Source organism: Pseudomonas sp. RAC1 (assembly GCF_030658255.1).
GTDB lineage: Bacteria > Pseudomonadota > Gammaproteobacteria > Pseudomonadales > Pseudomonadaceae > Aquipseudomonas > Aquipseudomonas boreofloridensis.
Window position 1 is genome coordinate 1 of sequence record NZ_JAUTXS020000028.1, and the last position, 55,890, is coordinate 55,890.

Below are 55,890 nucleotides of genomic sequence, written 5' to 3' on the forward strand. Positions count from 1 at the left end.
TCAATTCGAAGGGCTGACCCGCTACTTTCGAACCTCCTCCCGAATCACCAAGATCGGCCTGCTCTTGATCTCGCCCGCCTTCCTGATCATCGGAACCGGTCACTGGCTGAGCCTCATGCTGTGCTGGAAACCGCGCTGGCCAAAGATCATTCGCGAAGCCGGTCTGCCCGGAAAGCCCGTTCCGCCATTCACCACGCTTGAAGACTATCCACCGGCTATCCAGGAACGCTTGCGCGAAAACGCTTACCTCTGGGCTGCTCGCCCAGGCAAGCGTCCAGAGAGAAAGAAACGCACCTCTACGCGTAAGCCAAAGACCGAAGTGGAAACTTCGACCCTCGAAAAGGAGATCCCCTGTGAAACCCATCGTGCTGATCGGCCATAAACATGATTGCCCCCTTCATGGCGAGGGCGAAGTCATTTCCGGCACCTCCAGCCTCACGGTGAAAGGCCGAGCGGCCGCGCTTGTGGGGGACCGCATTAGTTGCGGCGCCATTATCCAGACCGGGGCATCGAGCTTTCACGTAGGAGGGAAAGCGGTCGCCCGCCAAGGCGATCGCACCGATCATGGTGGCGTGCTGATAGAAGGTGACTCTGATTGGCAAATCGCATGAAAAATGTCCCGGTCAGCCACCGCTAGGAAGGCAGCAGTGAAGCTGCGGCTCAGTGGGCAGGTACTCGAAGGCCAAACCGCATCGCCCGGCCGCGTCGCGTCACCTGTCGTGCACCGTTTCGATCGATCTTAACGGGGTGCACGGCAATCAGTTCTATCGCCTACGTGTGGCCAGTGCGCTACCTGCTGGAGGCTAGGTTGCTGTTACCAGGAAGCGAGGCGACAAATTGGCCCGGGGCGCCATCGACTGTGTGGCGCCGGGTATCTGCGGGGTGGTTTTGCCTAACAAGTCGATGACTACACAGCCGCTGCAGTCATCGTGCAGCCTGTCAGGGATGTCGAGAACGGAATAGTTGCGCTTTGAAGGAGTAGATCCACAAACCGGCACGTTGTTAGTCCGGATTTCGTGGACTCATTTCTGGGCTAGAAAAGTCCGGATGGCCATGGATCGAAGTGGCTCTGACGGAAACGAAAAAAGACGCCTAAGCGTCTTTTTTTGAGGATTTGCAGATTTGAGTAAACCTGAAAATCAATATTTGGAGCGGGAAACGAGACTCGAACTCGCGACCCCGACCTTGGCAAGGTCGTGCTCTACCAACTGAGCTATTCCCGCGTCGTGATAGGCGCCATTCTAACGAGCTGCCAGCGAAGGTCAACCCCTTGATTCAAAAAAACTTTTACTTCTGCTCCGAGCCTTCGCGCAAGTGCGGCCATGCCGCCAGCAGGTAGTGCACCATCGACACCAGCGTCAATCCTGCCGACACCAGCAGCAACGCGTAGCCCAACGCGACCCAGAAGGTCAGTACTGGCGGATTGCCCAGAAGGATCACCAGCGCCAGCATTTGCGCAGCAGTCTTCCACTTGCCGAGGTTGGACACCGCCACGTGCGCCCTCGCGCCCAATTCGGCCATCCACTCGCGTAGCGCCGAGACCACGATCTCGCGACCGATGATGATGGCCGCTGGCAGCGTCAGCCAGAAGTTGGCATGCACCTGCACCAGCAGCACCAAGGCGACGGCGACCATCAGCTTGTCTGCCACAGGATCCAGGAACGCACCGAAAGGCGTGCTCTGTTGCAGTCGACGCGCCAGATAGCCGTCGAGCCAGTCGGTCGCCGCAGCAATCGCGAACACACTGCTGGCCGCTACGTAGCTCCAGTGATAAGGCACGTAGAACAGCAGGATGAAGATTGGAATGAGCAAGACGCGTAGAACGGTGAGCAAGTTTGGAATATTCATCGATACGACTGGCTGCAGGTTGAGCCCGGCATTCTACTCGCTATGCAGGCTGGCATAAATCGACTCGGCAAGCTTTTTACTGATGCCGGGTGCCTTGGCGATCTCATCGGCACTGGCCCGGTTCAGCTCTTGCAGGCCGCCGAAATGTTTCAGCAGGTCGCGACGGCGCTTGGGGCCGACCCCGGCCACATCCTCCAGACTGGACGTTCGGCGAGCCTTGCCGCGTCGCGCACGGTGACCGGTGATGGCAAAGCGGTGAGCCTCGTCGCGAATTTGCTGGATCAGGTGCAGCGCCGGCGAGTCGCCCTTGAGGGTGAACTCGTGGGATGCGTCGTTGAGATACAGCGTTTCGAAACCGGCCTTGCGGGTCACCCCCTTGGCCACCCCGAGCAAGGTGAGGTCGGTGAAGGCCAATGACTGCATGACCTCTCGCGCCATATTCAACTGACCCTTGCCACCATCGACCAGCAGTACATCCGGCAGCTTACCCTCCCCGTCCTTGATGCGCCCGAAGCGGCGAGTCAGGGCCTGCTGCATCGCGGCATAGTCGTCTCCGGCCGTCACGCCTTCGATGTTGAAACGGCGGTAGTCGGACTTGATCGGGCCCTCGGGACCGAACACCACGCAAGACGCCACAGTCGCTTCGCCACTGGAATGGCTGATGTCGTAGCACTCCAGGCGTTGCGGCACCTCCGGCAGGTCCAGCACCTGCGCCAGCGCTTCGAAGCGCGCGGCCATGTGCTGACGGTTCGCCAAACGGGCATTGAGCGCTTGCTCAGCATTGGTGACCGCCAACTGCTGCCAGCGCGCACGCGTGCCACGAACCCGATGGCTGATGCTCAGCTCACGGCCTCGCAGGCTCTGCACCGCTTCGATGATTGCTTCGAAGTCCTCATGCACCACGTTGACGATCAGTTCGCTGGGCAGTTCGCGCTCGGCGTTGCCGACGTAGTACTGCGACAGGAACGCGGCCATCACTTCTGAAACTTCCTCCTCGATACCCACCTGCGGGAAGAAATTCTTGCTGCCCAGAACCCGCCCGCCGCGCACACTGATCAGATGGACGCAGGCGCCGCCCGGGTTGACGAAGGCGGCGACCACGTCGACATCGCCTGAACCGCCTTCCATATGCTGCTGGTCCTGAACGCGGCGCAACAGCGCGATCTGGTCACGCAACTCGGCAGCCTTCTCGAAGTTCAGTGCCATAGCGGCCTGCTCCATCTCGGCGTTGAGTTCGTTGCCCAATTGCTGGCTGCGGCCCTCGAGGAACATTACCGAATGGCGCACGTCTTCGGCATAGTCACCGGACTCGACCAAACCCACGCACGGCGCCTTGCAACGCTTGATCTGGTACTGCAAGCAGGGGCGAGTTCGGTTGGCGTAGTAACTGTCCTCGCATTGGCGCACCGAAAAGGCCTTCTGCAACAGACCCAGGCTTTCGCGGATCGCCCCAGCACTGGGATAGGGCCCAAAGTAGCGGCCCTTGGCCTTCTTGGCACCCCGGTGAATGCCCAGACGCGGAAACTCGCCATCGGACAAAAACACATAGGGATAGGACTTATCGTCGCGCAGCAGGATGTTGTAGGGCGGACGCCATTCCTTGATCAGCGTCTGCTCCAGCAGGAGCGCTGCAGTTTCGTTCGCAGTGATGGTGGTTTCGACTTGGGCAATGCGCGCCACCAGGGCAGCCGTCTTCGGCGCCAGGCCAGCTTTGCGGAAATAGCTGGCCAGACGTTTCTTGAGGTTTTTCGCCTTGCCTACATAGAGCAGCCGCGACTCGGCGTCGAACATTCGGTACACGCCCGGGCGACCACTGCAGGTCGCCAGGAACGCGCTGGCATCAAAGAGTTGGGACATGAGGGATTACAGACTTGCGTCAACCATACCGTGGCGAACGGCCAGCAATGTCAGTTCGACGTCGCTGGTGACCGAGAGTTTTTCGAAGATCCGATAACGGTAAGTATTGACGGTCTTGGGGGACAGACACAACTTGTCAGAGATGACCTGCACTTTCTGACAGCCGACGATCATCAGCGCGATCTGAATTTCCCGCTCCGACAGCGCATCGAACGGCGAGCCCTGCGGCTGGAACGATTTCAGCGCCAGTTGCTGGGCGATCTGCGGGCTGATATAGCGCTGTCCCGCGAAGGCCAGGCGAATGGCCTGGACCATTTCGTCGAGCCCGGCGCCCTTGGTCAGATAGCCTGCCGCCCCGGCTTGAAGCAGACGCGTAGGAAACGGATCCTCTTCACAGACGGTGACCGCCACCACCTTGCTGTCCGGATCGCTGCGCAACAGCTTGCGTGTTGCCTCAAGGCCACCGATGCCAGGCATCTTGACGTCCATCAGCACTACATCCGGCTTGAGTTCGCGGGCCAGCTTGAGGGCCGCCTCACCAGAGTCCGCTTCGCCCACCACCTGCAGGCCATCGATATCAGCCAGCATACGGGTGATGCCGGTACGCACCAGATCGTGGTCATCGACCACCAGTACCCTAATCAAGCAGACACCTCGTAGTGGGGCGATTGGATCCGGCCACCTTAACAAAAAATTTCACCGCAAACCTAGCGCAACGCGTCATGCAGATAAGTCTGACCCTCTCCTCTGCGCTGCAGGCCGCTCCCCTGCAAATGGCCGTCCGCAACCAGGCGACCGAGCAAGTGCCAGACGGCGGCGCGGTCGGCCGGCATCAACTGCCTGAGGCCGCGCAGCAGTCGGCTCTCTTCGGCACTCAAGCACTCCAGCGGCGCAAGTGTGCGCGTACCCGTCAATACATAGAGCGCATCGACCCCCTTGCTGGCCACTGCGGCCAGATAGTCGATCCGCGGAGTACGCTCCCCGCTCTCATACTTGCCTTGAGCGTTGGGCTCGACCCCGCCAATGTCGCCGAATACCCGCTGGGTCATGCCCAGCCGTTCACGCTCTTCCCTCAACCGCAGTCCAAAACCTTTCATTTGATGTCCTTATCGACTCATCCGACATCCCTGGGATGCAGGCAGCCACGGGCGCTCAGCTCGGTGCCAAGGTCGCACTATGCACATTGGATCCAATGAACACAAGCCGAGCACCTACCACCCGTCCGAGCCGATCCTCTCAGCCCTCCAGAAACACTCTCACGTGGTGGCGGCGGCAGATCTGTCGACCCAGCGCTGCATTCGAACAAAACAGGCATCCTCGCCCACTTCAACAAAACCGGTAGCTGCGTAGAGTCGCCGAGCAGGGTTGGTGCTGAAGACCATCAGGCGCAGCAGTGGCAGACGGCGTTGCTGCGCCCAACAGGCCAACTGACCGAGGACCCATTTACCCACGCCCTGACCACGAAACTCAGGCAACAGGTGCAGTTCGCGAATGAAGAGTGCCTGGCTATCCTGGCTCAAACTGCAGAAACCAATCACCTGTTCGCCCGAGGTCATCAGCCATTGCTCGCGCCATTCCCAGGCCTGATCGAAGGCGTCCTCAACCCAGAGCAGGTCGAATTGCTGGTAATAGGGAAGCATGGCTCGGCGGGTCAAGTCGCGAGCGAAATCGCGGTCGGCATCGCGGGCAGCGCTAAGCTGGAGCGGCAGCAAGGTCATGTGGGCAAAGCTCGGGCATGGACAGGTTGAAGCATAGCGGTGGGCAGGCAACGACGAACAGCTTGCTGTTGATCAGCGGCCCTTGCGCGGTAAGCGGATATCGACGCGCAGGCCACCCAGCGGGCTTTCCTGAAGCTCGATCTGGCCCTGCCAAGCCTCGACGATGTCGCGAACGATACCCAAGCCCAGCCCGTGCCCCGCCACTTGCTCGTCCAGGCGAGAGCCGCGCTCAAGCACTTGCTGTCGAGACTGGTCAGGAATACCTGGACCATCATCGTCCACCCAAAGCCTATAACCTTGCGGCGTTGACCGGATCGACAGGCGAACCTGACTGTCCGCCCACTTGCAGGCGTTGTCCAGCAAGTTACCCAGCAGTTCCAGCAAATCTTCACGGTCCCATGGCAGTTGCAAACGCGCCGGAACGTCCTGCTCGATCGCAAGCCCGGCGCCGTGAATCATGCTCAAGGTCGACAGAAGACTTGGGAGTTCAGCATCGCAATCGAACCGGGCACCAGGCAAAGCATCGCCGGCCAACCGCGCGCGGTTGAGCTCTCGCGTCAGACGTTGCTGGATCTGCTCCAGCTGTTCGCGCAGTTGCGACTGGAGCTGAGGCGTGTCGCGCAGGCGCTCGCTCCCGGCCAGACTCAACAGAACCGCCAAGGGCGTTTTCAGGGCATGTCCGAGATTGCCCAAAGCGTTACGCGAGCGCCGCAGGCTGTCTTCGGTGTGTGCGAGCAAATGGTTGATCTGCTCCACCAGCGGCTGCAGTTCGCTTGGCACCTCGGCATCTAGTTGCGAACGCTGACCCTGCTGTAACTGGGCGATCTGCTGGCGGGCACGCTCCAGGGGGCGCAGCGCGCGGGTGATGGTAATGCGCTGCAAGATCAGGATCAGCGCCAAGGCCACAACGCCCATGCCCAGACCTATCTGCTGCAGGCGCCTGAACGCTGCACTTACAGGTGAATAGTCCTGCGCGACACTGATCGATACCTGCTGGCCCAGACGCCGGTAATCGCCGCGATAAGCCAGCAGTTGCTGGCCTTCCGGGCCTAACTCGTGGCCATCATCCAGGCCTGGCCGCTCCGGCTTGGGCATGTCCAGATCCCAGAGCGAGCGTGAACGCCAGGTACCTTGGGCGAAGTCGATACGAAAGTAGTAGCCTGAAAACGGCCGGTGGTACGCCGCTGACACTCGTCGCTCGTCCAGCTGCAAGCCGCGCGGCCCATGCACGAGCGCCACCAGCAAGTTTTCGCTTTCCTTGCGCAATCCAGCTTCAAGGTAGCGTTGCAGGCCCGCCTCGAAAAGCCAAAGGGTCACCTGCGCCACCGCCACGCCGACCACCACCAGCACCACCACCAGACCAAGGCTCAGGCGCGCCTGGATCGACTTCACCCGCCGGCACTCCCGGCGTACACATAGCCCTGACCCCGGCGCGTCTCGATCACAGTACGACCCAGCTTGCGTCGCAAGTGATTGACATGCACCTCAAGCACGTTGGAGTCGCGTTCGGTCTCGCCGTCGTAGAGATGTTCGGCCAGATGGCTTTTCGAAAGCACCTGACGCGGGTGCAGCATGAAATACCGCAGCAAACGGAACTCGGCAGCGGTCAACTGGATGTCGACGCCGTCGCGTGTGACGCATTGCCGCCCTTCATCCAGATGCAGGCCGGCAGCCTCCAGCCGCGGCTGGTTGGCCAGGCCGCGAGCACGGCGCAGCAGCGCCTGGATGCGCAACTGTAACTCTTCCGGATGAAAAGGCTTGCTCAAATAGTCATCGGCCCCTGCTTTGAGCCCTTCGATACGCTCGGCCCACGAGCCACGGGCTGTGAGGATGAGAACTGGCACAGCCAGGGCGGCGGCGCGCCATTGCTCGAGCACTTCGAGCCCGGGCAGGCCAGGCAGACCGAGGTCGAGGATGATCAGGTCGTAGGGCTCGCTCTGCCCCTGAAACACCGCGTCGCGACCATCGGCCAGCCAATCCACGGCGTAACCCTGGCGCTGCAGGCTGGCCGTGAGCTCATCGGCCAGCGGGACGTTGTCTTCGACAAGCAACAGGCGCATTCAGTCGTCTTCCTCGTCTTTGATCAAGACCCCAGTGCGGGCGTCGTACTTGATCTCGCGAACCACGCCATTCGGGGTCAGGAGTTCGACCTCGTATTCGTAGCGATCATGTTTTTCCTCAAGCTCGGCCTCCAGCAAGCGCGCCCCGGGGTGACGCCCCAGGGCGGCTTCGAGCAGTTGTTCAAGCGGCAGGATAACGCCCTGCTGGCGCAACGCCAGGGCCTCATCCTGATCCAGGTCACGGGCACTTGCCAGTGGGCAGGCGACCAGCAGTGCCAAGGCCAGGCAAGGCACTGCTCGCGACAAGGTGTTCATCAGCTGTCTCGCGCATCCTTCAGAACTTCGCCGGTTTTGGCATCCAGGTCCACGTCCCATTCGACGTTCTGCGCATCACGCAGTTCGACCTTGTAGATGTAACGGCCATATTCCTCTTCGAGCTCGCTGTCGGTAACGGTTGAGCCGGGATGTTTGGCCACCGCAGCCGCCTTGAGTTCATCCAGCGACTTGATGGTCTTTTCATTGACCAGCTTGACCACTTGGTCGGGCTGGACATCCTTGGCGAACGCAGCAGTGGTGCCGAAAGTCAAAGCGGCGGCGGCGAACAGAGCAGTCAGGGTCTTCATGAGGTTTCTCCATCGAACTTTACGAGTTGTCTACGCCATTGAGATTAATCATTAGCCCTTAACTCAACCTGAAAATAACGGGCGACATGATAGCGCCGTTATCCAGCACTTCGGCACACACCCAGGTGACTTGCCTATAATGCGTGCCTGCCCGACTAGAGACTGCCATGAGCGCCATCCATATCAAGTACCCCGCCCTGACCTTCAAAGCGGGCAGACGCGCCTTGGTACACATTCGCGAACGCGGCCTGCGCGCTGGCGATATCGGCACACTGCCTGGCGCCGCAGGAGGCCCCAAACCCTTGGGCATCCAGGGCCTGGACCTGGCGATCTTCGGCCATTTGCTACCTTCAGCGCCGCGCCAGCGCTCGCTGATCGGCGCCTCGATCGGCGCTTGGCGCTTCGCCAGCGCCTGCCTGAACGACCCCATTGCCGGCCTGCGCCGCCTGGGCGAGCTGTACACCGAACAGGACTTCGCCAGGGGCGTGACTCCGGCGCAAGTGACCCAGAGCTGCCAGCGCATGCTCGACGACTTATTGCAAGGCCGGGACAGCGAGATCCTTGCCAATCCCAACTACCGGCTGAACATTCTGGCTGTCAAAAGCCATGGAGCGTTGGCATTTGACGGTAGGGCGACACTCGGCGCGGGATTGTCCTCAGTCATCGCCAGCAATCTGATAGGCCGTTCACGCCTGGCTCGGCATTTCGAACGGGTGATCCTTCACGACGGCCGCTGCGCGCCTCCACTGGATGCGCTCACCGACTTCCCGTCACGCTGCCTGCCGCTGCACCTGGACAACCTGCGCCAAGCCCTGCTCGCTTCCGGCTCCATCCCGATGGTGATGGAGGGGGTACGAGACATTCCCGGCGCTGGAACCGGTACCTATCGCGATGGCGGTCTGCTGGACTATCACCTGGACCTGCCCTACTGCGGCGACGATCTGGTGCTTTACCCGCACTTCACCGACAAAGTGATACCCGGCTGGTTCGACAAGGCACTGCCCTGGCGCCGGGGCGACGCGACGCGCCTGCAGAACGTGCTGCTGATGACGCCATCACCGCAGTATCTGGCAACCCTGCCTTACGGCAAGCTTCCGGACCGTGGCGACTTCAAGCGATTCATCGGTGATGCGCCGGCACGCAAGCGTTACTGGTACAAGGCGATTGCCGAGAGCCAGCGCCTGGGCGATGAGCTACTCGAACTGGTCGCCAGCGGGCACCTGCACGAACGGTTGCAAGCCTTGTAGGAAGCATGCTGGTAGACTGCGCGCATTGTCGATTCACACAGAGTTCTGCCAGCGTGGAAATTTTCAAAGAGTTCACCTTCGAGTCCGCCCACCGCCTGCCCAACGTTCCCGCCGGCCACAAGTGCGGACGCCTGCATGGCCATTCCTTCAAGGTCGCGTTGCACCTGACCGGCCCACTCGACCCGCATACCGGCTGGATCCGCGACTTCGCAGAGGTCAAGGCGATCTTCAAACCCATCTACGAACGCCTCGACCATAACTACCTGAACGACATTCCCGGCCTGGAGAATCCCACCAGCGAAGTGATCGCCAAGTGGATCTGGGAGCAGGTCAAGCCGTTGCTGCCGGAGCTGTCCAAGGTGCGCATCCACGAGACCTGCACCAGCGGCTGCGAGTACACCGGCGACTGAGCCTGCAGTCAGGCCTTGGGTTTGGGGTGTGGAGGCACACAGGGGTTCTGAATCACCAGACTGAAGCGCCCGCTCGTGCCTTGGTGATCGTTGAGGTAGGCGACATCTTCAGCAATCCGCCGCACCCGTTTTCCCCAAGGCGTGTGAAGGGTCAAATTGGAAATCACGTCTCCAGTTTTCAAGGCCGATGGATCCAGTTCGGGAACATGCCACAAGGGCGTGCCGCGTGAGCAAGTGAGCGTGTAGAGGGGAGTGGCGATCTCGAACGGCGGCTCCAGCGGTAATGTCACCCCGGGCCGAATCCCAAAGGGATCACGCACTTCGAGTCGAGCTTGCTCGGTCAAGCATTTGCCTGCCGGTGAACGGGCGGTATAGAAACCCAAATAGCCATTGCGGCTAACATTCAGCCAGTAGTCCAACAGCGGCCACGAATTCACATTGTTCCCCTCGTAAGCGGGCCTAACCTCATAAAAGTAGCCGACCGCGTGGCGATACACGCCGAACCAGAAACTGTCGCAGAAATGCCGCTGGCGTGCCTGAGGCCCTAGCAACTGGTCGATCAGGAAGGATTGGATCATCTCTTCGCTATAGTCGGTGCTGGTGATCAACCAGCCATCGTTGCCATTCCAGTCATCGAATTCGACCCAGAACGGACGCAGTAAATCGCTGTCTTCATCCCACTGGCCGGGCTGAATGAGCACCTCATCGAGCTGCCATTGGCAACGGGCAGTGAAACTGATCAGTGGCTCGAATTTCAGTGAATCCATGACAAGTGCCTCCTCGAAAATGAGGCACCACCCTCGCGCTTGCCCGCAGCAACAGGCAGCTAGAAATCGCTACCCCTGCGTGTCCTTGAGGAAGGCGGGGGCGATATAGCGCTCGTAATGCGCTTCGGACAGCAGGAAGAACTCGCGGTCGATGGCGTCGCGCAACTGGGGCAGGTCCCATTCGCGGAACTCAGGCAGCAGGACCATGCCGTAGGCGTCCAGATCACGGATCATGCGGGCACCGCGAGCGATCAATTGGTAGGCCCAGCAATACACCGATTGTTGCGGCACGAAGCGGATCGAGCGCTGCTCCAGTTGCTGGCGCAGAAGGTCGCTGTCGAATATTTCCAGCTTGGCCATCATGACCTGCACCAGCAACTGTTCCAGTCGCTGCCAGACAGCCCGCTTCTGCGCTTCGTCGTATCCGTTCCAATGAATCACTTCATGGTGGAAACGCTTGCAGCCCCGACAGACGGTATCGCCATACACGGTAGAGCAAAGACCGACACAGGGCGTTTTGATGGACTGGTTGGACATGAGAAAACAATGATCTGGGGGTGGCACACCCGGGCATGTTAGCCCTTTGTCTAACCGGGGTCACGGGCTAAAGTCAGCGACGGCAACTTACCTTCCGCCTTTTTTTGCCGTAGAATCACCCCGCCTTTTCAAGGCAACCATGTCCGTTGGAAGCTGTTTTCAAAGCGTCACGAGCACAGTTGATCCGGTAGAACGGCGTTGGCCCGGAGCATGCCCCTTGCATGGCCGCGCCAACCCCTCATCAGCCTTCCGTTCTACAGGCGTAAAACTTTGAAAGCAGCTTCTGTAAGGATTCTCTGCGACCCTGGCTGGACGGCTCAAAAAGCCGTGAACCGCGCATGGGTGTGGGGAATGCTGGATGAGCGTCCCGGACTCCCTTTAGGGACCACTGATGAGGGTAATAACTGTGCTTGAAGCCTACCGCAAACACATCGAAGAGCGTGCCGCCCTGGGTATCGTGCCCCAGCCGCTGAACGCCGAACAAACTGCAGGCCTGGTCGAGCTGCTGAAAAACCCGCCGGCCGGCGAAGAAGCCTTCCTCGTAGACCTGATCACCAACCGTGTTCCGCCAGGCGTCGACGAAGCGGCCTACGTCAAGGCCGCGTTTCTGTCCGCGATCGCCAAAGGCGAAGCCAAATCGCCCCTGATCGACCGCAAGCACGCCACCGAGCTGCTGGGTACCATGCAAGGCGGCTACAACATCGAAACGCTGGTCGCGCTGCTGGATGACGCCGAACTGGGCGCCGTCGCGGCCGAACAGCTCAAGCACACCCTGCTGATGTTCGATGCCTTCCACGACGTGGCGGAAAAAGCCAAGGCCGGTAACGTGCACGCCAAGGCCGTCCTGGAATCCTGGGCTGCTGGCGAGTGGTTCACCTCGCGCCCGGCCATCGCCGACAAGTACACCCTGACCGTGTTCAAGGTGCCTGGCGAAACCAACACCGACGACCTGTCTCCTGCGCCCGATGCCTGGTCGCGCCCGGACATCCCGCTGCACGCCCTGGCCATGCTGAAGATGGCCCGTGACGGCATCGAGCCAGAACAACCCGGCTCCGTCGGCCCGCTCAAGCAAATCGAGGCGGTCCGCGCCAAAGGCCATCCGGTAGCGTACGTCGGCGACGTGGTCGGTACCGGTTCCTCGCGTAAATCGGCCACCAACTCCGTGCTGTGGTTCTTCGGCGACGACATCCCCAACGTGCCGAACAAGCGCGCCGGCGGCTTCTGCTTCGGCACCAAGATCGCGCCGATCTTCTACAACACCATGGAAGACGCCGGCGCTCTGCCGATCGAATTCGACTGCACCAACCTGAACATGGGCGACGTGATCGACGTTTACCCATTCAAGGGCGAGGTCAAGCGCCACGACAGCGGTGAGCTGGTCACCACCTTCGAGCTGAAGACCGAAGTGCTGCTCGACGAAGTCCGCGCCGGCGGCCGTATCCCTCTGATCGTCGGCCGCGGCCTGACCGAAAAGGCCCGCGCCGAACTCGGCCTGGGTGCCTCGGACCTGTTCAAGAAAGCCGAGCAGCCTGCCGACACCGGCAAGGGCTTCACCCTGGCGCAGAAGATGGTCGGTCGTGCCTGTGGCCTGGCCGAAGGCCAAGGCGTTCGCCCGGGCGCTTACTGCGAACCGAAGATGACCACCGTCGGCTCTCAGGACACCACCGGCCCGATGACCCGCGACGAGCTGAAGGACCTGGCTTGCCTGGGCTTCTCCGCCGATCTGGTCATGCAGTCGTTCTGCCACACCGCTGCTTATCCAAAGCCGATCGACGTCACCACCCACCACACCCTGCCGGACTTCATCCGCACCCGTGGCGGCGTGTCCCTGCGTCCAGGCGACGGCATCATCCACAGCTGGCTGAACCGCATGCTGCTGCCTGACACCGTCGGCACCGGCGGCGACTCGCACACCCGCTTCCCCATCGGCATTTCGTTCCCGGCCGGTTCCGGCCTGGTAGCCTTCGCCGCTGCCACCGGCGTCATGCCGCTGGACATGCCGGAGTCGGTCCTGGTGCGTTTCAAAGGCAAGCTGCAACCCGGCATCACCCTGCGTGACCTGGTCCATGCCATCCCTTACTACGCCATCCAGCAGGGTCTGCTGACCGTCGAGAAGAAGGGCAAGAAAAACGCCTTCTCCGGTCGCATCCTAGAGATCGAGGGCTTGGACGAACTGACCGTCGAGCAGGCCTTCGAGCTGTCCGATGCGTCGGCCGAGCGCTCGGCGGCGGGTTGCACCATCAAGCTGCCGGAAAAGGCCATCGCCGAGTACCTGCAGTCGAACATCACCCTGCTGCGCTGGATGATCAGCGAAGGCTACGGTGATGCACGCACCATGGAGCGCCGCGCGCAGGCCATGGAGGCCTGGTTGGCCAATCCACAACTGCTCTCGGCCGACGCCGACGCCGAATACGCTGAAATCATCGAAATCGACCTGGCCGACGTCAAGGAGCCTGTGCTCTGCGCGCCGAACGACCCGGACGACGCTCGCCTGCTGTCGCAGGTCCAGGGCGAGAAAATCGACGAGGTGTTCATTGGCTCGTGCATGACCAACATCGGTCACTTCCGCGCAGCCGGCAAGCTGCTGGAGAAGGTCAAGGGCGGTATCCCGACTCGCCTGTGGCTGGCGCCGCCCACCAAGATGGACGCGCACCAGTTGACCGAGGAAGGCTACTACGGCATCTACGGCAAGGCCGGCGCACGCATGGAAATGCCAGGTTGCTCGCTGTGCATGGGTAACCAGGCACGCGTCCAGACCGGCTCGACCGTGGTGTCCACTTCGACCCGCAACTTCCCCAACCGTCTGGGCGATGCCACCAACGTCTATCTGGCGTCGGCGGAGCTGGCTGCAGTCGCCTCGATTCTCGGCAAACTGCCGACCGTCGAGGAGTACCTGCAGTACGCCAAGGACATCGACAGCATGGCTGCCGACGTCTACCGCTACCTGAGCTTCGACCAGATCGCCGAGTTCCGCGAAGCAGCGGCCAACGCCCAGATCCCGGTGGTTCAGGCGTAAGGCAGCGGCAAGCTAGAAGCTGCAAGCGACAAGAAAAAGCCCGGCCAATGTGCCGGGCTTTTTTGTGTGCCCCATCCTGAAGAAGGTTTACACCTTTTGACCTCCCTTCAGGACTAGACGCTTGGATGACCTAGAAACTATCTCCCGGGACCCGCACCCACCCTTCCATCAGCACCCGCGCACTGCGGCTCATGATGGCCTTGGTCACCGTCCATTGACCATTGACCTGATGCGCTTCGGCCCCGACCCGCAAAGTGCCGGAGGGATGCCCGAAACGGACGGCACTGCGCTCGCCACCGCCGGCAGCCAGATTGACCAGCGTGCCTGGGATCGCAGCAGCGGTGCCAATGGCCACCGCAGCGGTACCCATCATCGCGTGATGCAGCTTGCCCATCGACAGCGCCCGCACCACCAAGTCGATATCGCTGGCAGCCACTGCCTTGCCGCTGGAGGCGTTGTACCCGGTGGCGGGCGCCACGAAGGCGACCTTTGGCGTGTGCTGGCGACCGGCCGCTTGCTCGATGTGGTCGATCAATCCCATGCGCACCGCCCCCTGGGCACGGATCGTCTCGAAACGCGCTAGCGCCTCGGCATCGCCATTGATCGCTTCCTGAAGCTCGGTACCGGTATAGCCAAGGTCTGCGGCGTTGACGAAGATGGTCGGGATCCCGGCGTTGATCAGCGTCGCCTTGAAGGTTCCTATGCCGGGCACCTCCAGGTCGTCGACCAGATTACCAGTGGGAAACATCGCCCCTCCCCCCTCACCTTCTTCATCCGCGGCGGGATCGAGAAACGCCAACTGCACTTCGGCTGCGGGAAAGGTCACGCCGTCCAGCTCGAAATCACCCGTTTCCTGCACCTGCCCTGCACTGATCGGCACATGGGCGATGATGGTCTTACCGATATTGGCCTGCCAGATCCGTACAGTGGCGACGCCGTCATGCGGTACACGTGTCGAGTCCACCAAACCGCTGGCGATGGCGAACGAGCCGACCGCCGCCGACAGGTTGCCGCAGTTGCCGCTCCAATCGACGAAAGCCTTGTCGATGGCCACCTGACCGAACAGATAGTCGACATCGTGATCGGGGCGTGTGCTTGGCGAAAGAATCACGGTCTTGCTGGTACTGGAAGTCGCACCGCCCATACCATCGATCTGCTTGGCGTACGGGTCGGGACTGCCGATGACCCGCAACAGCAAGGCGTCGCGCGCAGGCCCAGGCACCTGAGCGCGCTCGGGAAGGTCCTGCAGACGGAAGAACACGCCCTTGCTGGTGCCGCCCCGCATGTAGGTGGCGGCAATTTTGATTTGCGCTGCATGTGTCATGTCCGATTCCCCTCCTTCAGGGGGCTAGAGGTGGGTTAGGCCTTGCCTTCCAGGAAGTCCTGGGCAAAGCGCTGCAACACGCCACCGGCTTCATAGATCGACACTTCCTCGGCGGTGTCCAGTCGACAGGTAACCGGCACTTCCAGGCGCTCGCCATCGCGTCGGTTGACCACCAAGGTCAAGGTCGCGCGCGGTGTACGCGCGCCAAGCACGTCATAGGTTTCACTGCCGTCCAAGGCCAAGGTCAGGCGCGTGGTTCCAGAATGGAACTCCAACGGCAACACACCCATACCGATCAGGTTGGTGCGGTGAATACGCTCGAAGCCCTCGGCAACGATGGCTTCGACCCCCGCCAGGCGCACGCCTTTGGCAGCCCAGTCGCGCGAGGAGCCTTGGCCATAATCGGCACCGGCCACAATGATCAGTGGCTGCTTGCGCTGCATGTAGGTCTCGATCGCTTCCCACATGCGCGTCACCTTGCCTTCCGGCTCGATGCGCGCCAGCGAACCCTGCCTCACGCTCCCGTCTTCGCTGCGCACCATTTCATTGAACAACTTCGGGTTGGCGAAGGTGGCGCGCTGAGCCGTCAGGTGATCGCCGCGGTGCGTGGCGTAGGAGTTGAAGTCCTCCTCCGGCAAGCCCATCTTGGCCAGGTACTCGCCGGCAGCGCTGTCGGGCATGATGGCGTTGGAGGGGGACAGGTGATCGGTGGTGATGTTGTCCGGCAACACCGCCAGCGGCCGCATACCACGCAGGCTGCGCTCACCGGCCAGGGCCCCCTCCCAGTAAGGCGGGCGACGGATGTAGGTGCTCATCGGGCGCCAGTCGTACAGCGGCGCAACCTTCGGCCCGGCGTCCTCCTCGATGGTGAACATGGGGATGTACACCTGACGGAACTGCTCAGGCTTGACCGAGGCGCGCACCACGGCGTCGATCTCCTCATCGCTCGGCCACAGGTCCATCAGGCGGATCTGCTGACCGTCGACGACGCCGAGTACATCCTTCTCGATATCGAAGCGGATGGTCCCTGCAATGGCGTAGGCCACCACCAGCGGTGGCGAGGCCAGGAACGCTTGCTTGGCGTAGGGATGGATGCGTCCGTCGAAATTGCGATTGCCCGATAGCACGGCAGTGGCGTACAGGTCACGGTCGATGATCTCTTGCTGGATCGCCGGATCCAGCGCGCCGGACATGCCGTTGCAGGTGGTGCAGGCGAAAGCGACGATGCCAAAGCCCAACTGTTCCAGTTCCTGCTCCAGGCCCGCCTCCTTGAGGTACAACTGGACCGCCTTGGAACCCGGCGCCAGAGACGACTTCACCCACGGCTTGCGTGTCAGTCCGAGGCGGTTGGCGTTGCGCGCCAGCAGACCGGCGGCGATGACGTTGCGCGGATTGCTGGTGTTGGTGCAACTGGTGATGGCCGCGATGATCACCGCCCCATCGGGCATCTGCCCCGGCACGTCTTCCCAGGCCCCCGCGATGCCCTTGGCTGCCAGGTCGCGTGTGGCCACGCGGGCATGCGGATTGGACGGACCGGCCATGTTGCGCACCACGCTCGACAGATCGAAGCTCAGGGTGCGCTCGTACTCGGCCTTGGCCAGGCTGTCGGCCCACAGGCCGGCGACCTTGGCGTAAGTCTCCACCAACTGCACTTGGCGATCCTCACGCCCGGTCAGACGCAGGTAGTCGAGGGTCTGCTGGTCGATGGCGAACATGGCCGCCGTGGCACCGTACTCAGGCGCCATGTTGGAGATGGTCGCGCGGTCGCCCAAGGTCAGCGCCTGGGCACCGACGCCGTGGAACTCGAGGTAGGCGCCGACCACTTTCTGCTTGCGCAGGAACTCGGTCAGCGCGAGCACCAGGTCGGTGGCGGTGATGCCTGGGTCGAGCTTGCCGGTGAGCTCAACGCCGACGATTTCCGGCAGGCGCATCCACGACGCACGCCCCAGCATCACGTTCTCGGCTTCGAGACCACCCACACCGATCGCGATCACCCCTAGGGCATCGACATGCGGGGTATGGCTGTCGGTACCGACACAGGTATCCGGGAACGCCACGCCATGGTCGCTTTGAATGACCGGCGACATCTTCTCCAGGTTGATCTGATGCATGATGCCGTTGCCCGGCTGGATCACATCGACGTTCTTGAACGCCTGCTTGGTCCAGTTGATGAAATGGAAACGATCTTCGTTGCGCCGATCCTCGATGGCGCGGTTCTTTTCGAACGCTTGCGGATCGAAGCCGCCGCACTCCACGGCCAGCGAATGGTCGACGATCAGCTGCACCGGCACCACCGGGTTGACCTGTGCAGGATCGCCGCCCATGTCGGCGATGGCGTCGCGCAGGCCCGCCAGGTCTACCAATGCAGTCTGGCCAAGAATGTCGTGGCACACCACACGTGCCGGGTACCAGGGAAAATCGAGGTCGCGCTTGCGCTCGATCAACTGCGTCAGCGAGGCGTTCAGCGTCGCGGGGTCGCAGCGGCGCACCAGGTTTTCGGCCAGTACGCGCGAGGTGTAGGGAAGACGGTCATAGGCGCCGGGCGTGATCGCCTCGACCGCCTGGCGAGCGTCGAAATAATCCAGGCCGGTGCCTGGCAGGAGTTTGCGGTATGCGCTGTTCATGTCGTTATCAGGCTCGTCACGGTGATCGGTAGCAGGAGCATTGCCGGGCATCGGAAGCCGCTGCGCGGCCCTTTCGCGACCCAAGGCCGCTTCCCACAGGTACAGCGCCGCCCCTGCGGGAGCGGTCTTGGATCGCAACAGGGCTGCAAGGCAGCCCCACGACCGGTGAATCAGCGCCGGTCGATCGGCACGAACTGACGCTGCTCGACACCGGTGTATTCGGCACTGGGTCGAATGATGCGGTTGTTCGCCCGTTGCTCGAAGACATGCGCGGCCCAGCCGGTCAGCCGCGAACAGACGAAGATCGGTGTGAACAGCTTGGTCGGGATGCCCATGAAGTGATACGCCGAGGCATGGTAGAAATCGGCGTTGGGGAAAAGCCGCTTCTGCTCCCACATAGTCTTGTCGATGGCTTCGGAGACTGGGTAGAGCACGGTATCACCCACCTCGTCGGCGAGCTGTTTCGACCAGCCCTTGATCACCTCGTTGCGCGGATCGGACTCCTTGTAGATCGCATGGCCGAAGCCCATGATCTTGTCCTTGCGCTCAAGCATGCGCAGCAGTTCGGCGCTGGCCTCCTGCGGACTTTGGAAGCGCTCGATCAGCTCCATGGCCGCCTCGTTGGCCCCGCCATGCAGCGGTCCGCGCAGCGCGCCGATGGCCGCTGTGATGCACGAATAAAGATCGGACAATGTCGAGGCGCAAACGCGCGCAGTGAAGGTGGAGGCGTTGAACTCGTGCTCGGCGTAAAGGATCAGCGAGACGTTCATCACCTTTACGTGCAGATCGCTGGGCTTCTTGCCGTGCAACAGATAAAGGAAATGACCACCCAGGCTGTCCTCGTCGCTGCTGCAGTCGATGCGCACGCCGTGGTGACTGAAGCGATACCAGTAGCACATGACTGCCGGAAACAGCGCCAGCAGACGGTCGGTCCTGTCGCGCTGAGCATCGAAGGTCAGCTCCGGCTCCAGCGTGCCGAGCAGCGAACAGCCCGTGCGCATGACATCCATCGGGTGGGCGTCGCGCGGAATACGCTCGAGGACTTCCTTGAGCGCCTGCGGCAGGTCACGCAGCGCTTTCAGTCGGTGCTTGTAGTCGGCGAGCTCGGCCTTGCTCGGCAGCTCGCCATAAAGCAGCAAGTACGCCACTTCCTCGAATTCGGCACCTGCTGCCAGATCACGCACGTCGTAGCCACGGTAGGTCAGGCCGGCACCGGCCTGGCCGACGGTCGACAGCGCGGTCTGCCCGGCCACCTGGCCGCGCAGGCCGGCACCGCTGAGTACTTTTGCTTCGGCCATGGGATGGTTCTCCTTTCTTGAAATTGTTATGAAGTCTTGCTGGCTAATCGGGCCTGACCTGTTCGGTCATCAGCCTTTTTTCTGTGCGAACAACGCATCGAGGCTCTGCTCGAAGGCGTGGTAGCCAATGGCATCGTAAAGCTCCATGCGCGTCTGCATCGTGTCCACCACCTGCTTCTGCGTGCCATCACGGCGCAGCGCGGTGTAGACGTTCTCGGCCGCCTTGTTCATGGCGCGGAATGCCGACAACGGATACAGCACCAAGGACACGTCGACGGCTGCCAACTCCTCGGTGGTGAACAGTGGCGTGGCGCCGAACTCAGTGATGTTGGCCAAGATAGGCGCCTTCACTCGGTCAGCGAAGGTCTTGTACATCTGCAGCTCGGTAATGGCCTCGGGGAAGATCATGTCGGCGCCCGCCTCGACACAGGCCGCAGCGCGGTCCAGGGCCGCGTTCAGCCCTTCGACTGCCAGCGCGTCGGTGCGCGCCATGATCACGAAGCTGTCATCGGTCCGCGCATCGACCGCCGCCTTGATACGATCGACCATCTCCTGCTGCGAGACGATTTCCTTGTTCGGTCGATGACCGCAGCGCTTGGCGCCGACCTGATCCTCGATATGAATGGCTGCAGCTCCGAACTTGCTCATGGAGCGCACCGTGCGAGCCACGTTGAACGCCGAGGCGCCAAAGCCGGTGTCCACATCCACCAGAAGCGGCAGGTCGCAGACATCGGTGATCCGGCGGACATCGGTGAGTACGTCGTCCAACCCGGTGATGCCCAGGTCAGGCAACCCCAGGGAACCGGCGGCGACGCCCCCTCCAGACAAGTAGATGGCCTTGAATCCGGCACGTTTGGCCAGCAGCGCATGGTTGGCGTTGATGGTCCCGACCACCTGCAGCGGATGTTCGGCGGCGACCGCATCGCGGAAACGCTGGCCGGGAGTGCTCTTCACAGTCATGACTCACCTCGTGGACTAGTGTTGTCGGCGCCTTGGTAGTGACGCTCGATGTTGCGCTTGGACGCCGCGATGTGGCGACGCATCAGCAGTTCGGCCAATTCGCCGTCGCGTTCGGCGATGGCATCGAGAATGCGGTGGTGTTCGGCGAAAGCGTGGCGCGGCCGGTTGGGCGTGGCCGAGAACTGGATACGGTACATGCGCACCAGTTGATACAACTCGCCACAGAGCATCTTCACCAGGGTCTGGTTGCCGCTGCCCTGGATGATCCGATAGTGGAAGTCGAAATCGCCTTCCTGCTGGTAGTAACCCAGCCCTGCCTGGAAGGCTGCGTCGCGCTCGTGGGTATCGAGCACGCGGCGCAGCTCGTCGATCTGCTCCACGCTCATGCGCTCGGCGGCCAAGCGACAGGCCATACCTTCGAGCGACTCGCGGATTTCATAGAGTTCGACCAGCTCGGCAGGATCGAGCGAGACCACCCGCGCACCGACATGGGGGATGCGCACCAGCAGACGCTGCCCCTCCAGACGGTGGATGGCCTCGCGCAGAGGACCACGGCTGATGCCATAGGTGCGCGCCAGCTCGGGCTCGGAGATCTTGCTGCCGGGCGCGATGTCGCCCTTGACGATGGCCGCCTGGATGCGGCGAAACACATGCTCGGACAGGGTTTCGCCATCCTCGGCAGCCGGGGCAAAGGCTGAGGGTGCTTCTAGCATTATTGTCGACACCTTTAGGGCTTACGACCCTGAATTTAGCCACAAACCGATTTATAGTCAAAGGCGAAAACCATATTGTCGACAATCTACCAACGCAGAACTTACCGCCCAACGCTGCGGTCTGATCGCAGCGCGCTGGCGTCAAGACGTCGGCGTGATAGAATGCCGCGCTCCCGAAGGATCACGGATAGTGTGCCTGTCATCATTTCATGCTGTTGACAGATGAACGAGGCGCTCGCGCCCTGCCCCGAACTCAGACAGCACCGCGCCAGGACTATGAGACCCATTTTTTCTTCACTGTTGTTCTGCCTCGCCGCACTGCCGGCGCTCGGCCACGCGGGCGAGAAGACCGTGTACGGCCTGAACGAATACGCCCGCCTGGGCGACCTCGACCTCGAAGTGGCCGCCAAGTTGGACACCGGCGCCAAGACCGCGTCGCTCAGCGCCCGTGACATCAAGCGCTTCAAGCGCAACGGGGAGAGCTGGGTACGCTTCTACCTGGCCATCGACGCCGCCCACAAGCACCCCATCGAACGTCCCCTGGCCCGTATCAGCAAGATCAAGCGACGCGCCAGCGATTACGATCCCGACCAGGGCAAGGCCTACACCAATCGCCCGGTGATCGAACTGAACATCTGCATGGGTCAGGCCCTGCGCACCATCGAAGTCAACCTCACCGACCGCAGCGCGTTCCAGTTCCCGCTGCTCATCGGTTCCGAGGCGCTCAAGCACTTCGACGCGCTGGTCGACCCTAGCCTCAAATACGCGGCCGGCAAACCTGCCTGCGCCACCGAAGCTCCCAAAGTAGAGTAACCCCGATGCGCTCTCTGACCCTGCACCTGAAAGTCCTGATCACCATCCTGGTGTTGCTGGGCGTGACGGTCACTTGCTATCAGATCTTCGTCCTCGGCATCCCGGTGACCGAAGACGAGACGGACGATCTGTGGAACATCGACGCCAAGGTCGAGTTCGTCGCCAGTCCCAAGGACCCGGTGAAGATCCAGATGTACGTTCCGCCGCTGAACCGTGATTACGTCAGCCTCAACGAGAGCTTCATCTCCAACAACTATGGCGTCAGCGTCAACCGCGCTGACGGCAACCGCAAGGTCACCTGGTCGGCCCGTCGCGCCAGCGGTAACCAGACCCTTTACTACCGCCTGGTCCTGACCAAGCGCTACAGCACCGAAAAGGCCAAGATCAAAGGCCCGACTTTCCGCGACAGCCTGGCCGTCGAGGGTCCGGAGAAGATCGCCGCCGAAGCGCTCATGGCCCCTATTCGCCAGCATTCGGCCGACGTCGAGACCTTCGTCAGCGAGACCATCAAGCGCGTCAACAACCCCAACGACGACAACGCCAAGCTCCTGCTGGCCGGTGACAGCTCGCCGCTGAAAAAGGCCCAGGTCATCGACCTGCTGCTGTCGATCGCCCACGTGCCGATGGAAAAGGTCCATACCGTGCGCTTGGTGGCCGATACGCCGCAGAGCCCTGAACTGTGGCTGCGCAGCTTCAACGGCAATGACTGGCTGTACTTCAACCCGGAAACCGGCGAGCAAGGCCTGCCCAACGATCGCCTGCTGTGGTGGACGGGCGATGACAACCTGATCACCGTCGACGGCGGCAAGAAAGCCACTGTCACCTTCAGCATGAACAACAGCGAGATGAATGCCATTCGCCTGGCCAAGCTGACCGACGAGAACACCGACGCCGATTTCCTCGAGTACTCCCTGTACGGCTTGCCACTGCAAACCCAGCAGACCTTCATGATCATGGTGATGATCCCGATCGGCGTGCTGGTAATCCTGGTGTTGCGCAACCTGATCGGCATCCAGACCCTGGGCACGTTCACCCCCGTACTGATCGCCCTGGCATTCCGCGAGACGCAGCTGGGCTTCGGCATCGTGCTGTTCACGGTGATCACGGCCTTGGGCCTGTCGCTGCGCTCCTATCTCGAACACCTGAAACTGCAGATGCTGCCGCGCTTGTCGGTGGTGCTGACCTTCGTGGTGGTACTGATCGCCGCCATCAGCCTGTTCAGCCACAAGCTGGGCCTGGAACGCGGACTGTCGGTAGCCCTGTTCCCGATGGTGATCCTGACCATGACCATCGAACGCCTGTCGATCACCTGGGAAGAACGCGGTGGCGGCCATGCGATGAAAGTCGCCATCGGCACCTTGTTCGCCGCCTCGCTGGCGCACCTGCTGATGACCGTGCCGGAAGCGGTGTACTTCGTCTTCACCTTCCCGGCGGTGCTGTTGATTCTGGTGGGCTTCATGCTGGCGATGGGTCGCTACCGCGGCTACCGCCTGACCGAGCTCGTGCGCTTCAAGGCATTCCTGAAGAAGGCTGACGCCTGATGTTCGGACTGATCAAGACCTGGAAGGCCCTGGAAGCCCGGGGCATCATGGGCATCAACCGGCGCAACGCGGACTATGTACTCAAGTACAACAAGCGCCATCTGTATCCGATCGTCGATGACAAGATCATCACCAAAGAGCGTGCACTGGCAGCCGGCATTCACGTGCCGGAAATGTACGGCGTCATCGAGACCGAAAAAGAGATCGACAAGCTCGATCAGATCATCGGCGGTCGCAGCGATTTCGTGATCAAACCGGCCCAAGGCGCGGGGGGTGATGGCATCTTGGTCGTCGCCGACCGCTTCGAGGATCGCTATCGCACGGTGTCGGGCAAGATCATCAGCCATGAAGAGATCGAGCATCAGATCTCCAGCATCCTCACCGGCTTGTACTCGCTGGGCGGGCATCGCGACCGCGCGTTGATCGAGTACCGGGTGACGCCGGATCAGATCTTCAAGAGCATCAGCTACGAAGGGGTACCGGACATCCGCATCATCGTGCTGATGGGGTATCCGGTGATGGCCATGCTTCGCCTGCCCACTCGGCAATCCGGCGGCAAGGCCAACCTGCACCAGGGCGCAATCGGCGTGGGTGTCGACCTGGCCACCGGCGTCACCCTTCGTGGCACCTGGCTGAACCGCATCATCAGCAAGCATCCGGACACCACCAACTCGGTGGACGGTGTGCAATTGCCGAACTGGGACGGCTTCATGAAGCTGGCGGCCAGTTGTTATGAACTGTGCGGCCTCGGCTACATCGGCGTGGACATGGTACTGGACCAGGAGAAGGGTCCACTGATCCTCGAACTCAACGCCCGCCCAGGCTTGAATATTCAGATCGCCAACGACTGCGGCCTGACCCAACGTACCCATGCCATCGAGGCGCACATCGAGGCCTTGGCCAAGGATGGTATCAGCGAAGATGCCGAGACCCGCGTGCGTGTGGCGCAAAACCTGTTCGGCCACGTCGTTCAGCAGTGAGGTACTGGCTCCAATAGGGCGGGTGCTAGGCACCCGTCCTACAGCGGCCTACAATCCCCCTCCTTGTTTTTCAGCGCCGCCGATGCCGATGCCGACCTGCACCCTTCATCCCCTGCCCTACCGACCCGATCCAGGGCATTATTTCGGTCGCCTGCGTCAGGCTCCGGGCGCCATTCTGCTCGACAGCGCGCGCCCGAGTGCCGAGCGTGGGCGTTTCGACCTGTTCAGTGCCTGGCCCATTCAGCAACTGCAAGCCGCCGACGGCGAAAGCGGCCAGGCCTTCCTGGATCGACTGCGCCAGGGACTGAGCGAACTGGGTGAAGCCAGACTCCCCGACGGCAGCGAGCTACCTTTTGCCGGCGGTCTGATCGGTTATCTGAGCTATGACTTCGCCCGACGGCTGGAGCGCCTGCCCGAGCTGGCCACGGACGACCTCAAACTAGCCGATGCGCAACTGGGCCTGTATGCCTGGGCGATGATCACGGACCATGCGCTGCATACCTCGCAACTGATGTTTCACCCGGCACTCCCACACGCTGAACGTCTGCGCCTGATCGACCTGTTCGAGCAAACAGCGTCACCTTCAGTCGAAACCTTCAGGCTGCTGGCCCCCATGCAGGGCGATCTCGCACCGGAACACTACCGAGCTGCATTCGATCAGGTGCAGCGCTACATCCAAGCGGGCGATTGCTACCAGATCAACCTGACCCAGCGTTTTCGCGCACCCTGCCAAGGCGACGCGTGGCATGCCTACCAGGCACTGCGCGCCGCTTGCCCGACGCCCTTCTCGGGGTTCCAGCAGCTCACCCCGAATAGCGCATTACTGAGCTTCTCGCCTGAGCGCTTCGTCCGCGTCAGCCAGCGGCAGGTCGAAACCCGGCCGATCAAAGGCACTCGCCCACGCGCCGAAGACCCTGCCGAGGACCTGCGCAACGCGCGCGAATTGCAAGCCAGCAAAAAAGACCGCTCCGAAAACCTGATGATCGTTGACCTGCTGCGCAACGACATAGGGCGCACTTGCCAGATCGGCTCGGTGAAGGTACCGGAGCTGTTCAGCCTGGAAAGCTATCCGAATGTCCATCACCTGGTCAGCAGCATCACTGGCCGACTGGCTGACGACAAGGATGCGCTCGACCTGATCGCCGGCAGCTTCCCCGGTGGCTCCATCACTGGCGCACCAAAGATCCGCGCCATGCAGATCATCGACGAGCTGGAACCGACCCGAAGGGCGCTGTATTGCGGCTCGCTGCTGTACATCGACGTACGTGGCGAAATGGACAGCTCCATCGCCATCCGCAGCCTGCTGGTCAAAGACGGCCAAGTCAGTTGCTGGGGAGGCGGCGCGGTGGTAGCCGATTCGAACTGGGAAGCCGAATACGAAGAATCCATCGCCAAAGTCCGCGTGCTGATGCAAACCCTGCAAGGACTGTGATTACGGTCGGACAGACGGAGATGGAAGCGTCTGCCACGCCATTTTTTGTTACCATCGCCCCACTACGAGCGCACAGCGCCATACACACGATGGAAACCGCCTGATGAGCCAAATCTTCGATGTCGCCACCCTGGCGGCGACCTACGCCAGCAAGTCCCCCCAGGATATTCTCAAGCTCGCCTTCGAGCATTTCGGTGACGACCTGTGGATCTCCTTCAGCGGTGCTGAAGATGTGGTACTGGTGGACATGGCGTGGAAGCTGAACAAGCAGATCAAGGTTTTCAGCCTGGACACCGGCCGTCTGCACCCGGAAACCTACCGTTTCATCGATCAGGTTCGCGAGCATTACAGCCTGCCGATCGAAATTCTCAGCCCGGATCGCGCCAAGCTCGACCCCTTCGTCAAGGACAAAGGGCTATTCAGTTTCTACAAGGATGGCCACGGCGAATGCTGCGGCATTCGCAAAATCGAACCTCTGCGCCGCAAGCTGGCGGGCGTCAGCGCCTGGGCGACCGGTCAGCGCCGCGACCAGAGCCCCGGCACTCGCAGCCAGGTGGCAGCACTGGAAATCGACTCGGCCTTCTCCACAGCCGAGCGCACCCTGTACAAGTTCAATCCCCTGGCACAGATGTCCAGCGAGGAAGTCTGGGGCTACATCCGCATGCTCGAGATGCCCTACAACAGCCTCCACGAACGCGGCTTCATCAGCATCGGCTGCGAGCCGTGCACCCGCCCAGTGCTACCGAACCAGCACGAACGCGAAGGCCGTTGGTGGTGGGAGGAATCGACCCAGAAGGAATGCGGCCTGCATGCCGGCAACCTGATCAGCAAAGGCTGAACAGCTGCAAGCTGCAAGCTGCAAGCAAAAAGAGCAGACCACACACGGTCTGCTCTTTCTTGAAGCTCAAAGCTTGTAGCTTGCAGCTGCCGTTCTAGTGCACCGGCAGCTCGACGCCTTCGAACAGGGCCTCAAGCTCCTGCTTGTTGTGGCACTGGATGGCTTTGGCCATCACCTCGCGGGTCAGGTGAGGGGCGAACTTTTCGATGAAGTCGCACATGAAGCCGCGCAGGAAAGTGCCGCGACGGAAGCCAATCTTGGTGATGCTGGCTTCGAACAACTCGCTGGCGTCCAGGCAGACCAGATCGCTGTCAAGCTTCGTATCGACCGCCATCTTAGCCACGATGCCCACGCCCAGGCCCAGGCGTACGTAAGTCTTGATCACATCAGCGTCGGCCGCCGTGAACACCACCTTCGGCGTCAGGCCGCGGTGATTGAACGCCTCGTCCAGCTTCGAGCGACCGGTGAAACCAAACACATAAGTGACGATGGGGTACTCGGCCAGCGCCTCGAGGGTGAGCTTGGGCAGCTTGGTAAGCGGGTGCCCCTGAGGCACCACAACGCAACGATTCCACTTGTAGCAGGGCATCATGATCAGGTCGCCGAACAACTCCAGCGCTTCGGTGGCGATGGCGAAATCGACGGTGCCATCGGCCGCCATCTCGGCGATCTGCATCGGCGAGCCCTGGTGCATGTGCAAGGACACTTCAGGGTACTGCTTGATGAAATTGCTGATCACCGGTGGCAACGCATAGCGCGCCTGGGTGTGGGTGGTGGCGATCGACAGCGTGCCCTTCTTCTCGTTGGAGAACTCCTGGGCGATCTGTTTGATGCTCTCGACCTTGCGCAGAATTTCACCGGCGGTCGTGATGATGCGCTCACCGGCCGGCGTGACGCGGGTCAGGTGCTTGCCGCTGCGGGCGAAGACTTCGACCCCCAACTCATCCTCCAGAAGGCGGATCTGCTTGCTGATCCCCGGCTGGGAGGTGTAAAGACTCTGCGCAGTGGCAGAGACGTTGAGGTCATGGTGCGCCACTTCCCAGATGTAGCGCAGTTGTTGAAGCTTCATAGGTTTCCCTCGGATCAGCGGTAGGTCACCGGCTGCTGGCAGCGACGAGTTATAACTATATTAGTGGTCAGATGAAGAAATCTAGAACTATTTTGTTACGTCTGACGGAAAAGACCTACTGCCAGTTTCAGCCTTTCCTACGACCCAGGTGCTGAGCCAACGGCACCATATACACCGGTACAGGCGATAGTTGGAGCAGCCGCACCGCAGTCCTTCCAATCGGCACGTCGACCCCTGCGCCCTCGGCGTGACTGCCGAAGATCAGCAGGTCAACCGCCAGACGCTGGGCCTGCTCCAGAATGACTTGCGCCGGATCACCCTGACGCACGCGCACAGCCTTGATCACGGCCAGGTCAGCATCCTCGCCCAGCTCGTCGCGAAAGCTTTCCAGCACACGCTGCTCTATGTTGGCCATGACCGTATTCACTCCCTGGGAGTGCAACCGCTCGAGCGTCTGCTCGTCGAGGTAGCTCTGCAGGAGCGATTCGGCGAACTGGCCCATCGGCTCGACAGCGTGGATCACATACAACTGCGCCTCGAACGTGCGTGCCAGGGCCAGAGCATGCTGCATGACGAAAGGCGCGTAGACGCCAAGATCGGTGGCGTACAGCATGGAGCGGATCATACGGCCTCCTCGACTGCCTCGGCGGGCAGAGCACGCTTGAGCTTAGCAGCGCCTGCGCGGCAGCGTCTCGCCGTCGCGGGCCGAGTTGCGGAAGTCGCTCAGTCGGCGCGGTTACGTCGGTCGATGAACGTCAGCGCCTGGTACAGGGATTCGATCCTCGGTAAATGACAACCGGCCTGCCGCGCACGGGCCAGTGGCTCGGCATAGATCGCCTGCAGTTCCAGCGGTCTGCGATGAACATGATCGTGGTACATGCTCGGCCAGTATTCGGGCATCTGATCGGTCACGCGCAACAGGTGCTCGACATAGCCCTGAGGTAAAACCTGCCCACAGGCCTGAGCCCCGATGACCACTTCGTGCATCAGCGCGCGCACCAGCTCACGGCTGTCTGGATCGCTCATCAGTACTTTGGTGCTGGCTTGCAGCAGTACTGAGAGTCCGTTGTAAGGCACATTCCACACCAATTTCTGCCAGCGCGCCTGGCCAACGTCGTCCATCGGCTGCGAATCAACCCCTGCGGCGCGGAACAGCCCAGCGCCTTCAGCAGCGATTACGCCAGCATCAACGCCATCCGGGCCGCTGTGGTAGCCCAGGTTGATCGCACCCAGCGCTTGATGGCGAATGACCCCGGGCGCCTGGCGATTCACGCAGATGAAGCACAGCCCGCCGAGCAGATGCATGTCGTCGCGCAGCGCAGGGCGCAATTGCTCCTCGACGCCCAGTCCGTTCTGCAGCAATACGACACGGGCACCGGGTGCTGCAGCCTGGACGAGCAGCGGCGCCAGCTCGGCATTACTGGTGGCCTTGGCGCCGACCAGCAGCCAGTCACAGGGCGGCATGTCGCCAGCCGAAGCGTAGGCCTGCACCTTCATGTGCAGTGCTCCATGGAGGGCGCTATCGATACTCAGCCCATCCTTTTGCACCACCGCGTACTCGCTACGCAACAGAAAGTGCACATCGAAACCAGCGCGGGCCAGCATCAATCCATAGAAGCCACCGATTGCACCGCTACCGATGATGCCGATGCGTGTAGTGCGGGAAACCATGCTGCCCTCCTGTCCAGGCGAAGTCTGCTCGACCGCATGCCTGCAGGCAGCGACCGCCATTTGATCGCGCCACTATACCTAGCGTCTCCGTCGGCAGGGTTAATCCTCCTGGACAGGGCCATGACCATTGTCGCGCCCGACGTAACGCGCTAAGGTTCGGCTCCCCCCGCTGCGAACAATCTGCTGCTGGGCCGCACGGGGTTTGCTGGCGGCCGGCACCCGTGACCTGACGAGTAACACGATGGCTGATTTACCGATCGATGACCTCAACGTTGCCTCCAACGAGACCCTGATCACCCCCGATCAGCTGAAGAAAGAAATCCCGCTCAGCGCCAAGGCCCTGCAGACCGTGACGGCTGGCCGCGAAGTGGTACGCGACATCCTCGACGGCAAGGATCACCGCCTGTTCGTCGTGATCGGCCCGTGCTCCATCCACGACATCAAGGCTGCCCATGAGTATGCCGAGCGCCTCAAAGTGCTGGCCGAAGAAGTGTCCGACACACTCTATCTGGTCATGCGCGTGTACTTTGAGAAACCTCGTACCACTGTTGGATGGAAAGGTCTGATCAACGACCCGTACCTGGATGACTCATTCAAGATCCAGGACGGTCTGCACATCGGTCGTAAGCTACTGCTGGACCTGGCCGAGATGGGCCTGCCCACCGCCACCGAAGCCTTGGACCCGATCTCACCCCAGTACCTGCAGGACTTGATCAGTTGGTCGGCCATCGGCGCGCGCACCACTGAATCCCAGACCCACCGTGAAATGGCCTCTGGACTGTCGTCGGCGGTTGGCTTCAAGAACGGCACGGACGGCGGCCTCACCGTTGCGATCAATGCCCTGCAGTCGGTCTCCAAGCCGCACCGCTTCCTGGGCATCAACCAGGAAGGTGGCGTCTCCATCGTCACTACCAAAGGCAACGCCTATGGCCACGTGGTACTGCGCGGCGGCAATGGCAAGCCCAACTACGACTCGGTCAGTGTGGCGCTGTGCGAGCAGGATCTGGCCAAAGCCAAGATCAAGCCCAATATCATGGTCGACTGCAGCCATGCCAACTCCAACAAAGACCCTGCTTTGCAGCCTCTGGTCATGGACAACGTGGCCAACCAGATCCTCGAGGGCAACCAGTCGATCATCGGCCTGATGGTGGAAAGCCATTTGAACTGGGGCTGTCAGGCGATTCCGAAAAACCTGGAAGATCTCCAGTACGGCGTCTCCGTGACCGATGCTTGCATCGATTGGGCCGCGACCGAGAAAAGCCTGCGCAGCATGCACGCCAAACTCAAGGACGTACTGCCAAAACGTCAGCGTGGCTGATGCATCGCAGTGACGGAACACCTACGAAAACGCCGGGCAATTGCCCGGCGTTTTCGTAGGTGTAAGCCGATCAGGCCTTGCTGGAATGCCGCTGCTGACGCTCCATGTAGCGTTCGACATAGGAACATGAGGGAATCACGGTGTATCCCATCTGCTCGGCATACTCCAGCGCTTTCTCAGTCAACGCGGCAGCGATGCCACGTCCGCGCAGCGCGTTTGGAACGAAGGTGCGATAAATATCGAGCGTCTGCTTGCCCAGATCCATGTAGGTGAGATAAGCACGATGACCGTCCACGTTGGTCTCGAACTGATGACCGACTTGGTCATGGTGGATGGTCAGCGCTTCACTCATCACTACTCCTCGCAGGCCTTATGGCAGACCTTGGCCTTGAACGATGATTTATCCGGCGGAGCGCGCTCGACGCCACCCAATGCCACTTCGACCACTACGCATTGGCAATCGTTCGCGGTCGCTGATGCGGTAGATAGTAGGCGGACAAGGCGCCGTTGCTCAAGCCGTGCAGACTAACAATGGCGCGCAGAAGGATCGCCTGACAGGCATCGATCAATACCAAACTGCCAGCCGGATGCTCTAGTACCTGAGACGCTGCATGACCGTGCAAGTCACCCTTAGTTCAACGAAAAGTTTCTTGGGGCAGCGCTGAGAGGCGGATGGATCAGCAGCGTCAACTTCATCGCAAGGCTTGCCATACGGGGCTTCTGGCAACATTTTTTTTACGCTTCTTGCGTTCAGTCAGTTTACTTACTACAAGTAATGGGTAGTATGTACGCCGGCCAGTTTCTCTTTTCCGAGAGATGGCTATTTAATAGAAAGTCCTTGAAGGGGAACACGATGAACAACGTTCTGAAATTCTCTGCTCTGGCTCTGGCCGCAGTTCTGGCTACCGGTTGCAGCAGCGTATCCAAAGAAACCGAAGCTCGTCTCACTGCGACCGAAGACGCAGCTGCTCGCGCTCAAGCCCGTGCTGACGAAGCCTATCGTAAGGCTGACGACGCTCTGGCCGCCGCTCAGAAGGCTCAGCAGACCGCTGACGAAGCCAACGAGCGCGCTCTGCGTATGCTGGACAAAGCCAGCCGCAAGTAATAGTCCTCACGGATTATTGAGAAGCCGACCCATTCGTGGGTCGGCTTTTTTATGCGCGTCCATCCGCCGACACAGAAGCTCAGGATGAAGAAAGCCCGCCATGAGGCGGGCCTGGCTAGACATCGCTACGGCTACTGAATCTCGGGCGGAATTTCGGACACCATTGAGGTGCCACCCTGGCCAGTGCCGGGTACAGCGATCTCGACAGGGATGCCATCTTCGGCGGCGACCACGTCGCGCACCATGTCCCAGTTCATGCGCAGATTGTTGGCGAGATCTTCGCGCTTGAGCAATGCATTGATGACAGCCGTGTGCTTGTCCACGACCGAAGGATTGCCCTGCTCGTCCAAGGGCGTATGCGCCTCCAGGTACACCTTACCGCCGCTCACGCCGAACTTGTAGGGTTCGTTGATGATGCGCACCGGCGTGCCCACAGGAACCATCTCCGAGAGCGAGACCACATTGTTGTTGAGCATGCGGAAGCAGCCATGACTGGTGCGCATACCGATGCCGAACTTCTTGTTCGACCCATGAATCAGATAGCCCGGCAGGCCCAGGGTAAATTTGAAGGGCCCCAGTGGGTTGTCGGGGCCGGCCGGCACTACGGCGGGCAAGATATCCCCGTCAGCGGCGTGCTCGGCACGGATGGAGGCTGGCGGGGTCCAGGTAGGGTTGGGCGTCTTGGCGGTAATCTTGGTATTGGCCACTGGCGAGCCCCAGCCCTCACGACCGATACCCAGCGGGAAGGTGTACACCACATTCTGCCCTTTAGGGTAGTAATAAAGGCGGTACTCGGCCAGATTGATGACGATCCCCTCGCGCGGCCCCGGGGGCAGGATATAGCGCGTCGGCAGGATGATCTCTGTACCGGCACCCGGCAGCCAGGGATCGACACCGGGGTTGGCCGCGATCATTTCCAGGTAGCCCAGGTCGTTGGCGGTGCCGATGTCGGCGAAGGTATCCTCGTACTTGGCCTTGATCGTGCGCACCTGGCCGACGACATCTTCTCCGGGCGGTGGCAGTGGCAGCTCCAGCGCGACGGCGGGACCGGCCATCAGCAGGGCAGCCAGGGACAGGCAACGGGTGACGGCGGTAAAGCGCGGCAGCATCCGGTAAATCCTTCGACAGAGGGTTCAAGAGGTTCGATTGTACACTCGGCTGTCGCCGAGGGGGAGGCATCGGCCGGGTACGCAAGAATGACAAATGATGAAAGGCGTGCTCAGAGCTCGGGCCACACCGGCCGGGTGCCCCGGCGCTGGGCATCGAGGATTGCGCGGCACAAAGGGCAAAGGCGCTCATCGCGATAGACCGTACGCTGCACCGAAGACCAGCGCGGCTGCGCTGGCAGCAATCCGCCACATAAGGTGCGGTCGGCTGGAGCACCCAGTTCGAGTTGACGCGCGGCGAGATGAACACGCACCTCCTGACACGCGAACAGATCCAATTGCTCGTCGGGCTCGATCAGTTGATAGGCGTACAGGGACCAGGCGGGGCGGGGCATCGGGGGCACTCGAAACGGGGGGCGCAACATTAGCCGAAAGCGTTCCTCGTTGAAAGCGTCAGAGCATGGGTTTTATCGTCGGCCATGCATTGTCCAGCAGGCGCTGCTGGGCGCCTTCGGCCGGATGGATACCGTCGGCCTGCATCAACGTCGGGACGCCACCGACGCCCTCGAGGAAAAACGGCACCAAGGGCACCTTCTTGTCGCTAGCCAACTGCTCATAGACCTGAGCGAATGCGGAGGTATAGCGAACACCATAATTGGGTGGCAGACGCATGCCCAGCAATACCACCTTGGCACCCGCGGCCCGCGAGCGATCGATCATTGATGCAAGATTTTGTTGCAATTGCTGCGGCGGCTGTCCCCGCAGCCCATCGTTACCGCCCAACTCGAGCACCACCAGATCCGGCTTGTGCGCCGCAAGCAGCGCCGGTAGCCGCGCCTGCCCCCCAGCACTGGTGTCACCACTGATCGACGCGTTGACCACTTGATCAGCGAATCCCTCGTCATGCAGGCGCTGCTGCAGCAGCGTGACCCAGCCCTGACGGGTATCCAGGCCAAAACCTGCGCTGATACTATCGCCGACAATCAGCACCGTCCCCGCCGCCGCGCCTTGAGCCAGACCGCACAGGGCCAGACCGGCGCTCAACCACCACATTCGCATTGGATTCTCCATGAGCCCCAGCATTCTCGTTGCGCAGAACCTTAGCAAAGTGGTCTCCAGCGCGGAAGGCGACCTTACCATCCTCCATCCCCTGTCGCTGGATCTCAGCCAAGGGGACAGCCTGGCGATCGTTGGCGCGTCCGGCTCCGGCAAGTCGACCCTGCTCGGACTGCTCGCCGGTCTTGATCGGCCCAGCGGGGGCAATGTACTGCTGGCCGGCCACGACCTGGGCGCACTGGACGAGGACCAGTGCGCCCAGGTGCGCGCCGAGCATGTCGGCTTCGTGTTCCAATCATTTCAGCTTCTGGACAGCCTCAACGCCCTGGAAAACGTGATGCTACCCCTGGAGCTCGACGGTCGCAGCGACGCACGCGAACAAGCGCGCGCCCTGCTCGATCGGGTCGGCCTGGGCCATCGAATGAGTCACACACCTCGGCAACTGTCCGGCGGTGAACAACAACGGGTGGCGATTGCACGGGCTTTTGCTGCACATCCGGCGGTACTGTTCGCTGACGAGCCCACCGGAAACCTCGATAGCCAGACCGGCGAGCGCATCAGTGATCTGCTGTTCGAGCTGAACCGCGAGCGTGGTACCACCCTGGTCCTGGTGACCCATGACGAGCGCCTGGCCAAGCGGTGCCGCCGCCTGATCCACCTCGAGGCCGGTCGCCTCGTCGTGCCGCAGGCGCCTCAATGACCCGCCTGTCGGTCAAGCACTTGTGCACGCTGGCCCTGCGCCAACTGCTGCGCGATGCGCGCGCGAGCGAAGTGCGAGTGCTGTTCTTGGCGGTGCTGGTGGCAGTAGCAGCCAGCACCGCCATCGCTTACTTCGGCGCTCGCCTCAACAGCGCCATGCAACTGCGGGCCAGCGAATTCCTCGCAGCCGACCTGGTGCTGCAAGGCTCCTCCCCCATCCGAATCGAGCAACTCGACGCGGGCACATCACGCGGTCTTCAGCACGCCCGCGTGGTTGAGTTCAGCAGTGTGGTGGCCGCCGACGCGGGCATCCAGCTCTCCAGCATCAAGGCAGTCGACTCGGCCTACCCCTTGCGCGGCGAGCTGCGCAGCGCAGCCACGCCCTACGGCAGCGAAAGCCCAGGAGGTAACCCTGCGCCGGGTGAGGCGTGGGTAGAGGCGCGCCTGTTGACGGCGCTCGGGCTGTCACTCGGCGATAGCATCGACGTGGGCATGAAACCCCTGCGCATGACCCGTGTGCTCACGTACGAGCCGGATCGTGCCGGCAATTTCTACAGCCTTACCCCGCGCGTGCTGATGAACATGGCCGATCTGGAGGCCACTGGAGTGATCCAACCGGGCAGCCGGGTTACCTATCGCGACCTCTGGCGCGGCGAGCCCCAAGCGCTGGAAAGCTATCGCCAGGCAATCGAGCAGCAGTTAGCCGCCAACCAGCGATTGCTCGATACCCGTGATGGCAATCGTCAGATCGGTGGCGCTCTTGGTCGCGCCGAGCGTTACTTGAACATGGCCAGCCTGGTGGCGGTGTTGTTGGCCGGCGTGGCAGTGGCGCTATCAGCCAGCCGCTACGCCGCTCGCCGTCTCGATGCCAGCGCCCTGCTTCGCTGCCTGGGCTTGTCACGCCACCAGGCACTGGGCCTTTTTTCACTGCAGTTGACCGTGTTGGGCCTGGTCGCATCGCTGAGCGGTGCATGGGTGGGCTGGCTGGCACAACTTGGGCTGTTCGCGTTGCTGCAAGGGCTACTGCCCAGTGCGGTCCCTTCCGGCAATCTTGCGCCGGCGCTGGCCGGCATCGGCACCGGACTGGTCGCGCTGGCCGGCTTCGCTCTGCCACCTTTGGCCGCGCTGGGACGGGTCCCGCCTCTGCGCGTCCTTCGCCGCGACCTGCTACCCACCCCGCCCAGCAGTTGGCTGGTGTACGGCGCCGCACTGTTTGCTCTGGGACTGATCATGTGGCGGCTGAGCCTCGACCTGATCCTGACATTCGCCCTGCTCGGCGGCGGGATCGTGGCCGCAGCCCTGCTCGCCGGCCTTTTGCTGCTGGCCCTGCGCAGCCTGAGGCGAATGCTGTCCGCCGCCCCGCTTGCCTGGCGACTGGGCCTGGGTCAACTGCTGCGTCACCCGCTGGCCGCCGCCGGACAGGCACTCGCCTTCGGCCTGATACTGCTGGCCATGGCGCTGATCGCACTGCTGCGCGCGGAGCTCCTCGACAACTGGCAGGCCCAGTTGCCCGAAGACGCGCCCAATCACTTCGCCCTCAACATTCTGCCGGACGACCGCGAGCCGTTTACTCAGCGGTTACGCGAACTCAACGCCACATCCGCCCCGTTGTATCCCGTCATGCCAGGCCGGCTCACGCAGATCAACGGGCAATCGGTCCAGCAACGGGTGAGCAAGGACTCTGCTGGGGAGCGGGCCGTACAGCGTGATCTGAGCTTGACTTGGGCCGCCAATCTGCCCCAGGGCAATGCCATAGTAGACGGCACTTGGTGGCAATCATCACCCCCCGATAACAGGCCTCCCGGCGTGTCGGTCGAAGCCGATCTGGCTGCCAGCCTGGGCCTGGAACTTAACGACCTGTTGACCTTCGATATCGGGGGCGAGCAGCGTCAGGCACAGGTCACCAGCCTGCGGACCGTACATTGGGACAGCTTCCAGCCCAATTTCTACATGATCTTCCAGCCGGGTACGCTGCAAGGACTGCCAGCCACCTACCTGACCAGCTTCTACCTCGCGCCAGGCCACGATGCTGAAGTGGTCGCACTGTCACGCACCTTCCCGGCCGTGACCCTGCTGCAGGTCGATGCACTGCTGGGGCAACTGCGCAGCATCCTGGCCCAGGTCACCCTGGCTGTAGAGTACGTTCTGCTGTTCGTATTGGCGGCGGGTGTGACGGTACTGCTCGCTGGATTACAGGCCACTCTGGACGAGCGCATTCGCCAAGGCGCCCTGCTGCGCGCACTCGGTGCCGGACGCGCCCTGCTGGTCAAGGCTCGGCGCATCGAGTTCGGCCTGCTCGGCGCGGCCAGCGGTGTATTGGCAGCACTGGGCTGCGAGCTGATCAGTTGGGGGCTGTACCGCTACGCCTTCAACCTGCAATGGGCACCGCATCCGTGGCTACTGGTGCTGCCACTGATCGGCGCACTGCTGGTGGGCGCCGCCGGCGTCTTCGGCACCCGGCGTGCGCTCAATGCATCACCCTTGAGCGTGTTGCGAGACACCTGACCACCATCCGCCATGGCGTGCTCAGGTCGCGCCATAGTGGATGCGATTGATGTACCAGGTCGCATCGCCGGTTGGGGTATGCACTCGCACCTCGTCGCCCTCCTCCTTTTTAAGCAAAGCACGGGCCATGGGCGAATCGATGGAAATATAGTCGTTGCGGCCATGGATCTCGTCGTAGCCGACGATACGAAACGCCAGGGTCTGCCCCTCGTCATTCTCGATCTCGACCCAGGCGCCAAAGAACACGCGCCCCTCCTGTTGTGGCGAATAACTCACCACCTTGACGTCCTCGAGACGTTTGCGCAGATAGCGGACCCGACGATCGATCTCGCGCAGCAGCTTCTTGTTGTACTGATAATCAGCGTTCTCGCTGCGATCGCCCAAAGACGCCGCCCACGTCACCTTCTGCGTGATCTCCGGACGGTAGACGCGCCACAAATGATCCAGCTCCTTCTTGAGCGCCTCATGGCCTTCGATGGTGATGATATTGGTGCTCAAACCGCTCGCTCTCCTCACGACTACCTGCGCAGGCGACATCGGCCTGGCGGGGCTGGGAGCTTAACCAAAAAACACAGCGCACGACATCTACCAGAGAATCAGCCGCGCGTAATCAATCCCTGGCGAGCAATGCGGGTAAGGTGACCGATGATTTCGCCAGCGTGTTCGCCCGTCGGTGCCTGGATGACTGCCAGATCAAAGCGGTCACTGGCGTACCGGGCAAGGTCGCAGGCGTTTTCGGCGAACTGGATGAGGAAGGCGCGGGCTTGACCCTTGCGGCGGGAAAATCCATCGAGATTGCGCAGCAGTGTGGGTTGGTGCTGACCACCTAAAAGGATGCGAGGCGTGCGTGCGGCCTGATCGGCTGGCAGTGGAGTCAAGCAGACGCTGGTACGTGGGCAACTCATGGAGTATCTCTCCGCCTCGCAGATCCCGCTGGGCAGCGGTGGGAGGCGTCACCGAACCAGCGCTTTAGCGGTATTTCGGATGGCCTTGCAGACCTTTCCTGCGCCCCGCAAGTAGCTGTTTAAATCGGCGCAAGCGTTATCCTAGAGCGTCTGATGGCAAGCTGCAAGTGGCTGCTCACTTGCAGTTTGCCGTTAACGGTTTACAGGCATATGTCAGCGGGCTATCAGGCGATCCAACGACACCCGACCGGCGCCTTCTAAGAGAATGGCGAGGGTGCCGGCCATCAACGCAAGCGCGAACTCATAGCCATTGTTGGCCATAAACAAGCCGTTGCTAATGTGCACAGTGAAAATTGCCACCACCAACGTTGCACTCAGCACCAGCGCCGCGGGACGCGCCAGCAGCCCGAGCAGTAAACCCAGCCCGCCGAAGAACTCGGCACTGCCGGAAAGCATGGCCATCAGATAACCAGGTGCCAGTCCGATGCTTTCCATCCACTGGCCGGTGCCCTCAAGGCCGTAGCCGCCGAACCAACCGAAGAGCTTTTGTGCGCCGTGCGCCATGAATATGAAACCAATCAGAACACGCAACAAGCTGACGCCAAAACCGGCGCGGGTGGAAAGGAGGGCTTTGATGGTAGGGCTCATCTTGCAGTTTCCTTGAACGGATGTGGGGAATGAGCGCCATATTAATCGATTTTAAAGATACGAAAACCGCAAATAACCGAACCCACCTATCGATTAATTAGAACCTATTGCCGCCCTCTCCCCTGCTCAAGCCCTGATCGCTCACGGTTGAATGCCAGGAAGTACTTGTTGACGCTGTTGACGAAGTTGACTGTTCCCATCCCCACCTGCTCCATCGCGATTCGCTCAGTCTGAAAAAACCACTGATTGGCGTTCAGCCCGCGCCGACGCGCCTGCGCCCGCATGGCCTGAACCCGCTCGGGACCAAGGTTGTAAGCCGCGAGTACAAAGGCCATGCGCTCACGCTCATTGAGTTGGGGGCTGGAAAAGAACTTGCGACGAATCATGGCCAGATAGCGCGCGCTCGCCTGAACATTGCCATCGACCGTCGAGGTATCGCTCACGCCCACTCGCTGAGCAGCAGAGGGAGTGATTTGCATCAGGCCGTGAGCACCACCCACGCCACGCGCCTTGGGGTCAAGGCTCGACTCCTTGAATGCCAGGGCGGCCAGGTTGAGCCAATCGATCTGTTGCTCGGCCGCATGCTTCTGCAATACCGCACGCACCGATACCAAGCGCCGGCGATCTTGCCGAGCCAGTGGATCATGGACGCGGTACTGACGTCGATAGATGCGCTCAAACGCGGCATCCTGGTTATCTGGGGCACGATAGCTCGCCAGAAAGCGGTCGATGCTGCTGAGCAACTGCGTGGCATTCTTGCGCACATACCAACGCATGGCCTGTGGCTGGCCAAGGTGCAAGCGCGTGTCTAGCCGCAGTTTGGACATCACACGCGCCCAACGTTGGGCAATGGGACGCTCTACCACGGTCAGGTGATAGATACCGGCCTGAACCATTTCCAGCACATCCTCCACCGCCAGGGTCGGGTCTACCCACTCGATCCTCACCGGCGCACGCTTGCGCAGCGCCAGTTGCTGATTGATCTGCTCGATCGCAGGTCCCGCCGCACTGGCCGTGGTCAACGCAATCGTGCGTCCAGACAACTGTTCTATTCGACTGAAAGACCGATCACCTTTGCGCCCGACCAGCACGAGTGCTACCTGATCGACCACGGGTACACTGACGCCCACTTCATGTACCAGCGCCGCATCGAGCAACTCACCAGGCGCTGCCAAATCGCCTTCGCCGCGACGCAATGCGCCAATGAGCTGCTCCTTGGCTCTGGGAACGACCTTGAAGGTTATTCGCTGTCCTTCATCCATCCGTGCGTTGAGTGCATGCTCCAATGCTCGCAAGCGGTAGTACTCGACGCCGACCGGCTCACCCTTGACCTCACCTGAGCTGTTACGGCTCTGATTGACCAGCACCCTCAGCACCTTACTGGCGCGGATCTGCGGCAGGTCACGGACCTGAGAAGCTGGCGCGTGCTGCACCGGACCGGCTTCACGCGCGAAGGCAGGCACCTCGTTGATCAGGCCGAGCAACAGCAGAGTCGTCAGCAACAATCGCAGCATGGGAAGTGCGTCCGGGAACCGTCAAGAGATGATGGCAAAAGACCACCAACCTTGTGCGAAGTTCTTGGTTTTCCCGCGAAATGGCGGACTTTGCTATCGTGGCCGTCCCGCAGCATGAGACAGCACCATGCAACTGATCGACATCGGCGTCAATCTGACCAACAGCAGCTTCCATCAGCATGAAGCGGCAATCATCGAACGCGCCCGTGAGGCCGGCGTGGCGCAGATGGTGGTTACCGGCACCAACCTGGACGTGAGCGAGCAAGCGCTTGAGCTGTGTCAGCAACTCGATGCGCAGGGTCAGTGCCTATTCGCCACGGCCGGCGTCCACCCCCATGAGGCCAGCACCTGGAGTGGAGAAAGCGAGCGCCGTCTGCGCGAACTGCTGAAAGCGCCACGCGTGCGAGCGGTGGGTGAATGCGGATTGGATTTCAACCGCGACTTCTCTCCTCGTCCCCTGCAGGAAAGTGCCCTGCACGCGCAGTTAGCGCTGGCAGCTGAACTGCAGTTGCCGGTGTTTCTGCACGAACGTGACGCCAGTCAACGTCTGTTAGCCATTCTCAAGGACTACCGCGACCATCTGAGCGCTGCAGTGGTGCACTGCTTTACCGGAGAACGCGACGCCTTGTTCGCCTATCTGGACATGGACTTGCACATCGGCATCACAGGTTGGATCTGCGACGAACGCCGTGGTACGCATTTGCATCCGCTGGTCGGCGACATTGCCCAGGGCCGACTGATGCTGGAAACCGACGCGCCCTATCTTCTCCCACGCAGCCTGCGCCCCAAGCCCAAAAGTGGACGCAACGAACCCGCCTACCTACCCTACGTACTGCGCGAGGTTGCCATGCACCGTGACGAGAGCGTCGAGCAGTGCGCTGAACACACGACGGCGACGGCGAAGGCTTTCTTCAAACTCCCTTGATGCACATCATGACAGTCGACTCATCGGGCGCGCACAATGATGGCACCTTGCCAATAATGTTTCCGCTCAACTCAGAGAAGACCTTCCATGGGTGCCTGGCTTAGCAATATTTCCTTGAAGTACAAGTTTTGGGCCGTCAATGCGGTGGCCTTTGTCACGACCTTGCTGCTGGTACTTTACGCCGTCAATCTCGAGCAACAGGCCCGTGCCGAGGCGGCACACGCGCAGGCCCTGGCTCAAGCTGAGGTGCTGGCCAGATGGCCCGCCAACCAGCCCCTTCCTCCCCTGGCTCAGATCATCACTTGGCAAACCGGCCAAACCCCTACGTTCGCAGGGCAGTCCCTCGAGTCACTGCGCGAGGCGCAAGGCTGGGTCGATCTACCGGCAGCTTGGTTGCTCGGCACCGATCCCCTGCGCGGCGCCCAGGTACTACGCCTGGGCGACCAGTACATTGCCGTGCTGGCGCAGTCACCCAGCCTGCGCCAGGTATTTTTTGACCGTTTCACCCAATACGCGCTGTGCGTGCTGATCCTCATGCTGGCGATGCTCTGCGCCTCGCAATTGCTCATCCGCTTCCTGCTGAGCCAACTCAACATGCTCAAGGACGTGATGCTGCACGTCGAACGCACCGGCGACCTGTCGGCCCGGGTGCCGCTGGCCTGCGGCGACGAGGTGGGCCAGATGGCCGGTGCCTTCAATGCCATGCAGACCACTTACCACCGCGTGGTGAGCACCGTGGCGCGAACGGCCGCACAGCTCGACGCAGGTGCCGCACGCTTGGCGACCAGCATGAACGAAGTGCGCCACGGCATGATCGGCCAACAGAGCGAGACCGACCAGGCTGCCACCGCCATCAACGAGATGTCCGCCACGGTGCACCACATTGCCCAGCATGCAGGCGCTACTCGCGATCTATCGCAGAGCGCCGATACCCTTGCCGGCAGTGGACAGGCAGTGGTGACCCGCGTCCAGGACTCCATCTCTGGCCTGTCCAGCGGCGTACAGCAGACTGCCGAGATGATTCGCCAACTGGCCGACGACAGCCAGAAGATCAACAGTGTGGTCAGCGTGATCCACAGCATTGCCGAACAGACCAACCTGCTGGCACTCAACGCGGCTATCGAAGCAGCGCGGGCGGGCGACTTGGGTCGGGGCTTCGCGGTGGTCGCCGATGAGGTGCGCAACCTGGCCAAGCGGGTACAAAGTTCCACGGACGAGATCACCACCATGGTCTCGGCACTGCAGGATGGGACCCGCGATGCAGTGGACTTCATGCAGGAGAGTTCCTTCAAAGCCGACGATTGCGTGCAGCAGGCACGTGAAGCGGGTGACGCCCTCGCCGAGATCACCCAGGCAGTGGCTCAAATGCGCGAAAGCAACACCCAAATCGCGGTGGTTGCAGAGCAGCAGAGTCAAGTGGCCGAAGAGATGAACCGGGCGGTGGTCAGCATCCGCGACGTCACCGAGCAAACCGTACAGCAGACCGTGGGTTCGGCTACCACCAGCAACGAGTTGGCAACGCTGGCCGGCGAGCTGAACAAAGCCATCGGCCAGCTCAAGCTATAGCCCCCATAAAGGGCATCGATTGGCCCCGATCCAGGGGCCGCACTAAGCTTTGGACATGACCGAGAGGAGATGTCCATGAGCAAGCGTCTACCCAACCTGCCCGCCTGGCAATGGCGCGGCTATCATCATCACCACCGCCATCCGGCCAATCTGGTGCTGCACTTGATCGCCGTCCCTTTGTTCATCCTGGCGTGTCTACTGCTGCTTTCGGGCCTGTTCGCGATGGACCTCACCCAATTGGCGGTGGGCGCTCTTGCGCTGATCGCAGCGCTTGGCATGCAACGTCAGGGTCATCGACTGGAGGCTGAGCAGCCTGAACCGTTCAGCGATCGAAGCGATGCTTTCAGACGTCTGCTGACCGAACAGTTCGTGACCTTTCCGCGCTTTGTGCTTTCAGGTGGATGGTTGCGCGCCTGGCGTGAGCGCCACAGACACCGGCGCTGACGTGGCCCGTTCAGGCGAAGACGGTCACCGTTTGACGACTCAGTGCAAGTAACCTGCCGTCAGCCGAGGATAACCTGGCGGCAGCGTGGCCATAGCCGTCTTTGGCATGCTCAGTCTCGACTCGGTACTGGCACCAATCCGTAGTGCTGACCTCGGGTATGGGCTGAACGAATTCAATCGTCCATGACAACGTGCTACCGGCAGCCGGCTTGCTCAGTATTGGCAGCACGCTGGGCGGCCAGGCGTCTACCAACGCCAACAGGTGTCCGACGCTCAGAGGCGCCTTCGCCACATCGCGCAAGCGCACCCAGCCGCCCATTTCTCGTGAGTCATTGCCGCTGAATGGCAGACCACCCAGTGCCCAACGCAACGAAACGTGGCGCATGAACGCCGGAGTGACGCCAGCGATGTAGGGTAACTCTGGCGTCGCTTCTGCGAGAGGCTTGATAGGCGCCGCCGGGCCGGCCCCCACCTGTACCTCAGACGCCCGGCTTTCACCGAAACTGCCTTGCACTAACGTCACCACCTGACCCGCCTGAACGGCCCTGCCCAGGACGGTGGTCACGGCCTTGCCCTCTCGCAGCACCTCGGCGTCGAAGCGAATCGGCATATCGGGAACCGCAGGGCCCACGAACGTGATGGCCAGCGACCGTACCGGTCTGTCACCGCCGACTTTCAAACACATCGTTTCATGCACCAGAGCCGCCATCAGACCACCGAAACACGCGCGGCCTTGGCCCCAACTGGCTGGAATGCTCAGGTTCTCGGGGTGGTTACGCACAGCAACCAGCAGTTCATCTAAATTCATGGCGCTCACAGCCCTGTTCGTTCGTAGTGCAACCAGGCTGCAGAGTATCCAGCGCACAGACCTGTGACAGCCTACATATCGGTCATTTACAGGGACTATCGGTGTGACAGCGCCTTGCGCAGCGACTTGAGCGTGACATCGCAATGACGCTCGGCTTGCTGCAACTGCAGCTCCCACATTTCGGCGCAGGGCGCCAGATCGGCATGCTCACGTATCTGCAGCAGCCACTGGAGACGATCATGCCAGTCGCCAAGATCCGCCTGTGCCTGCTTGAGCAGGCGCTGCAGCGGCTTCTTCGCATGGCGCAATTGCGGATAAGCCTCATCGCCGTAGCGCACCCGCTTGATCAACAGACGCAGGCGATGACGGTCGTGCGCCGGGTCGTCAATGCCGGCCTGGAGTTTGCGCCATTGCTTGCCTAGCCGCTTATCGACCCGGGTACGCAGTTCGTGGGCCAAACCTTCGCGATCGGCGGCGCGCAGGAACAGCGGGAACGTATCGAGAATGGCAAGGACACGCCTTAATTGTGCGCTGGCAGCAACGCTGGCAAAGGTGGCCGCCCTGCCCTGCAGTCGCCGCTGGCCAGCCTCGGCGTGGCCACTCGCGATCAACTGCGCAGCAAGCACTTCGCGGTCTCGCAAGGGCGTGGTCAACGTGCCCAGGGACCGTGCCGCTTCTTCGAGCTGCTCGATCCCAGGCAGGCCACGTAGGGGCCGCAGCAGGCTACGCAGGCGTCGCAGACTGGTGCGAAGGTCATGCAGTGCCTCGCTGTCGGTATCAGCAGCCAGGCGCTCGCGACAAGCGAGCAGACGGACGTGCAGGGCCAGCACCTGGGCAACCACATGATCCATCATCGCGGACATTTCCACTCTCCTCGGTCATCGACCGGCACGGGACTCACGGATGTAGAAGCGCGCACGCTCGGCTTTGGTGCTGCACCCTTCGAACGCTTCGAACTGCTGCTGGGTTTTGGCTCCAGTCAGAAGGGACAGCGCCTTGGAGTAGCTGACGGTGCCGGCGAACCCCTCGGCCTTGGCTAGATCGAGCTCTTTCCAGGCGGCATCGAGTTGCGTCGCGCAACTGTCGCGGTAAGCCGTTTTGCCTGCACAACCGGCTACCGCCAGCGCCATCAAGGGAACGAAGATCCACGCTTTCATCGGGTGATACCTCAAGAAGGGACAACAGTCGCTGTTTCGACGGTCGGCACGGTGAAAAGTGCCCGTCGCGCCTGACACAGCGCACAGCACCATTGAAGCCCGAGCGCCAAAACGTGCATTGTGGCGATCATTGCCGACTCTCGTGGGGAAAACTATGAGCAAACGTGTCGCACTGGTACTTGGCTCGGGCGGCGCCCGAGGGTACGCGCACATTGGTGTGATCGAGGAAATCGAACGCCGCGGCTATGAGATCGCCTGTATCGCCGGCTGCTCGATGGGCGCAGTGGTGGGCGGTATCTACGCTGCTGGCAAACTCGATGAGTATCGGCGCTGGATCGAGAGCCTCGACTATCTGGATGTGCTGCGCCTGGTCGACGTGAGCTTTCGCCTGGGGGCCATCCGCGGTGACAAGGTATTCGGACAAATCCGCAAGATCGTGGGGGAAATGAATATTGAGCAACTTCGTATCCCCTACACTGCTGTGGCAGCCGATCTGACAAACCAGCAGGAAATCTGGTTTCAGGAGGGATGCCTGCATCAGGCCATGCGTGCGTCCGCAGCGATCCCCAGCCTATTCACCCCAGTGATGCAGGGCAATCGCATGCTGGTCGATGGCGGCATCTTGAACCCACTGCCGATCGTGCCTGTGGTTTCCAGTCACTGCGACCTGATCATCGCGGTCAACCTCAACGCTACCAATCAGAAACAGTATCAGTTGCCGGTCGTCGAACGCCCGGCGGCTTTTCGGATGCGTTTCGAATCAGTGATCAGTTCGCTGGGTTCGCGCATGCCATTCAGGCGCAAGCCTGCGGAGCAGTTGATGCGCATCGAGCAGGAAATCGTCGCCGAGCGCATGAGCCAGAGCAACCCATGGTTGAGCGACCCGACCGACCAACAGGGGCAGCCGGCCGCAGCGCCAGAGCGTGAAGGGGCGCCCAAGTCAGCGACCGGGTCGTTCATCATCGACAACGTCGGACCTGCTTCCCTACTCGATCTGATCAACCAAAGCTTCGAGGTCATGCAAACCTCATTAGCCCAGTACAAGATTGCAGGTTATCCACCAGACGTGCTGATCAACGTGCCCAAGCGGGTATGCCGTTTTTTCGAGTTCTACAAGGCGCCCGAACTCATCGCGCTGGGGCGGGAAATCGCGCGCGATACACTCGACGGGCACGAAGCACAGAAACGCTGAACGAGCGTTGCTCAACGGCCCGCACAATGGCTTATCTGCCGGTAGGGCGCTGCGAACACGTGTGCGTATTGAAATGAAACAGGCCGCTAAAGCGGCCTGTTTCAATAGCAAGGCGTCCCTCAGTAGCGAGTGATGTCTGCCGTGTCTTCCAGGTGTTTCAGATAAGCCGCGAAGTCTGCCTGCCCCGTGCGCGAGGCCAGGTATTGACGAATTTGCTGCTTCTCCAGTTCGGACGCTGCTGCACCCTCGTTGACGCCCTTGAGTTGCAACACCGCAAGGCTGCCATCCTTGAGCACCACGCTGGCGTAGACGGACTTGTCCTTGGACTCAGGCTTGGCCATGCGGAAGGCCGCCTGCAACTCGGTAGGATCTACGCCTTCCTGGTCGCGAGTCACCGCCTCGAGGACCTTCCATTGCTGACCCTCCTGCGCGGTGCCCGGCACAATGGAGCCGTCGCGCAGCCCGGCGATCAGTTTGTCGGCCTTGACCTTGAGCTCTGCGGTGGCTTTTTCCTTGGCCAAGTGCTCACGGATGGTGGACGACACCGCTTCCAAGGCCAGTTGTTCAGGTTTGCGGTGCTCTTTGACCCGTACGACCACCACGGTCTCCGGATCGAGTTCCAAGCCATTGCTATTGGCGCCTTCATTCAGCACTTCTTCGCTGAAGGCTGCCTGGATGACCGCGCGATTGGCAGTGATACCTTCCCCACCCTCACGACCGAACGGCGCCGAGGTATGCACTTTCAGGCCCAGTTCCTGCGCAGGCTGGGCGAGGTCCGAGGCTTCGAAGGCAGAGTCCTCCAACTGCTTGGTGACTTCGACGAACTTCTGCTCCACCTGCTGAGTTTTCAGCTCGTGGGTCAGCTTGTCCTTGAGGCTGGCAAAGGTCGGAACCTGAGGCGCCTCAATGCCGAGCAGCTTGATCAGGTGATAGCCGTATTCGGTACGAACCGGAGCGGATACCTGGTCTTTGTTCAGCTTGTACAGCGCCGCTTCGAATGCTGGGTCGTACACACCGGGGCCGGCCAGCCCCAGATCGCCACCATTGGCAGCAGACCCTGGATCCTGAGAGAACTCCTTGGCTAGCTTGGCGAAATCTTCACCTTTAGCCAGGCGTTGTTGGATCTCTTCGATTCGAGCCTTGGCCTGAGCGTCGTCAGTCTTATCGTTGACTTCGATCAGAATATGCGCAGCATCGCGCTGCTCGGCAAGATTAGCGATTTCCTTCTGGTATTCAGCCTGGAGTTGATCGTCGCTGACCGATACTTGGTCGAAGAAGGCTGCTTTCTTCAGCTCGATGTAATCGATGACCACCTGATCGGGCGTCATGAATTCCTTTGCGTGCTGATCATAGTGAGCCTTGATCTCTGCATCGCTCACCTGCACCGCTGCCGGGTTGGCCTTGAAGGTCATGGTGGCGATGTCGCGGGTCTGATTTTCCAGACGAGCGAAGGCATCGACCTGCTGATCTGTCACGAAGCTGCTACCGCCTATGCCGTTACGCAGTTGATTGATCAGCATGTCCTGGCTGAGCGCCTCGCGGAACTGCATCCGGTTATAGCCCAACTGACGAATTTCGCCGTCGAAACGCTCGGCACTGAAGGCGCCAGCAACCTGGAACTGTGGCATCTGCAGGATAAGCTGATCCAGCGCGGTTTCCGGGAAGGCGAACTTGGCATCCTTGGCACCCTGCAGCAACAGCTTGCGGTCTATCAGCTGCTTCAGTGCAGCCTCGCGCAGCACTTTTTCGTCCAGCCTTGCCGGGTCGAAGTCCTTGCCCATCCGTTGCATGATTTGACGGCGGCCCATGTCCACTGCCTGGCTCAGTTCGGCCTGACTGATGGTTTGACCGTTGATCTTGGCGGCGTCCTGGCTATGACTGGCAGCCTGGAAGATGGCCTCAAAACCGGTAAGTGCCATAAGCACAACGATGAGACCGATGATGGTCTTGGCAATCCAACCCTGTGAATTGTCCCTGATATTCTGCAGCATGCGTCCCCCAAAAACGGTCGTACCACTGCATCGACAACCGCGGAGAGTGGGTAGAATCCTGATAAAAGAAAGGCGCATCCGAGGATGCGCCTTTTCTTAGCAAACGTGGCGGCGGGAACGTTTGCGGCCCCCGCCGCGACGTGCTCGGAACCGACTTGGCCGGATCCGGCTGAAGAGACGACTTAGTTGACGGCGTCTTTCAGGCCTTTGCCAGCTTTGAAGCCTGGCGTCTTGGCAGCTGCGATCTTGATCGGCTTACCGGTTTGCGGGTTGCGGCCAGTGCGCTCGGCGCGCTCTTTGACAGCGAAGGTGCCGAAGCCAACCAGGACCACACTGTCACCTTCTTTCAGAGCATTGGTCACGGACTCGATTACTGCGTCCAGAGCACGGCCAGCAACAGCTTTCGGGATATCAGCAGAAGCAGCAACAGCGTCAATCAGTTCCGACTTGTTCACTCTAAGTCCCCTTATCTCTCTAATGAGTATGTTTCTAAGTATGTAATAAACCGCATGAAACGATCATTGGGTGGCTCGGTGACACTGGCGCTGCGCTTCAGCGCGACGCGACGAAAGCGTGTCGATCAACCCCCCAATGAGATACGAACTAGTGCGTGCTCATTCTTTCCTTGGCATCGCTGTCGCGCTTCTCTTCTTTCGCGACAATCTCCGGAGCCACATCTGGCAAGGGTTCCGGGGCGTATTGCAGCGCAATTTGCAGGACCTCGTCAATCCATTTAACCGGTTTGATCTGCAGATCCTGTTTGATATTTTCCGGAATCTCCTTGAGATCGCGCACATTCTCTTCGGGAATGATCACGGTCTTGATCCCACCGCGATGCGCCGCCAGCAGTTTTTCCTTCAATCCACCGATGGCCAGCACTTGCCCACGCAAGGTGATCTCGCCAGTCATGGCGACATCGGCACGCACTGGAATCTGGGTCAGCGCCGAAACCAACGCGGTGCACATGCCGATACCGGCACTAGGACCGTCCTTGGGCGTAGCGCCCTCGGGCATGTGAATGTGCACATCGTGCTTCTCGTGAAAATCGGCAGCGATGCCGAGGCTGCGTGCACGGCTGCGAACCACGGTCTGCGCGGCGGTGATCGACTCGACCATGACATCGCCAAGCGAGCCGGTCTTGATCAGTTGGCCTTTGCCCGGAATGACCACAGCCTCGATGGTCAGCAACTCGCCACCGACCTGAGTCCAGGCAAGGCCAGTGACCTGGCCGATCTGATCCTGGGTTTCGGCCAGGCCGTAGCGGAACTTGCGCACACCGAGCAGATGCTCCAGTTGATCGCCTGTGACCTTGACTTTCACCTGCTTCTGGCCAGTGTGCTCCTTGACCACCTTGCGGCACACCTTGGCGATTTGACGCTCCAGACCGCGCACCCCGGCTTCGCGGGTGTAGTAGCGAATGATGTCGCGAATCGCCGAAACATCGACCTCAAGTTCGTCCTTCTTCAAACCATTGGCCTTGACCTGCTTGGGCACCAGGTACTTGACCGCGATGTTGATCTTCTCGTCCTCGGTGTAGCCGGGCAGACGGATGATTTCCATCCGGTCGAGCAGCGCCGGCGGGATGTTCATTGAGTTCGAGGTGCACAGGAACATCACATCCGAGAGGTCGTAATCGACTTCCAGATAGTGATCGTTGAAATTGTGGTTCTGCTCGGGGTCGAGCACTTCGAGCAGCGCGGAAGCAGGATCGCCGCGCATGTCGCTGCCCATTTTGTCGATTTCGTCGAGCAGGAACAGTGGGTTGCGCACACCCACCTTGGTCATTTTCTGAATCAGACGACCCGGCATCGAGCCAATGTAGGTGCGGCGGTGTCCGCGAATCTCAGCTTCGTCACGTACGCCACCCAGCGCCATGCGCACGAACTTGCGGTTGGTGGCAGCGGCGATCGACTCAGCCAGCGAGGTTTTGCCCACCCCAGGCGGGCCGACCAGGCACAGCACCGGTCCGCGAATTTTTTTCACCCGCTTCTGCACAGCGAGGTATTCGAGAATGCGCTCCTTGACCTCTTCCAGGCCGTAATGGTCGGCGTCCAGAATCTCTTCGGCCTTGGTCAGGTCCAGCCGCACTTTGCTCTGGGCTTTCCACGGCACCTGGACCAGCCAGTCGAGGTATGAGCGCACAACGGTGGCCTCGGCAGACATCGGGGACATCTGCTTGAGCTTGTTCAGCTCGGCTTGAGCCTTGGTGAATGCATCTTTGGGAAGACCCGCAGCATCGATGCGCTTCTTCAGCTCCTCGATTTCATTGTGACCTTCATCGCCGTCGCCAAGCTCCTTCTGAATGGCTTTCATCTGCTCATTCAAGTAGTACTCGCGCTGACTGCGCTCCATCTGTTTTTTGACCCGGCCGCGAATACGCTTTTCGACCTGCAACAGGTCGATTTCGGCATCCAGCAGCGCCAGTACATGCTCGACACGCGCCGACAACTCGATGATCTCGAGGATTTCCTGCTTCTGCTCGATCTTCAATGCCATGTGGGCCGCCATGGTATCGACCAGGCGTCCAGGCTCTTCGATGCTGTTGAGCGACGACAACACTTCTGCCGGCACTTTCTTGCCCAACTGCACGTACTGCTCGAACTGCGATAGCAGCGTACGTACGAAGACTTCAGACTCACGCTCCGCCGTCTCGACTTCGTCGATCAGGCTGACCTCGGCACGAATATGCCCATCGACCTCGCTGAAGCGTTCGACCGCACCCCGCTGCTCACCCTCGACCAGCACCTTGACGGTGCCATCGGGCAGTTTGAGCAATTGCAGGACAGTGGCGACCGTGCCGACACGGTACAGGGCATCTTCACCCGGGTCGTCATCGGCTGGGTTTTTCTGGGCGAGCAGGAGAATCTGCTTTTCACCCATCATCGCAGCCTCAAGTGCTTCGATGGACTTCTCGCGTCCCACGAACAGCGGGATAACCATATGCGGATAAACGACGACATCGCGCAATGGCAAAAGAGGCAAGTCGAGAGTGGTCTTCATGATTTCGCCTCTACAGCGGCCTGTCGGCCGGAAACCGGTGGAAATAGTGCTTGGGGCTAATGTGGGGGTAGGTAGGCAAAAATACAAGCGCTGGCGCCAGAAAAGCAGAAAGGGCCCGTAGGCCCCTTCAGACTTCACTCACGCCGCGTCCGACTCAGGCGTCAGGTGCGGCTTTGGCTTGCGGCTCACTGTTCTCGTAGATGAGCAGCGGCTGCGAGGTACCTTCGATGACGCTCTCGTCGATGACCACCTTGCTGACTTCCTTCTGCGAAGGAATCTCGTACATGGTGTCGAGCAGAACGCCTTCGAGGATCGAACGTAGACCGCGCGCACCAGTCTTGCGCTCCAGCGCCTTGCGGGCAACAGCCTTGAGCGCGTCGCTGCGGAACTCCAGATCCACGCTTTCCATCTCGAACAGCTTGGCGTACTGCTTGGTCAAGGCGTTCTTCGGCTCGGTGAGGATCTGCATCAGTGCAGCCTCATCCAGTTCGTCGAGCGTCGCCAATACCGGCAGACGACCCACGAACTCAGGGATCAGGCCGAACTTGACCAAATCGTCCGGCTCGACCTCGCGCAGCGACTCACCCACCTTCTTGCCTTCCTGCTGGCTGCGCACTTGTGCGCTAAAGCCGATGCCGCCCTTGGTGGAGCGATTCTGGATGACCTTCTCCAGGCCCGAGAATGCCCCGCCGCAAATGAACAGGATGTTGCGGGTATCGACCTGCAGGAACTCCTGCTGCGGGTGCTTGCGACCGCCCTGCGGCGGTACGGAGGCGACGGTGCCTTCGATCAGCTTCAAAAGCGCCTGCTGCACGCCCTCGCCCGAAACGTCACGGGTGATGGACGGGTTGTCCGACTTGCGCGAAATCTTGTCGATCTCGTCGATGTAGACGATACCCATCTGGGCCTTGTCCACATCGTAGTCGCACTTCTGCAGCAGTTTCTGAATGATGTTCTCGACGTCCTCACCGACATAACCGGCTTCGGTCAGGGTGGTGGCGTCAGCGATGGTGAAGGGTACGTTCAGCAGGCGAGCGAGGGTTTCGGCGAGCAGGGTCTTACCCGAGCCAGTCGGCCCGATCAGCAGGATGTTGCTCTTGCCCAGCTCGACTTCGTCGCCTTTCTTGTCACGCTGATTGAGGCGCTTGTAGTGGTTGTACACCGCTACGGCGAGCACCTTCTTGGCACGTTCCTGACCAATCACATACTGGTCAAGAATGCCGCTGATTTCTTTCGGCGAAGGCAATTTGTGCGCGCTGCTTTCGGCCTGGGCTTCCTGCACCTCCTCGCGGATGATGTCATTGCACAGGTCGACGCACTCGTCGCAGATAAATACCGAGGGCCCGGCAATCAATTTGCGCACTTCGTGCTGGCTTTTGCCGCAGAAGGAGCAATAGAGCAATTTGCCGTTGTCCTCGCCGTTACGGGTGTCAGTCATTCGATCGATCCAATCCGGTAGGCTTGCAACACAAGATGAAGGCAATTGCGGGCTTTTTCAAGTCCGCAGGCAGGCGCCTTGGGCGCCCGCCCGCTCTGGCGCCTGGGCTCAGGACACCAGTTGCCGCTTGTCGTAGACCGAGTCGACCAAACCATACTCGGCCGCGCGCGAGGCGCTCATGAAGTTGTCGCGCTCGGTATCGCGCTTGATGGTTTCCAGATCCTGGCCGGTGTGGAAAGCCAACAGCTCGTTCAAGCGTGCTTTGATGCTGAGGATTTCCTGGGCATGGATCTCGATATCGGTCGCCTGGCCCTGGAAGCCGCCCAGCGGCTGGTGAATCATCACTCGCGAGTTGGGCAGGCAATGACGCTTGCCCGCGGCACCGGCAGCCAGCAGGAACGCACCCATGCTGCAGGCCTGGCCGATGCAGATGGTGGAAACGTCGGGCTTGATGAACTGCATGGTGTCGTAGATCGACATGCCAGCGGTCACCGAACCGCCCGGCGAGTTGATGTAGAGATGGATATCCTTGTCGGGGTTTTCCGCCTCAAGGAACAGCAGCTGCGCCACGACCAGGTTGGCCATGTAGTCTTCTACAGGCCCGACCAGGAAGATCACACGCTCCTTCAACAGGCGCGAGTAGATGTCGTAGGCACGTTCGCCACGGGCGGACTGCTCGATAACCATCGGGACCAGACCGCCTGCGGCCTGGATGTCAGAGCTCTGCTGAATATAAGAATTGCGGGACATGTCCTGCACTCACTCCCAAATAGTCATGGCTTTAATAACGCACAAGCCAGCCCGAAGGCTGGCTTGTGGGGTTTCCTACAAAGTAGCAAATCACTCAGCTTCGGCAGGAGCCTGTGCTGGCTTGACAGCCTCTTCGTACGAGACCGACTTGTCGGTCACAGTCGCTTTCTGCAGGACAGTATCTACAACTTGCTCTTCCAGCACAACCGAACGCACTTCGTTCATTTGCTGGTCATTCTTGTAGTACCAAGCGATGACCTGCTCAGGCTCCTGGTAAGCGGACGCCATCTCCTCGATCATCTCGCGAACCTTGGCGTCGTCCGGCTTGAGGTCGAACTGCTTGACCACCTCGGCAACGATCAGGCCTAGCACCACGCGACGCTTGGCTTGCTCTTCGAACAGCTCGGCTGGCAGTTGATCAGGCTTGATGTTGCCGCCGAACTGCTGAACAGCCTGGACGCGCAGACGATTGACTTCATTTTCCACCAGCGCCTTCGGCACGTCGACCGGGTTGGCGGCCAGCAGACCATCCATGACCTGATTCTTGACCTTGGTCTTGATGGCCTGGCGCAGTTCGCGCTCCATGTTCTTGCGAACTTCGGTGCGGAAACCTTCCAGGGACGATTCCTTGATACCGAACTGGGCGAAGAACGCTTCATTCAGCTCAGGCAGCACCGGCGCAGAAACGCTGTTCACGGTGATGGTGAACTCGGCAGCCTTGTTGGCCAGGTCCAGGTTCTGATAATCCTCTGGGAAGGTCACGTTGACCACGCGCTCTTCGCCAGCCTTGGCGCCGACCAGGCCGTCTTCGAAGCCCGGAATCATACGACCGGAGCCCAAGACCAACGGGGTGTTCTGGGCCGAGCCGCCCGCGAAGGCTTCGCCATCGATCTTACCGACGAAGTCGATGTTGACCTGATCGTCTTTCTCGGCCGCGCGCTCGACGGCTTCGTAACGCACGTTTTGCTTGCGCAGCACTTCGAGCATGGTGTCCAGATCGGCATCCGCCACTTCGGCGTTCAGGCGCTCGACGTTGATCGATTCGAAACCGGCGACGGTGAACTCGGGGAATACTTCGAAGATGGCAACGAACTCGAGATCCTTGCCTTTTTCGAACGACTTCGGCTCGACGGCCGGCGAACCCGCAGGGTTGAGCTTCTGCTCGACCACGGCTTCGTAGAAGGAGGCCTGCACCAGGTCACCGAAGGCTTCCTGACGGGCCGCGTCTTCGTAACGCTGACGGATAACGCTCATCGGAACCTTGCCTGGACGGAAGCCCGGGACCTTGGCACGACGGGCAGTCTGTTGCAGACGCTTGTTGACTTCGTTCTCGACGCGCTCGGCCGGAACGGCGATGGTCATGCGGCGCTCGAGAGCGGAAGTGTTTTCAACAGAAACTTGCATGGATATTCCTCGTTGCACAGACGTTAGCCGGCGATAGCCCGACTCCAGAATCAAGGGCGAATATTCTAGTGATTCAGACACCAGAAGTCACCCCACCCAGAATACCGAACGCTACGACGGTCGTTTTCCTTGATAAACCTGCACCGAAACGCTTGAGGCCTCATTAATTGCGGCCTGGAGGGTGATCACCCAGGAACCCTGGAACTCACTCGTTCAATGCTTGCCGCAAAGCCGCTCAAGACGGCTCGATGTCATTGAAACCGCAGTATTCTTGCCACGACATACCCAGCGCATCTGCGACCTCGCGATGGGTCTCCAGGCGCATGGCCTGCAACTGCTCCGGCGTTTCTGCAATCAGTTGCAACGCCAACTCCCAGGGCTCGACACCCTGCTCCTGAGCCGCGTCCTCGAACGCCCATTCGATTTGCTGCGCCTGCTCGCGCGGCTCAAGCTCACGAATCTCTTCGAGCAGTTGCGGATGGCTTTGGCAGAAGCGCTGCAATGCCAAAGCCTGACGTGCTTCTTTTGCAATCATCGGCAAGCCCTCCACCGGCCACGACCCGCTTCTCAACCGGTTGAAATCTATCAGCTTCCAGGCTCGCGCCACCAGTAGACTCGCGCGAGCGGCAAAACAGACACGCCTCACGCAGCGCAACAACCCGAGCAGAAACGACAAAGGCGCCCGATCTCAAGATCAAGGCGCCCTCGAATGAATATGGGGTGGACGATGGGAATCGAACCCACGACAACTGGAATCACAATCCAGCGCTCTACCAACTGAGCTACGCCCACCAGAATGCAGTGTTACCGTACAACTTAGAGAAACATGGTGCGGACGAAGAGACTCGAACTCTTACAGCTTGCGCCGCTGGAACCTAAATCCAGTGTGTCTACCAATTTCACCACGTCCGCATGACGCTCAAGACAAAGGCGCCGGATTTACCATCAAGGCGCCTTCGCAAAATATGGGGTGGACGATGGGAATCGAACCCACGACAACTGGAATCACAATC

At 60.9% G+C, this 55,890-nt stretch carries 54 protein-coding genes, 4 tRNA genes and 1 pseudogene (1 of these 59 only partly in view); 18 read left to right on the forward strand and 41 right to left on the reverse strand.

The window, feature by feature from the left end:
* Window positions 1–382: pseudogene (locus Q7C30_RS08900) on the forward strand (hypothetical protein); the annotation flags it as partial.
* On the forward strand, window positions 354–611 hold the full coding sequence (locus Q7C30_RS08905) for a PAAR domain-containing protein (RefSeq protein WP_039576697.1): 258 nt from the start codon (window positions 354–356) through the stop codon (window positions 609–611). The pseudogene Q7C30_RS08900 and the gene Q7C30_RS08905, both read left to right, overlap by 29 nt.
* Window positions 612–1,147: 536 nt before the next feature.
* Here Q7C30_RS08905 and Q7C30_RS08910 read toward each other — a convergent pair.
* The 10 genes from Q7C30_RS08910 to Q7C30_RS08955 form a co-directional block, all read right to left on the reverse strand.
* A tRNA-Gly gene (locus Q7C30_RS08910) sits at window positions 1,148–1,223 on the reverse strand.
* A gap of 64 nt (window positions 1,224–1,287) precedes the next feature.
* A complete protein-coding gene (gene pgsA, locus Q7C30_RS08915; protein ID WP_039576696.1) occupies window positions 1,288–1,848 on the reverse strand; it encodes a CDP-diacylglycerol--glycerol-3-phosphate 3-phosphatidyltransferase in 561 nt (186 codons plus the stop codon).
* Window positions 1,849–1,881: 33 nt separating this feature from the next.
* Complete coding sequence (gene uvrC, locus Q7C30_RS08920) at window positions 1,882–3,705, reverse strand: excinuclease ABC subunit UvrC (RefSeq protein ID WP_317871298.1); 1,824 nt, start codon at window positions 3,703–3,705, stop codon at window positions 1,882–1,884.
* Window positions 3,706–3,711: 6 nt separating this feature from the next.
* Window positions 3,712–4,350 (reverse strand): UvrY/SirA/GacA family response regulator transcription factor, encoded by a 639-nt coding sequence (gene uvrY, locus Q7C30_RS08925; RefSeq protein WP_039576693.1) that lies wholly within the window; start codon window positions 4,348–4,350, stop codon window positions 3,712–3,714.
* 62 nt (window positions 4,351–4,412) lie between these two features.
* Entirely contained in the window at window positions 4,413–4,802 is a 390-nt protein-coding gene (locus Q7C30_RS08930; protein ID WP_029613560.1) for a helix-turn-helix domain-containing protein, read from the reverse strand.
* Window positions 4,803–4,961: 159 nt separating this feature from the next.
* Window positions 4,962–5,414 (reverse strand): GNAT family N-acetyltransferase, encoded by a 453-nt coding sequence (locus Q7C30_RS08935; protein ID WP_317871333.1) that lies wholly within the window; start codon window positions 5,412–5,414, stop codon window positions 4,962–4,964.
* 81 nt (window positions 5,415–5,495) lie between these two features.
* Entirely contained in the window at window positions 5,496–6,815 is a 1,320-nt protein-coding gene (locus Q7C30_RS08940) for a sensor histidine kinase (RefSeq protein WP_317871299.1), read from the reverse strand.
* Window positions 6,812–7,483, reverse strand: coding sequence for a response regulator transcription factor (locus Q7C30_RS08945; RefSeq protein ID WP_029613559.1), 672 nt, complete (start codon window positions 7,481–7,483; stop codon window positions 6,812–6,814). Before Q7C30_RS08945 ends, Q7C30_RS08940 begins: the two co-directional genes overlap by 4 nt.
* A complete protein-coding gene (locus tag Q7C30_RS08950) occupies window positions 7,484–7,798 on the reverse strand; it encodes a PepSY domain-containing protein (protein WP_317871300.1) in 315 nt (104 codons plus the stop codon).
* A complete protein-coding gene (locus Q7C30_RS08955; RefSeq protein WP_029613557.1) occupies window positions 7,798–8,106 on the reverse strand; it encodes a PepSY domain-containing protein in 309 nt (102 codons plus the stop codon). Before Q7C30_RS08955 ends, Q7C30_RS08950 begins: the two co-directional genes overlap by 1 nt.
* Before the next feature lie 167 nt (window positions 8,107–8,273).
* Between Q7C30_RS08955 and Q7C30_RS08960 the strand changes: the two genes are divergently transcribed.
* Both Q7C30_RS08960 and queD read left to right on the forward strand, forming a co-directional pair.
* Window positions 8,274–9,353, forward strand: coding sequence for a patatin-like phospholipase family protein (locus Q7C30_RS08960; protein WP_317871301.1), 1,080 nt, complete (start codon window positions 8,274–8,276; stop codon window positions 9,351–9,353).
* A 53-nt stretch (window positions 9,354–9,406) separates the two neighbouring features.
* Window positions 9,407–9,763 carry a 6-carboxytetrahydropterin synthase QueD gene (queD, locus tag Q7C30_RS08965; protein WP_039576684.1) on the forward strand — a complete coding sequence of 119 codons (357 nt, stop codon included), beginning with the start codon at window positions 9,407–9,409 and terminating at the stop codon, window positions 9,761–9,763.
* An 8-nt stretch (window positions 9,764–9,771) separates the two neighbouring features.
* Here the strand turns inward: queD and Q7C30_RS08970 are convergent, their stop codons facing one another.
* Window positions 9,772–10,530: a hypothetical protein gene (locus Q7C30_RS08970; protein WP_317871302.1), complete on the reverse strand. Its 759-nt coding sequence runs from the start codon at window positions 10,528–10,530 to the stop codon at window positions 9,772–9,774.
* Window positions 10,531–10,599: 69 nt separating this feature from the next.
* The gene (locus Q7C30_RS08975) at window positions 10,600–11,067 is read right to left on the reverse strand and encodes a DUF1289 domain-containing protein (protein WP_317871303.1); all 468 of its coding nucleotides are present in this window, start codon (window positions 11,065–11,067) and stop codon (window positions 10,600–10,602) included.
* 406 nt (window positions 11,068–11,473) lie between these two features.
* On the opposite strand from Q7C30_RS08975, the gene acnB reads away from it, so the two are divergent.
* Window positions 11,474–14,083 carry a bifunctional aconitate hydratase 2/2-methylisocitrate dehydratase gene (gene acnB / locus Q7C30_RS08980; RefSeq protein WP_304485015.1) on the forward strand — a complete coding sequence of 870 codons (2,610 nt, stop codon included), beginning with the start codon at window positions 11,474–11,476 and terminating at the stop codon, window positions 14,081–14,083.
* A 130-nt stretch (window positions 14,084–14,213) separates the two neighbouring features.
* Here acnB and prpF read toward each other — a convergent pair whose 3' ends face one another.
* From prpF to Q7C30_RS09005, 5 genes are all read right to left on the reverse strand, one after another.
* Window positions 14,214–15,407, reverse strand: a complete 1,194-nt coding sequence (prpF, locus tag Q7C30_RS08985; RefSeq protein WP_295483957.1) for a 2-methylaconitate cis-trans isomerase PrpF — start codon at window positions 15,405–15,407, stop codon at window positions 14,214–14,216.
* 35 nt (window positions 15,408–15,442) lie between these two features.
* Window positions 15,443–18,031 carry a Fe/S-dependent 2-methylisocitrate dehydratase AcnD gene (gene acnD / locus Q7C30_RS08990; protein ID WP_317871304.1) on the reverse strand — a complete coding sequence of 863 codons (2,589 nt, stop codon included), beginning with the start codon at window positions 18,029–18,031 and terminating at the stop codon, window positions 15,443–15,445.
* A gap of 170 nt (window positions 18,032–18,201) precedes the next feature.
* Complete coding sequence (gene prpC, locus Q7C30_RS08995) at window positions 18,202–19,329, reverse strand: 2-methylcitrate synthase (RefSeq protein WP_039576671.1); 1,128 nt, start codon at window positions 19,327–19,329, stop codon at window positions 18,202–18,204.
* Between the two features lie 69 nt (window positions 19,330–19,398).
* Window positions 19,399–20,289, reverse strand: a complete 891-nt coding sequence (gene prpB, locus Q7C30_RS09000; protein ID WP_039576667.1) for a methylisocitrate lyase — start codon at window positions 20,287–20,289, stop codon at window positions 19,399–19,401.
* Entirely contained in the window at window positions 20,286–21,002 is a 717-nt protein-coding gene (locus Q7C30_RS09005; protein WP_317871305.1) for a GntR family transcriptional regulator, read from the reverse strand. Before Q7C30_RS09005 ends, prpB begins: the two co-directional genes overlap by 4 nt.
* 276 nt (window positions 21,003–21,278) lie before the next feature.
* Between Q7C30_RS09005 and Q7C30_RS09010 the strand changes: the two genes are divergently transcribed.
* The 5 genes from Q7C30_RS09010 to Q7C30_RS09030 all read left to right on the forward strand — a co-directional run bounded on the left by Q7C30_RS09010 (window position 21,279) and on the right by Q7C30_RS09030 (window position 26,606).
* Window positions 21,279–21,815 carry an ATP-dependent zinc protease gene (locus Q7C30_RS09010; RefSeq protein ID WP_029613551.1) on the forward strand — a complete coding sequence of 179 codons (537 nt, stop codon included), beginning with the start codon at window positions 21,279–21,281 and terminating at the stop codon, window positions 21,813–21,815.
* Window positions 21,816–21,820: 5 nt separating this feature from the next.
* Window positions 21,821–23,356 (forward strand): inactive transglutaminase family protein, encoded by a 1,536-nt coding sequence (locus Q7C30_RS09015; RefSeq protein ID WP_029613550.1) that lies wholly within the window; start codon window positions 21,821–21,823, stop codon window positions 23,354–23,356.
* Complete coding sequence (locus tag Q7C30_RS09020; protein ID WP_317871306.1) at window positions 23,356–24,336, forward strand: alpha-L-glutamate ligase-like protein; 981 nt, start codon at window positions 23,356–23,358, stop codon at window positions 24,334–24,336. The genes Q7C30_RS09015 and Q7C30_RS09020 overlap by 1 nt, the downstream gene beginning before the upstream one ends.
* An 88-nt stretch (window positions 24,337–24,424) precedes the next feature.
* Window positions 24,425–25,768, forward strand: coding sequence for an aminodeoxychorismate synthase component I (gene pabB / locus Q7C30_RS09025; RefSeq protein WP_317871334.1), 1,344 nt, complete (start codon window positions 24,425–24,427; stop codon window positions 25,766–25,768).
* Window positions 25,769–25,871: 103 nt separating this feature from the next.
* Window positions 25,872–26,606 carry a phosphoadenylyl-sulfate reductase gene (locus Q7C30_RS09030; RefSeq protein WP_317871307.1) on the forward strand — a complete coding sequence of 245 codons (735 nt, stop codon included), beginning with the start codon at window positions 25,872–25,874 and terminating at the stop codon, window positions 26,604–26,606.
* Window positions 26,607–26,700: 94 nt separating this feature from the next.
* Here Q7C30_RS09030 and cysB read toward each other — a convergent pair whose 3' ends face one another.
* The 3 genes from cysB to Q7C30_RS09045 all read right to left on the reverse strand — a co-directional run bounded on the left by cysB (window position 26,701) and on the right by Q7C30_RS09045 (window position 29,346).
* Complete coding sequence (cysB, locus tag Q7C30_RS09035) at window positions 26,701–27,675, reverse strand: HTH-type transcriptional regulator CysB (RefSeq protein WP_295483974.1); 975 nt, start codon at window positions 27,673–27,675, stop codon at window positions 26,701–26,703.
* 127 nt (window positions 27,676–27,802) lie between these two features.
* Window positions 27,803–28,300, reverse strand: coding sequence for a universal stress protein (locus tag Q7C30_RS09040; protein WP_029613546.1), 498 nt, complete (start codon window positions 28,298–28,300; stop codon window positions 27,803–27,805).
* Between the two features lie 98 nt (window positions 28,301–28,398).
* A complete protein-coding gene (locus Q7C30_RS09045) occupies window positions 28,399–29,346 on the reverse strand; it encodes a putative 2-dehydropantoate 2-reductase (RefSeq protein WP_317871308.1) in 948 nt (315 codons plus the stop codon).
* Window positions 29,347–29,587: 241 nt separating this feature from the next.
* Here Q7C30_RS09045 and Q7C30_RS09050 point away from each other — a divergent pair, with 241 nt between their 5' ends.
* Window positions 29,588–30,664: a 3-deoxy-7-phosphoheptulonate synthase gene (locus tag Q7C30_RS09050; protein ID WP_039576648.1), complete on the forward strand. Its 1,077-nt coding sequence runs from the start codon at window positions 29,588–29,590 to the stop codon at window positions 30,662–30,664.
* Window positions 30,665–30,734: 70 nt separating this feature from the next.
* Here Q7C30_RS09050 and Q7C30_RS09055 read toward each other — a convergent pair whose 3' ends face one another.
* Window positions 30,735–31,016, reverse strand: coding sequence for a GNAT family N-acetyltransferase (locus Q7C30_RS09055; RefSeq protein ID WP_029613543.1), 282 nt, complete (start codon window positions 31,014–31,016; stop codon window positions 30,735–30,737).
* Window positions 31,017–31,517: 501 nt separating this feature from the next.
* Here Q7C30_RS09055 and oprI point away from each other — a divergent pair.
* Window positions 31,518–31,769 carry an outer membrane lipoprotei OprI gene (oprI, locus tag Q7C30_RS09060; protein ID WP_003259780.1) on the forward strand — a complete coding sequence of 84 codons (252 nt, stop codon included), beginning with the start codon at window positions 31,518–31,520 and terminating at the stop codon, window positions 31,767–31,769.
* A gap of 131 nt (window positions 31,770–31,900) precedes the next feature.
* On the opposite strand, the gene Q7C30_RS09065 is transcribed toward oprI, so the two are convergent.
* The 3 genes from Q7C30_RS09065 to Q7C30_RS09075 form a co-directional block, all read right to left on the reverse strand.
* Window positions 31,901–32,878, reverse strand: a complete 978-nt coding sequence (locus Q7C30_RS09065) for a L,D-transpeptidase family protein (protein WP_317871309.1) — start codon at window positions 32,876–32,878, stop codon at window positions 31,901–31,903.
* Between the two features lie 110 nt (window positions 32,879–32,988).
* A complete protein-coding gene (locus tag Q7C30_RS09070; RefSeq protein WP_039576600.1) occupies window positions 32,989–33,270 on the reverse strand; it encodes a hypothetical protein in 282 nt (93 codons plus the stop codon).
* Between the two features lie 58 nt (window positions 33,271–33,328).
* A complete protein-coding gene (locus Q7C30_RS09075; protein WP_317871310.1) occupies window positions 33,329–33,934 on the reverse strand; it encodes an arylesterase in 606 nt (201 codons plus the stop codon).
* Between the two features lie 10 nt (window positions 33,935–33,944).
* Here Q7C30_RS09075 and Q7C30_RS09080 point away from each other — a divergent pair, with 10 nt between their 5' ends.
* A complete protein-coding gene (locus tag Q7C30_RS09080) occupies window positions 33,945–34,631 on the forward strand; it encodes an ABC transporter ATP-binding protein (RefSeq protein ID WP_317871311.1) in 687 nt (228 codons plus the stop codon).
* On the forward strand, window positions 34,628–37,135 hold the full coding sequence (locus tag Q7C30_RS09085; protein ID WP_317871312.1) for an ABC transporter permease: 2,508 nt from the start codon (window positions 34,628–34,630) through the stop codon (window positions 37,133–37,135). The genes Q7C30_RS09080 and Q7C30_RS09085 overlap by 4 nt, the downstream gene beginning before the upstream one ends.
* Before the next feature lie 21 nt (window positions 37,136–37,156).
* Here Q7C30_RS09085 and greB read toward each other — a convergent pair whose 3' ends face one another.
* The 4 genes from greB to Q7C30_RS09105 form a co-directional block, all read right to left on the reverse strand.
* Window positions 37,157–37,633: a transcription elongation factor GreB gene (greB, locus tag Q7C30_RS09090; RefSeq protein WP_039576595.1), complete on the reverse strand. Its 477-nt coding sequence runs from the start codon at window positions 37,631–37,633 to the stop codon at window positions 37,157–37,159.
* 98 nt (window positions 37,634–37,731) lie between these two features.
* Window positions 37,732–38,040 carry a hypothetical protein gene (locus Q7C30_RS09095; protein WP_116887927.1) on the reverse strand — a complete coding sequence of 103 codons (309 nt, stop codon included), beginning with the start codon at window positions 38,038–38,040 and terminating at the stop codon, window positions 37,732–37,734.
* A gap of 213 nt (window positions 38,041–38,253) precedes the next feature.
* Window positions 38,254–38,688: a DoxX family protein gene (locus Q7C30_RS09100; RefSeq protein WP_304484996.1), complete on the reverse strand. Its 435-nt coding sequence runs from the start codon at window positions 38,686–38,688 to the stop codon at window positions 38,254–38,256.
* Window positions 38,689–38,792: 104 nt separating this feature from the next.
* Window positions 38,793–40,202: a transglycosylase SLT domain-containing protein gene (locus Q7C30_RS09105; protein ID WP_317871313.1), complete on the reverse strand. Its 1,410-nt coding sequence runs from the start codon at window positions 40,200–40,202 to the stop codon at window positions 38,793–38,795.
* Between the two features lie 127 nt (window positions 40,203–40,329).
* Here Q7C30_RS09105 and Q7C30_RS09110 point away from each other — a divergent pair, with 127 nt between their 5' ends.
* From Q7C30_RS09110 to Q7C30_RS09120, 3 genes are all read left to right on the forward strand, one after another.
* Window positions 40,330–41,127, forward strand: coding sequence for a TatD family hydrolase (locus tag Q7C30_RS09110; RefSeq protein WP_317871314.1), 798 nt, complete (start codon window positions 40,330–40,332; stop codon window positions 41,125–41,127).
* Window positions 41,128–41,214: 87 nt separating this feature from the next.
* A complete protein-coding gene (locus Q7C30_RS09115; RefSeq protein ID WP_317871315.1) occupies window positions 41,215–42,693 on the forward strand; it encodes a methyl-accepting chemotaxis protein in 1,479 nt (492 codons plus the stop codon).
* 75 nt (window positions 42,694–42,768) lie between these two features.
* Window positions 42,769–43,137 (forward strand): Mpo1-like protein, encoded by a 369-nt coding sequence (locus Q7C30_RS09120; RefSeq protein WP_317871316.1) that lies wholly within the window; start codon window positions 42,769–42,771, stop codon window positions 43,135–43,137.
* Window positions 43,138–43,147: 10 nt separating this feature from the next.
* On the opposite strand, the gene Q7C30_RS09125 is transcribed toward Q7C30_RS09120, so the two are convergent.
* The 3 genes from Q7C30_RS09125 to Q7C30_RS09135 all read right to left on the reverse strand — a co-directional run bounded on the left by Q7C30_RS09125 (window position 43,148) and on the right by Q7C30_RS09135 (window position 45,102).
* A complete protein-coding gene (locus tag Q7C30_RS09125; RefSeq protein ID WP_317871317.1) occupies window positions 43,148–43,945 on the reverse strand; it encodes a thioesterase family protein in 798 nt (265 codons plus the stop codon).
* A 95-nt stretch (window positions 43,946–44,040) separates the two neighbouring features.
* Window positions 44,041–44,808 carry a CHAD domain-containing protein gene (locus tag Q7C30_RS09130; protein ID WP_317871318.1) on the reverse strand — a complete coding sequence of 256 codons (768 nt, stop codon included), beginning with the start codon at window positions 44,806–44,808 and terminating at the stop codon, window positions 44,041–44,043.
* 15 nt (window positions 44,809–44,823) lie between these two features.
* The gene (locus Q7C30_RS09135; protein ID WP_029613534.1) at window positions 44,824–45,102 is read right to left on the reverse strand and encodes a hypothetical protein; all 279 of its coding nucleotides are present in this window, start codon (window positions 45,100–45,102) and stop codon (window positions 44,824–44,826) included.
* A gap of 154 nt (window positions 45,103–45,256) precedes the next feature.
* Here Q7C30_RS09135 and Q7C30_RS09140 point away from each other — a divergent pair, with 154 nt between their 5' ends.
* Window positions 45,257–46,294 (forward strand): patatin-like phospholipase family protein, encoded by a 1,038-nt coding sequence (locus Q7C30_RS09140; RefSeq protein ID WP_039576581.1) that lies wholly within the window; start codon window positions 45,257–45,259, stop codon window positions 46,292–46,294.
* Window positions 46,295–46,413: 119 nt separating this feature from the next.
* Here Q7C30_RS09140 and Q7C30_RS09145 read toward each other — a convergent pair whose 3' ends face one another.
* The 10 genes from Q7C30_RS09145 to Q7C30_RS09190 all read right to left on the reverse strand — a co-directional run.
* Window positions 46,414–48,285 (reverse strand): SurA N-terminal domain-containing protein, encoded by a 1,872-nt coding sequence (locus tag Q7C30_RS09145; RefSeq protein ID WP_317871319.1) that lies wholly within the window; start codon window positions 48,283–48,285, stop codon window positions 46,414–46,416.
* A gap of 182 nt (window positions 48,286–48,467) precedes the next feature.
* A complete protein-coding gene (locus tag Q7C30_RS09150) occupies window positions 48,468–48,740 on the reverse strand; it encodes an HU family DNA-binding protein (RefSeq protein WP_029613532.1) in 273 nt (90 codons plus the stop codon).
* A 148-nt stretch (window positions 48,741–48,888) separates the two neighbouring features.
* A complete protein-coding gene (lon, locus tag Q7C30_RS09155) occupies window positions 48,889–51,285 on the reverse strand; it encodes an endopeptidase La (RefSeq protein ID WP_317871320.1) in 2,397 nt (798 codons plus the stop codon).
* A gap of 154 nt (window positions 51,286–51,439) precedes the next feature.
* Window positions 51,440–52,723, reverse strand: a complete 1,284-nt coding sequence (gene clpX, locus Q7C30_RS09160) for an ATP-dependent Clp protease ATP-binding subunit ClpX (RefSeq protein ID WP_029613530.1) — start codon at window positions 52,721–52,723, stop codon at window positions 51,440–51,442.
* Between the two features lie 108 nt (window positions 52,724–52,831).
* The gene (clpP, locus tag Q7C30_RS09165) at window positions 52,832–53,473 is read right to left on the reverse strand and encodes an ATP-dependent Clp endopeptidase proteolytic subunit ClpP (RefSeq protein WP_029613529.1); all 642 of its coding nucleotides are present in this window, start codon (window positions 53,471–53,473) and stop codon (window positions 52,832–52,834) included.
* 90 nt (window positions 53,474–53,563) lie between these two features.
* On the reverse strand, window positions 53,564–54,877 hold the full coding sequence (tig, locus tag Q7C30_RS09170; protein ID WP_317871321.1) for a trigger factor: 1,314 nt from the start codon (window positions 54,875–54,877) through the stop codon (window positions 53,564–53,566).
* 235 nt (window positions 54,878–55,112) lie between these two features.
* The gene (locus tag Q7C30_RS09175; RefSeq protein WP_304485004.1) at window positions 55,113–55,412 is read right to left on the reverse strand and encodes a DUF6388 family protein; all 300 of its coding nucleotides are present in this window, start codon (window positions 55,410–55,412) and stop codon (window positions 55,113–55,115) included.
* Window positions 55,413–55,593: 181 nt separating this feature from the next.
* Window positions 55,594–55,669 (reverse strand) — tRNA-His (locus Q7C30_RS09180).
* 35 nt (window positions 55,670–55,704) lie between these two features.
* Window positions 55,705–55,789, reverse strand: a tRNA-Leu gene (locus Q7C30_RS09185).
* 54 nt (window positions 55,790–55,843) lie between these two features.
* A tRNA-His gene (locus Q7C30_RS09190) sits at window positions 55,844–55,890 on the reverse strand (it continues 29 nt past the right edge of the window).

Coding starts and splice junctions, on each gene's coding strand:
- pgsA (WP_039576696.1), bottom strand. CDS start 1,848: ATGAATATTCCAAACTTGCTCACCGTTCTACGCGTCTTGCTCATTCCA.
- uvrC (WP_317871298.1), bottom strand. CDS start 3,705: ATGTCCCAACTCTTTGATGCCAGCGCGTTCCTGGCGACCTGCAGTGGT.
- Q7C30_RS08930 (WP_029613560.1), bottom strand. CDS start 4,802: ATGAAAGGTTTTGGACTGCGGTTGAGGGAAGAGCGTGAACGGCTGGGC.
- Q7C30_RS08945 (WP_029613559.1), bottom strand. CDS start 7,483: ATGCGCCTGTTGCTTGTCGAAGACAACGTCCCGCTGGCCGATGAGCTC.
- Q7C30_RS08950 (WP_317871300.1), bottom strand. CDS start 7,798: ATGAACACCTTGTCGCGAGCAGTGCCTTGCCTGGCCTTGGCACTGCTG.
- Q7C30_RS08955 (WP_029613557.1), bottom strand. CDS start 8,106: ATGAAGACCCTGACTGCTCTGTTCGCCGCCGCCGCTTTGACTTTCGGC.
- Q7C30_RS08960 (WP_317871301.1), top strand. CDS start 8,274: ATGAGCGCCATCCATATCAAGTACCCCGCCCTGACCTTCAAAGCGGGC.
- Q7C30_RS08970 (WP_317871302.1), bottom strand. CDS start 10,530: ATGGATTCACTGAAATTCGAGCCACTGATCAGTTTCACTGCCCGTTGC.
- Q7C30_RS08975 (WP_317871303.1), bottom strand. CDS start 11,067: ATGTCCAACCAGTCCATCAAAACGCCCTGTGTCGGTCTTTGCTCTACC.
- prpF (WP_295483957.1), bottom strand. CDS start 15,407: ATGACACATGCAGCGCAAATCAAAATTGCCGCCACCTACATGCGGGGC.
- acnD (WP_317871304.1), bottom strand. CDS start 18,031: ATGAACAGCGCATACCGCAAACTCCTGCCAGGCACCGGCCTGGATTAT.
- prpC (WP_039576671.1), bottom strand. CDS start 19,329: ATGGCCGAAGCAAAAGTACTCAGCGGTGCCGGCCTGCGCGGCCAGGTG.
- prpB (WP_039576667.1), bottom strand. CDS start 20,289: ATGACTGTGAAGAGCACTCCCGGCCAGCGTTTCCGCGATGCGGTCGCC.
- Q7C30_RS09005 (WP_317871305.1), bottom strand. CDS start 21,002: ATGCTAGAAGCACCCTCAGCCTTTGCCCCGGCTGCCGAGGATGGCGAA.
- Q7C30_RS09010 (WP_029613551.1), top strand. CDS start 21,279: ATGAGACCCATTTTTTCTTCACTGTTGTTCTGCCTCGCCGCACTGCCG.
- Q7C30_RS09015 (WP_029613550.1), top strand. CDS start 21,821: ATGCGCTCTCTGACCCTGCACCTGAAAGTCCTGATCACCATCCTGGTG.
- Q7C30_RS09020 (WP_317871306.1), top strand. CDS start 23,356: ATGTTCGGACTGATCAAGACCTGGAAGGCCCTGGAAGCCCGGGGCATC.
- pabB (WP_317871334.1), top strand. CDS start 24,425: ATGCCGACCTGCACCCTTCATCCCCTGCCCTACCGACCCGATCCAGGG.
- Q7C30_RS09030 (WP_317871307.1), top strand. CDS start 25,872: ATGAGCCAAATCTTCGATGTCGCCACCCTGGCGGCGACCTACGCCAGC.
- cysB (WP_295483974.1), bottom strand. CDS start 27,675: ATGAAGCTTCAACAACTGCGCTACATCTGGGAAGTGGCGCACCATGAC.
- Q7C30_RS09040 (WP_029613546.1), bottom strand. CDS start 28,300: ATGATCCGCTCCATGCTGTACGCCACCGATCTTGGCGTCTACGCGCCT.
- Q7C30_RS09045 (WP_317871308.1), bottom strand. CDS start 29,346: ATGGTTTCCCGCACTACACGCATCGGCATCATCGGTAGCGGTGCAATC.
- Q7C30_RS09050 (WP_039576648.1), top strand. CDS start 29,588: ATGGCTGATTTACCGATCGATGACCTCAACGTTGCCTCCAACGAGACC.
- Q7C30_RS09055 (WP_029613543.1), bottom strand. CDS start 31,016: ATGAGTGAAGCGCTGACCATCCACCATGACCAAGTCGGTCATCAGTTC.
- oprI (WP_003259780.1), top strand. CDS start 31,518: ATGAACAACGTTCTGAAATTCTCTGCTCTGGCTCTGGCCGCAGTTCTG.
- Q7C30_RS09065 (WP_317871309.1), bottom strand. CDS start 32,878: ATGCTGCCGCGCTTTACCGCCGTCACCCGTTGCCTGTCCCTGGCTGCC.
- Q7C30_RS09070 (WP_039576600.1), bottom strand. CDS start 33,270: ATGCCCCGCCCCGCCTGGTCCCTGTACGCCTATCAACTGATCGAGCCC.
- Q7C30_RS09075 (WP_317871310.1), bottom strand. CDS start 33,934: ATGCGAATGTGGTGGTTGAGCGCCGGTCTGGCCCTGTGCGGTCTGGCT.
- Q7C30_RS09080 (WP_317871311.1), top strand. CDS start 33,945: ATGAGCCCCAGCATTCTCGTTGCGCAGAACCTTAGCAAAGTGGTCTCC.
- Q7C30_RS09085 (WP_317871312.1), top strand. CDS start 34,628: ATGACCCGCCTGTCGGTCAAGCACTTGTGCACGCTGGCCCTGCGCCAA.
- Q7C30_RS09095 (WP_116887927.1), bottom strand. CDS start 38,040: ATGAGTTGCCCACGTACCAGCGTCTGCTTGACTCCACTGCCAGCCGAT.
- Q7C30_RS09100 (WP_304484996.1), bottom strand. CDS start 38,688: ATGAGCCCTACCATCAAAGCCCTCCTTTCCACCCGCGCCGGTTTTGGC.
- Q7C30_RS09105 (WP_317871313.1), bottom strand. CDS start 40,202: ATGCTGCGATTGTTGCTGACGACTCTGCTGTTGCTCGGCCTGATCAAC.
- Q7C30_RS09110 (WP_317871314.1), top strand. CDS start 40,330: ATGCAACTGATCGACATCGGCGTCAATCTGACCAACAGCAGCTTCCAT.
- Q7C30_RS09115 (WP_317871315.1), top strand. CDS start 41,215: ATGGGTGCCTGGCTTAGCAATATTTCCTTGAAGTACAAGTTTTGGGCC.
- Q7C30_RS09120 (WP_317871316.1), top strand. CDS start 42,769: ATGAGCAAGCGTCTACCCAACCTGCCCGCCTGGCAATGGCGCGGCTAT.
- Q7C30_RS09125 (WP_317871317.1), bottom strand. CDS start 43,945: ATGAATTTAGATGAACTGCTGGTTGCTGTGCGTAACCACCCCGAGAAC.
- Q7C30_RS09130 (WP_317871318.1), bottom strand. CDS start 44,808: ATGTCCGCGATGATGGATCATGTGGTTGCCCAGGTGCTGGCCCTGCAC.
- Q7C30_RS09135 (WP_029613534.1), bottom strand. CDS start 45,102: ATGAAAGCGTGGATCTTCGTTCCCTTGATGGCGCTGGCGGTAGCCGGT.
- Q7C30_RS09140 (WP_039576581.1), top strand. CDS start 45,257: ATGAGCAAACGTGTCGCACTGGTACTTGGCTCGGGCGGCGCCCGAGGG.
- Q7C30_RS09145 (WP_317871319.1), bottom strand. CDS start 48,285: ATGCTGCAGAATATCAGGGACAATTCACAGGGTTGGATTGCCAAGACC.
- lon (WP_317871320.1), bottom strand. CDS start 51,285: ATGAAGACCACTCTCGACTTGCCTCTTTTGCCATTGCGCGATGTCGTC.
- clpX (WP_029613530.1), bottom strand. CDS start 52,723: ATGACTGACACCCGTAACGGCGAGGACAACGGCAAATTGCTCTATTGC.
- clpP (WP_029613529.1), bottom strand. CDS start 53,473: ATGTCCCGCAATTCTTATATTCAGCAGAGCTCTGACATCCAGGCCGCA.
- tig (WP_317871321.1), bottom strand. CDS start 54,877: ATGCAAGTTTCTGTTGAAAACACTTCCGCTCTCGAGCGCCGCATGACC.
- Q7C30_RS09175 (WP_304485004.1), bottom strand. CDS start 55,412: ATGATTGCAAAAGAAGCACGTCAGGCTTTGGCATTGCAGCGCTTCTGC.